The 57,671-nt window shown below is 35.2% G+C and carries 46 protein-coding genes, 1 tRNA gene and 1 pseudogene (2 of these 48 running past the window's edge); 32 read left to right on the forward strand and 16 right to left on the reverse strand.

The window, feature by feature from the left end:
* The 6 genes from ACNQGJ_RS13325 to ACNQGJ_RS13350 all read right to left on the reverse strand — a co-directional run.
* A protein-coding gene (locus ACNQGJ_RS13325; RefSeq protein ID WP_417973457.1) for a peptidylprolyl isomerase crosses the window boundary here: on the reverse strand, positions 1-219 show its 5' end (the start). Its footprint begins 1,878 nt before the window's first position; only the first 219 of its 2,097 coding nucleotides appear in the window; its start codon is at positions 217-219; its stop codon lies off the left edge, out of view.
* A gap of 108 nt (positions 220-327) precedes the next feature.
* Positions 328-1,587, reverse strand: a complete 1,260-nt coding sequence (locus ACNQGJ_RS13330) for a hemolysin family protein (protein WP_417973455.1) — start codon at positions 1,585-1,587, stop codon at positions 328-330.
* Positions 1,588-1,590: 3 nt separating this feature from the next.
* Positions 1,591-1,785, reverse strand: a complete 195-nt coding sequence (locus tag ACNQGJ_RS13335; RefSeq protein WP_417953062.1) for a hypothetical protein — start codon at positions 1,783-1,785, stop codon at positions 1,591-1,593.
* Positions 1,786-1,797: 12 nt separating this feature from the next.
* The gene (gene lptC / locus ACNQGJ_RS13340) at positions 1,798-2,352 is read right to left on the reverse strand and encodes an LPS export ABC transporter periplasmic protein LptC (RefSeq protein WP_417973453.1); all 555 of its coding nucleotides are present in this window, start codon (positions 2,350-2,352) and stop codon (positions 1,798-1,800) included.
* Positions 2,353-2,399: 47 nt separating this feature from the next.
* Entirely contained in the window at positions 2,400-3,650 is a 1,251-nt protein-coding gene (locus ACNQGJ_RS13345) for a BamG family beta-barrel-assembly machinery protein (protein ID WP_417973452.1), read from the reverse strand.
* Positions 3,643-4,377, reverse strand: a complete 735-nt coding sequence (locus tag ACNQGJ_RS13350) for a type III pantothenate kinase (protein ID WP_417973450.1) — start codon at positions 4,375-4,377, stop codon at positions 3,643-3,645. The genes ACNQGJ_RS13345 and ACNQGJ_RS13350 overlap by 8 nt, the downstream gene beginning before the upstream one ends.
* Before the next feature lie 98 nt (positions 4,378-4,475).
* On the opposite strand from ACNQGJ_RS13350, the gene ACNQGJ_RS13355 reads away from it, so the two are divergent.
* Both ACNQGJ_RS13355 and ACNQGJ_RS13360 read left to right on the forward strand, forming a co-directional pair.
* A tRNA-Phe gene (locus tag ACNQGJ_RS13355) sits at positions 4,476-4,548 on the forward strand.
* Between the two features lie 153 nt (positions 4,549-4,701).
* On the forward strand, positions 4,702-5,289 hold the full coding sequence (locus ACNQGJ_RS13360; protein ID WP_417973448.1) for a DUF4202 domain-containing protein: 588 nt from the start codon (positions 4,702-4,704) through the stop codon (positions 5,287-5,289).
* A 332-nt stretch (positions 5,290-5,621) separates the two neighbouring features.
* On the opposite strand, the gene ACNQGJ_RS13365 is transcribed toward ACNQGJ_RS13360, so the two are convergent.
* The 4 genes from ACNQGJ_RS13365 to ACNQGJ_RS13380 all read right to left on the reverse strand — a co-directional run bounded on the left by ACNQGJ_RS13365 (position 5,622) and on the right by ACNQGJ_RS13380 (position 9,772).
* Positions 5,622-6,932: a M28 family metallopeptidase gene (locus ACNQGJ_RS13365; RefSeq protein WP_417973446.1), complete on the reverse strand. Its 1,311-nt coding sequence runs from the start codon at positions 6,930-6,932 to the stop codon at positions 5,622-5,624.
* A gap of 345 nt (positions 6,933-7,277) precedes the next feature.
* Positions 7,278-8,081 (reverse strand): DUF2971 domain-containing protein, encoded by an 804-nt coding sequence (locus ACNQGJ_RS13370; RefSeq protein WP_417973444.1) that lies wholly within the window; start codon positions 8,079-8,081, stop codon positions 7,278-7,280.
* A 331-nt stretch (positions 8,082-8,412) separates the two neighbouring features.
* On the reverse strand, positions 8,413-9,210 hold the full coding sequence (gene cobA, locus ACNQGJ_RS13375) for a uroporphyrinogen-III C-methyltransferase (RefSeq protein WP_417973640.1): 798 nt from the start codon (positions 9,208-9,210) through the stop codon (positions 8,413-8,415).
* 355 nt (positions 9,211-9,565) lie between these two features.
* A complete protein-coding gene (locus ACNQGJ_RS13380) occupies positions 9,566-9,772 on the reverse strand; it encodes a hypothetical protein (protein ID WP_417973442.1) in 207 nt (68 codons plus the stop codon).
* Positions 9,773-9,898: 126 nt separating this feature from the next.
* Here ACNQGJ_RS13380 and ACNQGJ_RS13385 point away from each other — a divergent pair, with 126 nt between their 5' ends.
* The 9 genes from ACNQGJ_RS13385 (at position 9,899) to acs (ending at position 20,818) form a co-directional block, all read left to right on the forward strand.
* The gene (locus tag ACNQGJ_RS13385; protein WP_417980374.1) at positions 9,899-10,306 is read left to right on the forward strand and encodes an IS1/IS1595 family N-terminal zinc-binding domain-containing protein; all 408 of its coding nucleotides are present in this window, start codon (positions 9,899-9,901) and stop codon (positions 10,304-10,306) included.
* A 102-nt stretch (positions 10,307-10,408) separates the two neighbouring features.
* Entirely contained in the window at positions 10,409-11,788 is a 1,380-nt protein-coding gene (locus ACNQGJ_RS13390; RefSeq protein WP_417973438.1) for a porin, read from the forward strand.
* Between the two features lie 21 nt (positions 11,789-11,809).
* Positions 11,810-13,345, forward strand: coding sequence for an MFS transporter (locus ACNQGJ_RS13395; protein WP_417973436.1), 1,536 nt, complete (start codon positions 11,810-11,812; stop codon positions 13,343-13,345).
* Between the two features lie 10 nt (positions 13,346-13,355).
* Positions 13,356-13,583, forward strand: coding sequence for a DUF6814 family protein (locus ACNQGJ_RS13400; RefSeq protein ID WP_417973434.1), 228 nt, complete (start codon positions 13,356-13,358; stop codon positions 13,581-13,583).
* Positions 13,584-13,720: 137 nt separating this feature from the next.
* Positions 13,721-13,915 (forward strand): hypothetical protein, encoded by a 195-nt coding sequence (locus tag ACNQGJ_RS13405; RefSeq protein WP_091204329.1) that lies wholly within the window; start codon positions 13,721-13,723, stop codon positions 13,913-13,915.
* Positions 13,908-16,613, forward strand: a complete 2,706-nt coding sequence (locus ACNQGJ_RS13410; protein ID WP_417973432.1) for an ATP-binding protein — start codon at positions 13,908-13,910, stop codon at positions 16,611-16,613. Before ACNQGJ_RS13405 ends, ACNQGJ_RS13410 begins: the two co-directional genes overlap by 8 nt.
* A gap of 3 nt (positions 16,614-16,616) precedes the next feature.
* Complete coding sequence (locus ACNQGJ_RS13415) at positions 16,617-16,979, forward strand: response regulator transcription factor (RefSeq protein WP_417973430.1); 363 nt, start codon at positions 16,617-16,619, stop codon at positions 16,977-16,979.
* The gene (locus tag ACNQGJ_RS13420) at positions 16,976-18,895 is read left to right on the forward strand and encodes an acetate--CoA ligase (RefSeq protein WP_417973638.1); all 1,920 of its coding nucleotides are present in this window, start codon (positions 16,976-16,978) and stop codon (positions 18,893-18,895) included. The genes ACNQGJ_RS13415 and ACNQGJ_RS13420 overlap by 4 nt, the downstream gene beginning before the upstream one ends.
* Positions 18,896-18,910: 15 nt before the next feature.
* The gene (gene acs / locus ACNQGJ_RS13425) at positions 18,911-20,818 is read left to right on the forward strand and encodes an acetate--CoA ligase (RefSeq protein ID WP_417973428.1); all 1,908 of its coding nucleotides are present in this window, start codon (positions 18,911-18,913) and stop codon (positions 20,816-20,818) included.
* Between the two features lie 113 nt (positions 20,819-20,931).
* On the opposite strand, the gene ACNQGJ_RS13430 is transcribed toward acs, so the two are convergent.
* The 4 genes from ACNQGJ_RS13430 to ACNQGJ_RS13445 all read right to left on the reverse strand — a co-directional run bounded on the left by ACNQGJ_RS13430 (position 20,932) and on the right by ACNQGJ_RS13445 (position 29,661).
* The gene (locus ACNQGJ_RS13430; RefSeq protein ID WP_417973426.1) at positions 20,932-23,820 is read right to left on the reverse strand and encodes an alpha-amylase family glycosyl hydrolase; all 2,889 of its coding nucleotides are present in this window, start codon (positions 23,818-23,820) and stop codon (positions 20,932-20,934) included.
* Positions 23,821-23,897: 77 nt separating this feature from the next.
* Complete coding sequence (locus tag ACNQGJ_RS13435; RefSeq protein WP_417973424.1) at positions 23,898-25,016, reverse strand: SusE domain-containing protein; 1,119 nt, start codon at positions 25,014-25,016, stop codon at positions 23,898-23,900.
* 18 nt (positions 25,017-25,034) lie between these two features.
* Positions 25,035-26,642, reverse strand: coding sequence for a RagB/SusD family nutrient uptake outer membrane protein (locus ACNQGJ_RS13440; protein WP_417973420.1), 1,608 nt, complete (start codon positions 26,640-26,642; stop codon positions 25,035-25,037).
* 43 nt (positions 26,643-26,685) lie between these two features.
* On the reverse strand, positions 26,686-29,661 hold the full coding sequence (locus ACNQGJ_RS13445; RefSeq protein ID WP_417973417.1) for a SusC/RagA family TonB-linked outer membrane protein: 2,976 nt from the start codon (positions 29,659-29,661) through the stop codon (positions 26,686-26,688).
* Positions 29,662-29,896: 235 nt separating this feature from the next.
* On the opposite strand from ACNQGJ_RS13445, the gene ACNQGJ_RS13450 reads away from it, so the two are divergent.
* From ACNQGJ_RS13450 to ACNQGJ_RS13490, 9 genes are all read left to right on the forward strand, one after another.
* Positions 29,897-30,919 (forward strand): LacI family DNA-binding transcriptional regulator, encoded by a 1,023-nt coding sequence (locus ACNQGJ_RS13450; protein WP_417973415.1) that lies wholly within the window; start codon positions 29,897-29,899, stop codon positions 30,917-30,919.
* 179 nt (positions 30,920-31,098) lie between these two features.
* On the forward strand, positions 31,099-32,460 hold the full coding sequence (locus ACNQGJ_RS13455) for an MFS transporter (protein WP_417973413.1): 1,362 nt from the start codon (positions 31,099-31,101) through the stop codon (positions 32,458-32,460).
* Positions 32,461-32,463: 3 nt separating this feature from the next.
* Positions 32,464-33,120 carry a beta-phosphoglucomutase gene (gene pgmB / locus ACNQGJ_RS13460; RefSeq protein ID WP_417973411.1) on the forward strand — a complete coding sequence of 219 codons (657 nt, stop codon included), beginning with the start codon at positions 32,464-32,466 and terminating at the stop codon, positions 33,118-33,120.
* A gap of 92 nt (positions 33,121-33,212) precedes the next feature.
* Positions 33,213-35,516, forward strand: a complete 2,304-nt coding sequence (locus ACNQGJ_RS13465; protein WP_417973409.1) for a glycoside hydrolase family 65 protein — start codon at positions 33,213-33,215, stop codon at positions 35,514-35,516.
* Between the two features lie 194 nt (positions 35,517-35,710).
* Positions 35,711-37,600, forward strand: coding sequence for a glycoside hydrolase family 13 protein (locus tag ACNQGJ_RS13470; RefSeq protein ID WP_417980372.1), 1,890 nt, complete (start codon positions 35,711-35,713; stop codon positions 37,598-37,600).
* A 48-nt stretch (positions 37,601-37,648) separates the two neighbouring features.
* Positions 37,649-39,346: an alpha-amylase family glycosyl hydrolase gene (locus tag ACNQGJ_RS13475; RefSeq protein WP_417973405.1), complete on the forward strand. Its 1,698-nt coding sequence runs from the start codon at positions 37,649-37,651 to the stop codon at positions 39,344-39,346.
* A gap of 131 nt (positions 39,347-39,477) precedes the next feature.
* Positions 39,478-40,155 (forward strand): glycerophosphodiester phosphodiesterase, encoded by a 678-nt coding sequence (locus tag ACNQGJ_RS13480; protein ID WP_417973403.1) that lies wholly within the window; start codon positions 39,478-39,480, stop codon positions 40,153-40,155.
* The gene (locus ACNQGJ_RS13485; protein ID WP_417973401.1) at positions 40,152-41,360 is read left to right on the forward strand and encodes a BaiN/RdsA family NAD(P)/FAD-dependent oxidoreductase; all 1,209 of its coding nucleotides are present in this window, start codon (positions 40,152-40,154) and stop codon (positions 41,358-41,360) included. The genes ACNQGJ_RS13480 and ACNQGJ_RS13485 overlap by 4 nt, the downstream gene beginning before the upstream one ends.
* Positions 41,361-41,458: 98 nt before the next feature.
* On the forward strand, positions 41,459-42,196 hold the full coding sequence (locus tag ACNQGJ_RS13490) for a peptidase associated/transthyretin-like domain-containing protein (protein ID WP_417973399.1): 738 nt from the start codon (positions 41,459-41,461) through the stop codon (positions 42,194-42,196).
* A gap of 67 nt (positions 42,197-42,263) precedes the next feature.
* Here the strand turns inward: ACNQGJ_RS13490 and ACNQGJ_RS13495 are convergent, their stop codons facing one another.
* Complete coding sequence (locus tag ACNQGJ_RS13495; protein WP_417973397.1) at positions 42,264-42,740, reverse strand: TspO/MBR family protein; 477 nt, start codon at positions 42,738-42,740, stop codon at positions 42,264-42,266.
* A gap of 113 nt (positions 42,741-42,853) precedes the next feature.
* On the opposite strand from ACNQGJ_RS13495, the gene ACNQGJ_RS13500 reads away from it, so the two are divergent.
* From ACNQGJ_RS13500 to ACNQGJ_RS13525, 6 genes are all read left to right on the forward strand, one after another.
* Positions 42,854-43,936, forward strand: coding sequence for a diphosphomevalonate decarboxylase (locus ACNQGJ_RS13500; protein WP_417973395.1), 1,083 nt, complete (start codon positions 42,854-42,856; stop codon positions 43,934-43,936).
* A gap of 41 nt (positions 43,937-43,977) precedes the next feature.
* Positions 43,978-44,172, forward strand: coding sequence for a hypothetical protein (locus ACNQGJ_RS13505; RefSeq protein ID WP_417973393.1), 195 nt, complete (start codon positions 43,978-43,980; stop codon positions 44,170-44,172).
* A gap of 57 nt (positions 44,173-44,229) precedes the next feature.
* Positions 44,230-45,168 carry a mevalonate kinase family protein gene (locus ACNQGJ_RS13510; protein WP_417973391.1) on the forward strand — a complete coding sequence of 313 codons (939 nt, stop codon included), beginning with the start codon at positions 44,230-44,232 and terminating at the stop codon, positions 45,166-45,168.
* A 49-nt stretch (positions 45,169-45,217) separates the two neighbouring features.
* Entirely contained in the window at positions 45,218-46,174 is a 957-nt protein-coding gene (locus tag ACNQGJ_RS13515; protein WP_417973389.1) for a geranylgeranylglycerol-phosphate geranylgeranyltransferase, read from the forward strand.
* 295 nt (positions 46,175-46,469) lie between these two features.
* Positions 46,470-47,378 (forward strand): pseudouridine synthase, encoded by a 909-nt coding sequence (locus ACNQGJ_RS13520; RefSeq protein WP_417973387.1) that lies wholly within the window; start codon positions 46,470-46,472, stop codon positions 47,376-47,378.
* A gap of 84 nt (positions 47,379-47,462) precedes the next feature.
* Positions 47,463-47,825 (forward strand): nuclear transport factor 2 family protein, encoded by a 363-nt coding sequence (locus tag ACNQGJ_RS13525; RefSeq protein ID WP_417973386.1) that lies wholly within the window; start codon positions 47,463-47,465, stop codon positions 47,823-47,825.
* A gap of 83 nt (positions 47,826-47,908) precedes the next feature.
* On the opposite strand, the gene ACNQGJ_RS13530 is transcribed toward ACNQGJ_RS13525, so the two are convergent.
* Positions 47,909-50,056, reverse strand: a complete 2,148-nt coding sequence (locus ACNQGJ_RS13530) for a M3 family metallopeptidase (RefSeq protein ID WP_417973384.1) — start codon at positions 50,054-50,056, stop codon at positions 47,909-47,911.
* A gap of 179 nt (positions 50,057-50,235) precedes the next feature.
* Between ACNQGJ_RS13530 and ACNQGJ_RS13535 the strand changes: the two genes are divergently transcribed.
* The 6 genes and pseudogenes from ACNQGJ_RS13535 to ACNQGJ_RS13560 form a co-directional block, all read left to right on the forward strand.
* Positions 50,236-52,002, forward strand: a complete 1,767-nt coding sequence (locus ACNQGJ_RS13535) for a DUF885 domain-containing protein (protein ID WP_417973382.1) — start codon at positions 50,236-50,238, stop codon at positions 52,000-52,002.
* 15 nt (positions 52,003-52,017) lie between these two features.
* A complete protein-coding gene (locus ACNQGJ_RS13540; RefSeq protein ID WP_417973380.1) occupies positions 52,018-52,707 on the forward strand; it encodes a hypothetical protein in 690 nt (229 codons plus the stop codon).
* 426 nt (positions 52,708-53,133) lie between these two features.
* Positions 53,134-53,346, forward strand: coding sequence for a LacI family DNA-binding transcriptional regulator (locus ACNQGJ_RS13545; RefSeq protein WP_417973378.1), 213 nt, complete (start codon positions 53,134-53,136; stop codon positions 53,344-53,346).
* Between the two features lie 899 nt (positions 53,347-54,245).
* Complete coding sequence (locus ACNQGJ_RS13550; protein WP_417973376.1) at positions 54,246-55,559, forward strand: BNR repeat-containing protein; 1,314 nt, start codon at positions 54,246-54,248, stop codon at positions 55,557-55,559.
* A 17-nt stretch (positions 55,560-55,576) separates the two neighbouring features.
* Entirely contained in the window at positions 55,577-56,797 is a 1,221-nt protein-coding gene (locus ACNQGJ_RS13555; protein WP_417973373.1) for a glycoside hydrolase family 88 protein, read from the forward strand.
* A gap of 266 nt (positions 56,798-57,063) precedes the next feature.
* A pseudogene (locus tag ACNQGJ_RS13560) lies at positions 57,064-57,671 on the forward strand (glycoside hydrolase family 2 TIM barrel-domain containing protein); it runs 165 nt beyond the window's last position.

The following is a 57,671-nucleotide window of genomic DNA, read 5'->3' on the forward strand; positions in this document are numbered from 1 at the left end:
TGTTGAAGTAATCCCCTGACCACTTTTTTCAACATTACTTACTTTTACTCTAAAATCTTCAAATGAAATATCTTTTCCATTGATGCTTCCTACATCTTTTGAGGTGCTGTTAAAACCACCACTGCTGAATATATCACCGATGATAAATGCTAATAAACAAAACCCAATAACGAGTATCAGAAGAAGTGAACGTTGTCTAATTTTTTGTAGAACTGCCATTTTATTGTTGTTAATTTTTATATTCCGTTTGCGAAAATACAATTATCTAATTAATAATTATACTAGTAGCGTTTTATTTTGCAAGAAATTTTATTTTCCTAAAAAAAATCACTCTTGGACGGTCATTTTTACTAATTCTATTTTCTTGTTTGTGGCTTCTTCAATTATAAAATGATAGCAGCCTATGATAATCGCCTCGCCTTTTTGAGGAATTTCCTTCGTGTAATCGACTATAAAACCACCAAGTGTTCCATAAGAATCACTTTCAGGAATAGCAAGTTTATAGGTATCATTCAAATATTCAACATCAAAACGAGTTGAAAAAACAAAGACACCATCTCCCAGTTCTTTTTCGATTAATTCTTCGTCTGAATCATGTTCATCTTCAATTTCACCAAAAAGCTCTTCCACAATATCTTCCAAGGTGATAATTCCTGAAGTTCCTCCATACTCATCTAATACCACGGCGACACTTTTACGCTTTTTAGTGAGCAAATTCATGGCGTCTTTTATAAATATTGTTTCCGGAACAAACTCAACCGAAATTACAATTTCCTTAATATTATTTGGCTTTTTAAACAAATCAAACGAATGCGCATAACCTATGATATCGTCAAGCGAGTTTTGGTACACCACAATTTTGGAATATCCCGTTTCTATAAATAATTCTTTAAGGTCTTCTATTGAATCGAATACATCAATTGCTATTATTTCCGTTCTGGGGCTCATTACATCTCTGGCCTTCACACCAGAAAATTCTAAAGCATTTTGAAACATTTGTATTTCAGAATCTACCATTTCGTTATCCTCAACACTGCTCATTTGTTCGGTAATGTAATTTCCAAGTTCTATTCTGCTAAAATATAACTGAATAGTATCTCCTTCAGTCTTAAAGAATTTTTTTAAAATAAAATCTGAAATCCCAATAAAAAACGTAGAAATATAATAGAACAATTTATAAAAAACGTACGCCGGAACGGCAAAAAACTTAATTAATGAATTCGCAAAAATTTGAAAAAACACTTTAGGAAGAAATTCGGCAGTAATCAATATAATTAGCGTTGAAACCAGAATTTGCAACACTAAACTCAACCAATCTGAAAAATGATATCCAAGTGCGGCAAAGCAGCGGATCACTAATTTGCCCATAAAAAAACCATAAATCACCATCGCTATAGTATTCCCAATAAGCATGGTTACTATAAAATTAGTCGGTTTCTCCGTCAGCTTTGTAAGAATTTTTGAAACGAAATTATCTTGTTTTTTTTCAATTTCAAGATAAATTTTATTGGAAGAGAAAAAGGCTATTTCCATTCCTGAAAAAAAAGCACTTAGTATTAGGCACAATATGATAATACTAACTTCCATCAATTAGGATTTTTTATTTCGGTCATCAAATTTTTTGGCAAATTTTCTTCTGAAGAAAAACATAAAAATTGCCAATCCTGCAATCATAAAACTCAACCAGAACGTTCCTTCAGGATCATTTAATTTTGTGATACCATCGTAAATGAAATAGGCTCCAAAAACAAGATAAACGTATTGCGTATATTTTAGGTAATTCATAAATTATTTATATTAATCGGCAGATTTTATTTCGCCAGTTATTTTTTGAGAATTAATTACTTTGAAATCTTTACTAAAGTCGATTCCTTGTCCATTTGAAGTTCCTTTTGGATCAGACAATTTAAATTTTCTTTCGGTAAAAAACCATTCATTTTTTTGATCATAATACAATTGCTCCGTTTCTAAGGTTTTACCATCTTCTGTGAAAATTTTTACTTTCCCCTGCAGATCAATGATACTTGTTCGTTTATATGAAACAGCATAATTGGACTTGATAAAAGTTTTTTTTCCTTTTTTATCGAATAAAGTTACATCGATTCCTTTTGGAAATTCCGTAAAAGGAAAATCAACACTGGAATAATCCAGCATTTTAGAACTTATCAAAATGGCCGTAATTCGTCCCGAATCAGTGTATTTTAAATTTACCATATCAGCGTCACTGTTAGGTATAAATTCGGAAAAATTTATCTTCTGAATTTCCTTAAAATTACTTTCACAACCAAAAAACAGCGTTACAGCAAAAACTGTGACAACTGCTTTCAAATAATATTTTTTGACTAAAGTCATACGCTGAACTTGAGAAAGATCTTCGGCATTACTACCAATGCTTGTTTTTAGTTGAATTTTCGTTTTTCAAACCATTTATCATTAAGTGAAAAACTCACACTAAAATTTGCATAGTTTTCCTGAATGAGATTTGCTTTTGTAGTTCCTTTTTTCCCTAATTCGAAACCAAAATTCACATTAGAGAAACTACCAGTTATTGGAAATCCTAAACCAAAAGTCACTCCCATATCATTTATTGACTCAGAATTGATAACCAATCCTGTTTTTTCATATTTAATACCGGCTCTGTAAACAATTCTTTTTGCGTACGTTGTAAAGGAATTGTAATCCGGAATATAGTAACCTCCTAAACTCACGCTGCCATACTTACCGTAACCTACATTTGCTTCGTCATTATAATCATTTGCCTGCCCTGAAGTTTTACCATAGGAAATCTTACCGCCAACAAGCCATTTTCTAGCTTCTCCAATTCCCCCACTTAACGAAATCTTACTTGGCATTGCTATATTTGCCTCTGTTTTACTATCTTCAAGTGCATCAACAGTAGCCAAATCAAAATTCGAATTATAGGTTATAGTAGAAATATTTCTAATATTTTGAGACGTTAAATCGCTTTTTATTGAATATGTTAAGCTACTAAAAAGAGTAATTTTTTTATAAATTTTAGTTTGATACATCATTCCAAGATTAAAATTCACTCCTGATAAATCTGCTGAATTCAATTCACGTGTTCCAATCGGAACTCCAGTAATAAATTCAAGACTATTTGTTTCAATTTTGCCAAAATTATAATTTACATCTGCACCAATGTTAAAATTAGGGGCAATTTTATATCCTACTCCTAAAAAAGCTTTATTCAAACCACCTGTACCATTAAAACGCCTATTGTTTTCCGTAGTACTTTCTGAAATAGATTCAATTTTGTACCCCACAGAAGAATATGGGATTAATCCAAAACCAACTCCAAACTTACCCAAAGGCAAACCAACGGCTAGATAATCCAAGGTGCTTCTTCGAGCACTGGCTGATTCAGTACTATTTTTTAAAGTGTTAGTCCCGTACGTTCCTCCTAAAGTAAAAGTCGTTCTTTTAAAATTTGCGTAACTCGCTGGATTTTGTAAGTTCATATGTATACTATCCTGTTCAACTGCTACTCCCGCCATCGAGCGGTTTTCAAGCGTTCCTTTGAACCTTACATCCCCTATTCCATAAAAGGAATATGGAGAAGACGTTCCTTCTTGAGCGAAAGACACTAATGATAAAAGCAAACATGCGCTTACTATAATTTTTTTAATCATTTTTGATTTTATATTGAAATGTTTGATTCAAACTTTCCAAGAGAAAATTTGAATTGGCAAATATGGTATTTTTTAATCGTTTAGCCAAAAAATCTGTGTCACCACCCGTTAAAATTATTATAAAATTTGAATACCTCGCATTATATTGATCAGTAAAACCGTTAATCTCAAATACTAAACCGTTAACTACACCAGAATGAATCGATTCCCTAGTCGATGTACCAATTAAATCTTTTGGACTTTCTAATGGTAACAAAGGAAGTTTGGCCGTGAAATTATGCAAAGCCTCATAGCGCAATCGCAGTCCTGGCGTAATAGCTCCACCTAAATAATTATCTTGATCATCAATAAAATCATACGTAACACACGTCCCCGCGTCAATAACCAATCGATTCTGATTCGGAAACTGAAGTGTTGCTCCTGCGGCAAGAACCATCCTGTCGATCCCCAAAGTTTTAGGAGTCGCATACCGATTATGGAACGGAAAAGAATCTTCAGGAGACAGAAAATGCACATTTAGCACTTTATTATATTCCATAAAAGACTGTTTTTCGACTTCTCCAACAGACGAAATGAGCAAATCCGTTGTTTTTTCAAACTTTTTTAAAATATTTTCAATATTTTTTTTAAGTTCAATTTTCGAAAAAACAAAAATTTCAAAAAGGGTAGCACCCTCAAAGACAGCCGCTTTAATTCTGGTATTTCCAACATCGACAACTAAAATCATAATTAGGTTTTTGATGTTGCGAAGGTACGAATTGATTTTTTTTAAAAAATGTTTTGGATAAACTAAAAATCATTCTATATTTGCACCCGCAATAGCGAGGTACCTTAGCTCAGATGGTAGAGCAATGGACTGAAAATCCATGTGTCCCTGGTTCGATCCCTGGAGGTACCACTTAAAACCCTTGATTTCTTAATGATTCAAGGGTTTTTTTATGTCTGCTGCCAAATAGGGTAAAAATCGCCACCTATCCGGCAAAAATTGTTGAAAACAAGGTCTTGTAGGCTTTTTGGAATAATTATGTATCTTTGATTTTTAACTTCCCAAATGACGACAACTCCTTTCCAAAACGCCTTCGCATGGATTGATGCAGAAAATGTACAAGATCCAAATCACGAAATCTACCAATCAGTTTCTCATCCAAAAGAATTATTGTATTCTAACCGAATGTATGAAAGGCTTATGGATTTTTATCCAAATGCATCCGAAGCCGTTCAACTTGCATCCAAGGCACAACACATTTGTAGGTGGGAAGTAGCCAGAGAATCTTATCCAATGGATCGTGTGGGCTATCTGAAATGGCGTGAAGATTTGAAAAAATTCCATGCAAAAACTGCGGCTGCAATTTTAGAAAAAGCAGGTTATCCCGAAGAATTTATTGCGAGGGTCTCTTTTCTGATCGAAAAAAAATTACTCAAAAAAGATTCCGAAACGCAACTTCTTGAAGATGTAATTTGCCTTGTATTTCTCGATCATTATTTAGACCCATTTGTTCAGAAACACGACACGGAAAAACTGAAAAATATTATTCTGAAAACATGGAATAAAATGTCTAAAAAAGGACATCAGGAAGCGCTAAAAATCAATTTCAGCGCAACAAACTTTCAGTTGATAAAAGAGGCTCTTGGTTTGTAATTCAATTTTTTTATGAAAAAACTGCAACATCCATAGCTATCATTTCATTCAAAAAATTAAGTCGACTGTTACGCGATCAAATTGCTTTTGGCGTGCTTCATGATTTTTAGAAAATAATCGCGCAAAAGCTTTTGTAGACACCGTAAATTTCTTAAAAACTATTGAAGTGGGCGAATTGGTAATTTGGGAACGAGTGCTATTGAAATTGCATTAATTCCCACCGATTTTGAAATATAGAACGGGTAATTATTTCACAAAAACTGATTGTAAAATAATTACCCAATTATAATAAATACACTTCAATTATCGAGAAAAGAAGCCGAAGATGTATATTAATTTCTACTCAAAGCACTGCTATCCACTCTTGACGGTGTATCTTTTCCGTTAATGATCGTGGAAGAACTGATGGCAATGGCTTTAATAATTTGTGTCATGTTTACCATATCCAATGTTTCTATTTCATCACTTACTTTGTGGTAATTAGGCTCACTATCCATTTTAGAGGTAGAAATCGTATGTGCAGGAACGCCCAGTTTTGCCAGAGTCGCATTATCGGAACGATAGAATAATTGTTGTTCCGGATAAGGATCCGGATAAAATTTAAACGCTGATCCTTGTAAATTCTTTTGAAGTATTTCGCCCATATTTGATTTTTCAAAACCAGTAATATAAGCTGAATTTTTACCCCATTTCGATTCGGTTCCAATCATCTCCAAGTTAAACATAGCCATAACTTGCGCTGGGTCTAACTGTTTCGAAAAATATTGTGCACCGTAACCGCCTATTTCTTCTGCTACAAATGTGGTAAACAATATGGTGCGCTCATTATTATTTAGTTTTTTAAAATATTTGGCCAGCATGATCACGGCTGTAGTTCCGGCGGCATCATCATTGGCGCCATTATAAATAGAATCGGTAGCATCGTGCTCCACTCCTTCTGCTGGAGAACCAACACCTAAATGGTCATAATGTCCGGAAAACACAACATATTCATTGGGCTTGCTTTTGCCTTTCAATACGCCAACTACGTTATTCAATGCTTTCTTTGTAATTGTATTGGTGCCTTCTATTGAAAAAGTAGTCGCTTCTGTACCACCAAAAACAAATATTACCGTATTTCCTCCAGGATTAGCAGTCATTTGCGGAATGTGTTTCACATTTTGAATTCGGGCTTTAAAAGAAGCATCCACAAGAACCAAAAGGTTTTTATCGCTCTGATAATATTCGTAAAACTTCGGGCCAAATTTATCTCCGGCATCTATTTTTACAACTTGTACATCACTTTTTTCAGTTATAGCAATTTGCGGCTGGTAGGAAAAAGAAACTACATCCGCTTTATCTATTGCTTTACCATCAATCGCCACCTGTAGGGAAACATTTTTAGACTCGGTCATAGAAAATTCCTGCTTGAAATCTTTCGCTCCGTTAAATGTTTGCAATCCTATTTTCTTAAATTCAGATTCAATGTAAGCGGAAGCCTTATCGATACCCGGAGTAAACGCTCTTCGGCCTTGCATATCATCAGCCGAAAGCACTTTCTCTATCTTGGTTACGTCTTTTGTATTGATAATTTTATTGATGTTCTGGGCCTGCAACATACAAGCAGAACAAAGCACAATAGCACTTAAAACAATTTTTTTCATAAAGTATAGCTTTTAATAACAACAGATTCTACAGTAAGAGTGCAGTATTGAAAATGTGTTACAGTAAAACTACTAAAAAGGTTTGGACCTATTTACAATTTGGAGCAGAATGATTGCAGTTTTCAAGAACAAATCCTCCTGCTGTATGCTGTATCTCTTCGCTGCGCTACGAGGATGCCGCTTCCATCAGGGCTAAAAATCACGAATTACTTTCATAATACGTCATAGAAACCACACGAAAGGATTCGTGTAGTAGCGGTGAACTTCGTAACCGCATATTTTTCATTAAGATAAATTTATTTTTGAACATATTTCGCAATCTCGGAAAACTGTTGTTGTTCGCTCTTATAATTGAAACCTAGATAATCCAAACTGAAATGGAATTTTCTTTGTTTGATAAACTTTAATGTTTTTAGTTTTAACTAATTCAACGATCTCATTTTTGTGATTTTCTGAAATATTGATTCCCAAATTTACTTCATCTATAAACTCAAAAGGAATACTAATTACCCTATTAGCTTCACTTGCGGGTTCGGGATAAAAAAGTTTTGTTAATCTATATTCTTGCTCATACTCCCATTCTTTAGATTTATAATGAGTTTGTGTTGCTGAGATTTCCATCGTATGTTCACTAAAAGGATTTATTTGAGGAAAATCGTCAGAGTAAACAACTTGACCTCCTTTACCAAACAAGCCAGATTCTCTCATATGTTGTTCATTGTACCCAACATTAAAACCTTTATGAAAATCACCATAATGCGACCACATCAAAATAGAGTCCCATCTTGCTGATAGAGATAAAATCCCAAAGTGTTTATTGTTGGCGTCAGATTCAATAGCTTCGTGCTCCTGTTGGTATCTTTCAAGATTCTCCAATCTTCTCAGATGAAACGCTCTTTCATTTTCTAAATTCCTACCATCTTTTAGAAGCCAATATTTGTGTTTTTCTATTCCTTCATCAACATAACAATCAATCTTTTCTTGACTATCTAATAACGTATAATTTTTAGTAATTCCAAAATCAAATGGATCATTAAAATGTTTTGGTGCTGATAAATATAATTCACCTTTGGTCAGAATATTTTTGTGAAATTCATTTGTCCAACATCTATATTTATAAACTATATCTGGAAAATTTTCAGGTTTCATTGATTTAAGGTTAAGTACGAAATAATTGAGTACAACTAGTATATAAGCATTCGGATTTCATACTTATCACCCTTTAAATGGGATAGATAGTATTGATAATCGTCAGACATTACTTATTTCAAATATACTGTTTAATTACCGAAAAATCTGATAAATCAGCTTAGCTAAGTAACTTTTCTTCAAAAAAAATTCCTTCTTGATTGTAAACATTACGAAAAACCACATTCACGGTCTTTTTACACAAAATCCCTAGCCACGGTAGGCAGATAGCAGTGAAAACCTAATGTAGAGAACCATTTTGTCGGCTATGGCACCAAAATATTTTACAGAATCATATCGCTATATCTAAATTTTGGAAAACAAACGCATCTTCTACACTTTCCTCTTGAAAATAAGCTCTTAATTTTAAAGTACTTCGTACTACTTCTCCAATGACAATAATTGCAGGAGAGGAGATTTGTTGCTCTTTGACTAATGTAGCAATAGAATTAATCGTTCCTACCACTTTTTTCTCGGTGTCTTTTGTACCGTTTTGAATAATGGCAACAGGCAAATCATCGGTTCTATTGTTTTGATAAATCGAAATAATTTCATCTAATTTATTCATACCCATCAAAATAACCACCGTTGCGGACGATTTTGATGCCAAAGCCACGTCTGTTGATAATTTATGATTCGCTGTAGTACCGGTTATCACCCAGAAACTTTCGGAAACTTTTCTTTGTGTTAAACTGATTCCATTCGTCGCTGGCACTCCTAATGCAGATGAAATTCCGGGAACAATTGCAGTTTCTAAATCAAATTTTTCAGCATATTCAATCTCTTCGCTTCCTCTTCCAAAAACAAATGGATCGCCACCTTTTAATCGAACAACATGACCAAAACGTTTTGCCATCGAAACAATCAATTCATTAATTTGATTTTGACTGTACGCATGGCAACCAAAACGTTTCCCTACAAAAATGATTTCTGCCTGAGTCGCATACTGCAATAATTCCTCATTTACAAGGGCGTCATACAAAACAACATTGGCACTTTGCAGCACTTTGATTGCTTTTATAGTGATTAACTCTAAATCCCCAGGACCTGCCCCTACGATTGTTAATTTTGGTGTATTTGACTTTTTCATTTCTACTGGAATAAATTTGGTGTTCAATTCGTTCAATTTACAAACTGAATGTATATCTTAAAAACATTTCTTTTTTGAATCCGTAATCGGCATCAGCTGCTGTTTTACAATTAAAATGAGGTGCATCATTTTAAAATTATTACAATCAATTGCCCTTTTTAAAACAGATACTCTTTTTTTTTCGAATACATTTCTAGTAACTGGATGTATTCCGTTTTTATCTTCATAAATAGAAACATCAAAATTTGTACCATGTTTATCAACTATTCCCGAAGTATTTCGGTAGAAATAAATGGAATGTAGCAACTTACTATCAACTTCCTTTCGGTTTCCGAATCAAAAAAAGCGGTATATATTAACACAAAGGACCTCTATCCGCAACGATATCTGTTACATTATTACAAGCTAAATAATCGAAATAATTTGTAGGCGTCATCAATTGAATGTTGTCTGAAATTGGTAAAACCGCGGCAACTTTAAAAATCGTAGCAAACAAAACAATTTCAAAACACACGTACCATTCGAAATAAAATTTTTTGTGTAAAAGGATAAAATATATCAAACACACACGTTTTTTTTAATAAAAATGCATCTTTCATAAAATAAAAACAGATTACTTGTACAATTCATTTTTATATAGTTGCTAAATTACTATATTTATGCAAAATTTATATATATGGAGCTTTTAATGTGCCCGAGATGTCAAAATAACCACATTATAAAAAGTGGTATAATCAACAGTAAACAAAGGTATTTATGTAAAAAATGCAACTATTTCTTTACGGTTAACAAAATAGGCAAAAAGATCGATGAGTACTATGTCACCAAAGCATTACAACTATACCTCGAAGGCTTGAGTTTTCGAGAAATTGAGCGAATTATTGGGGTTTCGCACGTCACGGTAAGCAACTGGGTAAAGACCTTCAACATCAAAAAACCATCTCACGCCAATTACCATCCTACCTATAGGATTTTTAGCCACTTAGAACTGGTAGAATATTTAAAAAACAAAGAATTACTGTCTGGTGCAGGCATGATCATAACTGAACTTGGGGATAAATTTATGCTTATAAAATGGGAGCGATTCAAAGACTAACTATATACATTTACACATAAATATATCTAAATTTTTTTTCAGAATTAAATAATAGAATTTGGTACTTTATTAACCAACCATTACATAACCAAAATTTTATTTATGAAAAAAATTTTTTTTACAGCGGCAGTTCTTCTATTGTCGCTTAAAGGTTTTTCACAAGGCTCCGTTGATTACGGTAGCGGAATGAAATTCAATTTGAACGAAGATGGTTCAAAATACATGCGATTTATTGCTTGGAACCAAATATGGTTTCGTTCCGGTCAAATGAACCCCGGTACAATGATTGGCGGTGAATCGGCTTCCACAGGAACGGATATCGGGAACAGGCGTTTGCGTTTTCTAGCGTATTCCCAATTATCTAAAAGGTTTATGATTGTGACCCACTTTGGAATCAACAATCAAACTTTTACAAATGGAGGTGCCGCAGGATCTTCTGGAACTGGTGGGTATGGTGCCGGAAAAAAACCAGGAATATTTTTCCATGATGCCTGGAACGAATACGCATTAGTCTTACCTGAAAAAGACAAAAAATTCAGTTTGACGCTGGGTGGCGGATTGCATTACTATATGGGATTATCAAGAGCGACAATGGCCTCAACATTAAATTTTTTAACCATTGACGCCCCTATTTTTAACTGGCCGCTGATTGAAAACTCCGATCAATTTGCCCGACAAATGGGTTTATTTGCTAAAGGTAAATATGGTAAACTAGAATACCGGGTCAGCTATAATAAACCGTTTGCGACCAACTTAACACCTACCAATGTAACTTCAGCTGATAATGCTGTAGCTGTTGACAACAGTGGCAATACTAAATGGTCCAAAGCTGGTTATTTCGAATATCAATTCTTAGAGCAAGAAGCTAACGTGCTTCCTTATAAAGTGGGCAGTTACCTTGGAACTAAAAAAGTGTTTAATATTGGCGCTGGTTTTTATACGGCACCTGACGCCACTAAATCTTCGGTAAATAATACCATTAGTAAACACGATATCAAACTTTTTGCAGCAGATGTTTTTCTAGATTTACCCGTTGGAAAAAAAGAAAACAAAATGGCGCTTACAGGATACAGTGTTTTTTATGATTATGATTTTGGACCAAATTATTTACGAAATGTTGGCATTATGAATATTGGCTCCGTTGACCCAAACTTCACTGGAAGCAGAGCATTGGCTGGACCTGGAAATGCGCAGCCTACCATTGGATCAGGAAATATTTGGTACACACAAGCCGGAATTTTATTGCCTAGTAAAGCAGACAAACCAAAAGTTCGTGTACAACCCTTTGGAGCTTTTACGTATAAGAATTTTGACGCTTTAGATAAGTCCAGTACCCAATTTGATCTTGGAACTAACTTTTTCTTGGATGGACAACACGCAAAAATCACAGCACAATATTCAGCAAGACCAATTTACACGACTCCCTCTACTATCGCAGGATCAAAAGAAGAATTCGTAGTACAACTACAAATCTATTTATAACCTAAACATAAAAAATAATTTATGAGCACTACATCAACAAAAGGAATTTGGAAAGTGATTTCCGCGTCCTCAATGGGGACAATGATTGAATGGTATGACTTTTACATCTTTGGAAGTTTAGCCGTTGTCATTTCAACTAAATTTTTCCCTTCAGACAATCCTACCGCGGCGTTTTTGTCTACATTGGCAACATTTGCGGCCGGATTCGTAGTGCGCCCTTTTGGAGCACTTTTCTTTGGAAGATTGGGCGATTTAATTGGCCGAAAATACACCTTCATGGTTACGTTGTTATTAATGGGTGGTGCAACTTTCCTGATTGGATGTATCCCGAGTTATGAAACCATTGGATTCATGGCGCCTTTATTAGTATTAATTCTTCGTTTGCTTCAAGGTCTTGCTTTGGGTGGTGAATACGGTGGAGCCGCAACCTACGTGGCTGAGCATGCTCCCGTGGGACAAAGAGGATATTGGACTTCTTGGATTCAGACTACTGCAACGGTGGGATTATTCATCTCCTTGATGGTAATTTTAGCTACAAGAAACATTCTTACGCCTGAACAATTTGACGAATGGGGATGGAGAGTTCCGTTTTGGGTATCGATCATTATGGTTGGAGTTTCGTATTTAATTAGAAAAAATATGGATGAATCTCCTGTTTTTGCTAAAGCAAAAGCAGAAGGAAAAACCAGTACCAATCCATTGAAAGAGAGTTTTGGAAATCGTTACAACTTGAAGTTTGTATTGTTGGCTTTATTTGGAGCAACAATGGGACAAGGGGTCGTTTGGTACACCGGCCAATTTTATGCCATGAATTTCATGAAAACGGTAATGTCTATTGATTCTTCTCAGGTAGATACTTTATTAGGAATCGCATTAATGCTTGGTACTCCATTTTTCATCCTTTTTGGTTGGTTAAGTGATAAATTAGGCCGAAAATACATCATGATGGGCGGGATGTTGCTAGCCATCATATTATACAGACCGATTTACAAAAGCATGTACGAAACTACATCGATAGCCAATAAAACGGAAATGGTAGAAAAAACAACGCTACTCGCTGAGCTTAAAGAGAACAAAAAGCAAACCATGGACTCTATTTACACCACGAACAAAGAGTATGCAGATGGAACAACATTAGTAGAAATAAAAACGGTATCTTTAGAAAACGGCACGGCTAAAGTTGTGGACGGAAAACCAAAAATAGAAACCAAAACAACTATTAAAATTAACTCCAGTGACAATTGGGCTTTAATATTTTTAGTGTTTGTACAAGTGCTATTTGTCACTATGGTTTATGGTCCTATTGCAGCTTTCTTAGTTGAAATGTTCCCCGTTAAAATTAGATACACGTCCATGTCGTTGCCGTACCACATAGGAAATGGAATTTTTGGAGGACTGCTCCCTGCAATTTCAACCTATTTTGTTATAAATGCAAAAGAAGGCGGGAATCCGGAATTTTATCTTGAAGGACTTTGGTATCCAATTGTTATAGCTGCTGTCAGCTTTGTGATTGGAATGGTTTACATTAAAAACAAAGACAAAAACGCTCACATTTAAAAAACACAACATGAATCAAATAAAAAGACTTTTAGGATTAGTTTGGATAGCGTTAGCAGTTGCTGCAGCCTATTTTTGCATCTTTACTTTTGGATTGCCAAAATTTATTTCAGGCAAACAAGAGGATTTAGTATTCGGAATTATCATCTTATTCATACTAACCCCATTAATTGTTTTAGGATTAGGAACCTTTGGGTATTATGCCTTGATGGGTGATTACGATGAAAAAAACGATTAATTAAATGCATTACTTAAAAACAATCTCTGCATGTATTTGCAGAGATTGTTTATTTTTTAAATAAAAAATACAGATTCGAATACAGAATCTTAAAAAAATCAAAGCACATTCAGCTGCAAAGCAAACTGCATTTTCTTATGAAAAAGAGACATGAACAAAAGTTGGTTATCCTTTCAATGCTAATGCTATTAGCTTTGAACGTACCGCTCTTACTGTTATTTGACAGTTCGCAACCACTCTTTGGATTCCCAATCATCTACATTTATATCTTCTCGGCATGGTTGTTTTCAATTGCCATCTCGTACTTAATAGTAAAAAGATATTATGAATAGCATTGGACTCTTGTTAATATTAGTGCTTTATTTGTCGATTCTTTTTTACATTGCCTATTGGTCCGAAAAAAGAAGCCATTCTAAATGGACAAATAATCCCTACATCTATTCCTTTTCATTAGCGGTCTATTGTACAGCCTGGACCTATTACGGAAGTATTGGAGTTGCTGCAGAATCCGGTTTGAGTTATTTACCCATTTATTTAGGTCCCATATTAATTATCCCCACTTGGATGATTATTCTTAAGAGAATTATCCGAATTTCGAGAGTAAATAAAATTTCCAGCATTGCAGATTTTATTTCTTTACGATACGGAAATAGTAGATTTCTGGGAGCATTGGTAACTATGATTTGCATTGTTGGTATTCTACCCTATATTTCTTTACAGCTAAAATCAATTTCTGACACCTTTCATATTGTTACAAAAACACAGGCGAGTTCCAATATTTTTACGGACACTACAACCTACGTGTGCATGGCGCTCGCATTATTTGCATCCTATTACGGAACAAAATATGTAGATGCTTCCGAGAAAAGACGCGGCATTGTCACTGCCGTTGCCATGGAATCCATTTTAAAGTTAGTTTTCTTTTTAATCGTAGGCCTTTATGTTACCTATTTTGTGTTTGATGGATTTGACGACATTTATCAAAAAGCATCCGTCCTAAAAGATTTCGACAAAAAAAATACAATTGGTGGACTTTCAAACGCAATCAACTGGTTCTTTTTGTGTATTTTGTCCATGTTTGCTATTTTTCTATTGCCCCGACAATTCCATACGGCGATCGTCGAGAACAATAAGGAAAGTCATATTCGAACCGCCATCTGGCTTTTTCCGCTGTATTTATTGCTTTTCAACATTTTTGTGTTTCCAATCGCTTGGGGCGGAAATATTTTGTTTGAAGGCAAAGGCCATAATTCAGATACGTATTCTTTACTGATTCCTCAGCTTTTTGACAACAACATACTGACTGTTTTAGTATTTCTAGGTGGATTTTCGGCAGCCATTTCGATGATAATCGTATCTTCAATTGCTCTGGCCACCATGTTGAGCAACAACTTATTGATTCCGTATGGTTTCATTGGCTCACTGGAAAATTCTTCGCCAAAAAAGAACAGCACACGTATTGTAAACAGTAGAAAATTAGGAATTTTTTCTCTTATTATTTTGGCATACGCGATCTATCGAATTTTTATTTTAGAGTATTCTTTAGTTTCCGTCGGATTGGTTTCATTTGTCGTTATAGCGCAACTGGCACCCTCCTTCTTTGGCGCCATATTCTGGAAAAGAGGTTCTAAAAACGGCGCTGTCACAGGAATTGTCCTTGGGTTTTTAACGTGTTTTTACACGCTGTTAATTCCGTACGCAATAGGAATCACAAAATCGACCAGTCTTTTTATTCAGGAAGGACCTTGGGGAATTGAATTACTGAAACCTTTCCAACTTTTTGGATTGGATTATTTAGAACCTATACCTCATGCTGTTTTTTGGAGCATGCTCATCAACATCTTAAGTTATTCCGCTGTATCGGTGAGTTTCAAAGGCAATTACCGCGAGCGAAATTATGCCGAAATGTTTGTGGATATTGACAAGTACATCACTAACCATGAAAATGCTTTTGTTTGGAAAGGAACCGCTTACATTTCTGATATTCAAAAAGTACTCCAGCGTTTTTTGGGTGAAGACCGCACAAAACGAGCTTTAACTATTTTCAATTTAAAATATAACATCGATAAAAATATTACCACTGCCGATGCGCGATTTATAAAATTTGCCGAGAATTTATTAACGGGACATATTGGTACGGCTTCCGCCAAAATATTAATATCAAGTGTGGTTCAAGAAGATAAAATCAGCTTGCCGGAAGTGTTGCGAATTTTGGAAGAATCCAAAGAAAACATCATTATCAACAAAAAGTTGACGGACACCTCGAATGAATTAAAAAAAATATCGGAACAACTTAAAATTGCCAATCAGGAACTGGTCAACAAAGACATTCAAAAAGATGAATTTCTAGATACGGTTACCCATGAATTGAGAACGCCGATTACAGCCATTCGTGCCGCAAGCGAAATTCTTCACGATGACAATGATATTCCGGAAGAATTGCGCAAACAGTTTTTGCAAAACATTATATCTGAGTCGGATCGTTTGAATCGCTTGATCGACAAAATTCTGGATTTAGAAAAATTTGAAACTGGAAAACAAAAGATTTATTTATCTAAAAACAACATTACTAAAACAATTAAAAACACATTAGATTCCCTACAACAATTAATAAAAAACAAAAATATCAGTGTTGAATTCGATAATTCTAACAAAGTGATAAAAGCCTTTTATGATGAAGAGCGGATCATTCAGGTGATTCATAATTTGTTGTCTAATGCTATAAAATTTTGTGCAGACACAAATGGGAAAATAGTCCTTTCAATACTTGAAAAGGAAACCGCTATAGAAGTAAAAATTCACAATAACGGTAAGCTAATCAAAGCAGAAGAAGCAGAAGCGATTTTTGACAAATTCTATCAGTCCAGAAACCAGAACATTAAAAAACCAATAGGAAGTGGCTTAGGTCTGGCCATCTGCAAACAAATTATAGAACATCATAAAGGAAATATCTGGAGTGAAAATAATGTGACTGACGGCGCCACTTTCATCTTTACATTACCCAATTATAATACAAAAGAAAATAATTAAAAAATGAAGAAAATTTTAATTGTAGATGACGAACCAAACATAGTGATGGCACTGGAATATACCTTCAAGAAGAACAATTTTGAAGTTTTTATAGCACGCGATGGGCAGGAGGCTCTGGATATTTTAGAAGTACAACTTCCTGATGTGATTATTCTGGATGTGATGATGCCTATGGTTGACGGTTTTGCCACATTGGAACAAATAAAGAAAGACGATCGATTGCGGCATTGTAAAGTCATTTTCCTGTCGGCAAAAAACAAAGAAAAAGACATTGAAAAAGGACTTTCATTGGGCGCTAATTTATACGTGGTCAAGCCCTTTTCAATTAAAAAATTAGTAGAACAAGTACAGGATTTAATTCAATAAGAAACAAATTCAACACCATGAAATACGAAGAAATTTATACTCGAAGCATTCAGCAACCAGCAACATTTTGGGCCGCGCAGGCCGATCAAATTGAGTGGTTTAGCAAACCGGAAACGATTTTGTCGACAGATGAAAATGGATATCCGCTTTGGTACAAAGATGGCGAATTGAACATTTGCTATCTCGCATTAGACAAGCATATTCAGGACGGATATGGCGATCAAATTGCCTTTATTTATGATTCCCCAGTAACCCAAACTGTAAAAAAATATACCTATTCAGAAGTAAAGACAGAAGTGGCAAAATTAGCTGCAGGCTTGCTGTCACTTGGATTAAAAAAAGGACATACTGCCATAATTTACATGCCAATGATTCCTCAAACGGCATTTTCTATGTTAGCTTGTGCCAGAATCGGAGTAATTCATTCTGTTGTTTTTGGAGGTTTTGCACCACATGAATTAGCCATTAGAATTGACGATTGCAAACCTCGCGCGATTATTACCGCTTCTTCGGGAATTGAAGTGGATCGTTTGATTGCGTACAAACCTTTGGTCGATGAAGCTATTGAACTCGCTTTACACCGACCGAAAAAAGTAATCGTTTTCAACAGAAAATTGGGCGCCCGAATTCCGTTTAAGAAATATGATGTAGATTATGATGCGTTGGTTTATGGTTCAGAAGAAACGCCTTGTGTTCCTGTGAATTCCAATCATCCGTTGTATATTTTGTACACTTCCGGAACAACGGGAAAACCAAAAGGAATTGTAAGAGATACTGGCGGTTACGCCGTGGCATTGAAATTTTCGATGAAATACATCTACAATGTAAAAGAAGATGAGACGTTTTGGGCAGCGTCAGACATGGGTTGGGCAGTTGGTCACAGCTACATTCTTTACGGACCGTTATTAAACCGAAATACTACCATAATTTTTGAAGGCAAGCCGATAAAAACTCCTGATGCCAGTACATTTTGGAGAATAATAGCAGAACATAAAGTAGGTACGATGTTTACGGCTCCCACGGCCATCAGAGCTATCAAAAAAGAAGATCCTGACGGAGCATTCATCAAACAATATGATTTAAGTTGTTTAAAAAATCAATTTTTGGCGGGCGAGCGCTGTGATAATGCCACTTTAGAATGGTACCAACAACACATTCCTATTCCTGTAATTGACCATTGGTGGCAAACAGAATCAGGCTGGCCAATGATTGCTAATTCTCTTGGTATTGAAAAAATGCCGGTGAAATCCGGTTCAGCAACGAAAGCAGTTTGTGGATATGATATTCGGATTTTTAATGAAAACGGTGAAGAATTAAAAGCAAACGAAGAAGGTTTAGTTGTCGTAAAACTACCATTACCTCCGGGAAACATGTTGGGCATATGGGAGAACGAAGCCCGTTTTAAAGCCGGTTATTTCAGCAAATTTGATGGTTACTATTTGTCTGGCGATGGTGGTTACAAAGATGAAGACGGTTATATTTTCATCACTGGAAGAACGGATGATGTCATAAATGTAGCGGGACATCGATTGTCAACAGCTGAAATGGAGGAAGTTGTTGCTTCCCACCAATCTGTTGCTGAATGCGCCGTTATTGGAATTCACGATGAGTTAAAAGGCCAAATTCCTTTGGCTTTGGTGGTAACCAAATCAGGAGATGAAATCGAACATTATCAATTGGAACAAGAAATCATTAAACTGGTTCGCCAGCAAATTGGAGCGGTCACTTCCTTACGAAATGTAGTGATTGTACCGCGATTACCAAAAACGCGCTCGGGAAAAACCCTCCGGAAACTACTGCGCAGCATTGCAGATGGTGAGGCATTCCAAATTCCATCGACCATTGACGACGAATCGATTGTGGAAGAAATCATTACCGCATTAAAAAAGTATAAAATAGGAATTTACAACATATAAAATTTATCAATAATTATGAGTTACTATAAAATTAATAATTTAGAAGAGTACTTTAAACATTACAAAAAATCAGTTCGTGAGCCTAGAAAATTTTGGGATAAGATTGCTTCCGAAAATTTTACTTGGTACCAGCAGTGGGATAAAGTAGTTGATTTTAACATGGCTGAAGCCGAAATAAAATGGTTTACCAATGCTAAAGTAAACATTGTAAAGAACTGTATCGACAGGCATCTTGCTAAAAAAGGGGATAAAACAGCTATCATTTTTGAACCAAATGACCCAACAGAACAAGCGCTGCACATTACTTACAATGAACTGCACGAGCGTGTTTGCAAAATGGCAAACGTACTAAAAGAACAAGGCATACAAAAAGGGGATCGCGTTTGTATCTACTTACCAATGATTCCTGAACTAGCCATCACCACTTTGGCCTGCGCCAGAATTGGAGCCATTCACTCGGTTGTCTTTGCAGGATTTTCAGCTTCGGCAGTAACTGCACGAATAAATGACAGCGAGTGTAAGTTGGTCATCACTTCAGATGGTGGATATCGTGGGAACAAAACCATCGACTTAAAAGGTATCGTTGATGAAGCCTTATTGAATTGTCCCTGTGTGGAAAACGTTTTAGTGGTCAAAAGAATCAATTCAGAGATTAACATGAAAGAAGGTCGTGACCAATGGCTGCAACCTCTTTTAGACCAGGCTTCAGATAATAATGCGGCCGAAATTATGGATGCTGAAGATCCTTTATTTATCCTTTACACTTCTGGTTCAACAGGAAAACCAAAAGGAATGGTACATACTACGGCTGGTTACATGGTGTATACAGCGTACACGTTTAAGAACGTATTTAATTATGAAGACAATGATATTTTTTGGTGTACTGCTGATATTGGTTGGATTACCGGACATTCTTATATTCTGTATGGACCGTTATTGAACGGAGCCACAACGGTAATTTTCGAAGGTGTTCCGTCATATCCTGATTTCAGTCGTTTTTGGCAAACCATCGAAAAGCACAAAGTTACGCAGTTTTACACTGCTCCGACTGCCATTAGAGCTTTGGCAAAAGAAAACATCGAATATGTCCAACGCTACCAATTAGACTCTTTGAAAGTAATTGGATCTGTGGGCGAACCTATCAATGAGGAAGCTTGGCACTGGTATAACAACCACGTAGGAGATAAAAAATGCCCTGTTGTCGATACGTGGTGGCAAACAGAAACCGGAGGAATTATGATTTCGCCAATCGCATTTGTAACCCCAACAAAACCAACCTACGCTTCGTTACCCTTGCCGGGAATACAACCTGTTTTAATGGATGAAAAACGTAACGAAATTGAAGGCAATCAAGTTACCGGAAGTTTGTGTATTAAATTTCCGTGGCCGGGAATCGCCAGAACGATTTGGGGCGACCATCAACGGTATAAAGACACGTATTTCTCGACCTTTCCAGGTAAATATTTTACTGGCGATGGTGCGTTGCGTGATGAAGTAGGATATTATAGAATTACCGGTCGTGTCGATGATGTCGTGATCGTTTCCGGACATAATCTGGGAACTGCTCCTATTGAAGATGCCATCAATGAGCATCCTGCAGTTGCCGAAAGTGCTATTGTTGGTTTCCCACATGACATAAAGGGAAATGCGTTGTATGGTTTTGTAATTCTAAAAGAAACAGGAGAATATCGCGATAGAGAAAACCTAAGTAAAGAAATTAACCAACACATTTCTGATCACATAGGACCAATCGCCAAGCTTGACAAAATTCAGTTTGTTTCCGGTTTGCCTAAAACCCGTTCCGGAAAAATCATGCGCAGGATTTTGCGTAAGATTGCAGAAGGTGATTATTCTAATTTTGGCGACACCTCAACATTATTGAATCCTGAAATTGTGGAAGAAATAAAAGACGGTAAAATTTAATTTTTGGTTTTAATTGTTGTTGAAAACTGCTTCATGTACGAAGCAGTTTTTTTATATAAAAAAGGCTGTCTTGTTAAAGACAGCCTTTCAATATTTAAAACAAACAAACCGTATTATTCCTTAATGAACTTCAATACCTGAACTGCATTATTCTCATTATACGCTTTGACGATATAAAGTCCTTGGTTCAAATCACTAACTGTAAATTGATATCCTTCGGATTGATTTGCGTCAAAAGTTTTTACCAATTGTCCCGTTACAGAAAAAATCTGCACTTTAGACGTCGTTTCATTCAATGTGAAATAATTAGATGCAGGATTTGGATACAAAACAATCGTTGGTGCCTTTTCGAAATCTGCTATAGCCAAAGAAGCTGTTTTGTTACCGTAGATTCGGTAATCACCTGCCGCAATTGTTATTGGATCATTTACATTATTAACGGTAATCGTTGTATTATCCATCAAATTATACCAAACCCCTGTATATGGAAAACCAGTTGCTACATTTTGAGTAGTTACATTGAAATTGGCAATTATCAAAACATCTTTGAGTTGGCTTGACGCCAAAGCACTATTGGTTATTTGGATATTTGGATATAATGAACTTGAATTGGAGATAATTGCAGTTCCTGAAAAAACTGGTTCTGCAGATTTCATCGTAATCATTTTGGCCCAATCGTTGTAGATTTTATTTCGATTGGTATCTCCAAGCCAATTATTGACCCATTGTGGTTGTTGTTTAGTATCTAACTTACAATCTCCCGAAATTCCATCTGACGAAGTGTTTACTGTTCCATTATTACAGGCAAAAATAGAATTTTCCCAACCTAATTCGCCAAAATGCCAAATCATCTTTGGTCCTGGAACCAATAATGAAACAGCCCCTAAGGCAGACATTCTTGACAAGGCCACATTTAATGTTTTTACGTTATGCGCAGGATTAGTAGTATTCCCAAATTGCAAATTTTTATACATCAGTCGTTCTTCATCATGACTTTCGGCATAACCGAGCAGCCTGTGAGCGACAAAACCTCTGCTAGAACTATTCATGCGAGAAATATTTGCAGTGTAACCCATGGACAATTCATTGTATTGACTGGTCATTATTCCCCACATCATGATTCCTTTGCTTTGTGGTTCATTGAGTCTGTAATTAGCCCAAAGCTGTTCTTCATCATCATTCCCTAAATGTTCAAAAATAGCATAATGAGCTGGATCTAAACTCCAAGAGTAATCGGCATATTTTTTCAAAACATCAACACGATCTTGTTGTTTAACCCCGGTACAAGCCTCCTGACCACCGGCAACATTAGAGGGACAATTTTGAGTAAAACCTTTGGTTAAATCCCAACGTAATCCATCAATTTTATATTCTTCTACCCATTGTTTAATGACACGCTGCACATAATTCTGTGTTCTGGCTTGTTGATGATTAAAATCCTCGCCTACACTATAACTATGCATTGCCGTTGTATTAAAATATGGATTCTCCGTTGAAGGAGAACCCCATCCATCGCCGTCAGCATCATTCATCCACATACGAACCATTGGATTTCTTCCAAAAGCATGATTTAATGCCACGTCAAGAATAACGGCAATTCCGTTTTGATGGCATAAATCTACAAACTCCTTTAACTTATCTGAAGTCCCATAGAATTTATCCAAAGCCATATGGAAAGAGGTATTATAACCCCAACTTTCATTGCCTTCAAATTCCATTACAGGCATTAATTCAATTGCGTTTATTTTCAAATTTTTGAAATAATCGATTTTGTCAATCAAATTTTGATAGCTTCTATTCGCATCAAAATCGCGAACCAACAATTCATAAACTACTAGTTTTTCTTTAGCGGGTTTAACAAAGTTAGTGGTGGCACTACTCCAAGCATAAGGTGTTTTACCCGTTTGTAATACCGTTACTTCGCGTTCCTGACCTGCTGGATAAACCGGTAGATTTGGATAAGTAGAAGCTGGAATATAAGGATCATCATAAGGAGACAAAACAAGTGTCGAATACGGATCAGCAGTTTTTACTAAAGAAGGCGTCCCTGCGATAGGCGTTGCATCAACTACCCAATATTGATACATGTAATTTGTACCAGAACCCAATCCGGTTAATTCTAACCAAAATTTGCCCGATACAGGATCTTTTTTCATGGCAAAAGCACTGGTAGGTTGCCAATTGTTGAAACTTCCCGCTACGTAAACAAAATCTTTGAAAGGCGCATCCAAGACTAAAGTTGCTTTTGTAGCATCGGCAGTAGTATAATTGATTCCGTCTACTAAACCTGTCGGCATAGTCTCACTAACCACATTTGGATTGACTATAACACTGAACTTTTTAGTGATTACAGTTGTTCCTTGAGTGACCTGCAGTTCGTAATTTTGATTTCCTGTTACATTGGTGTGATTATACGCATAACTGGAAGTCGCTGCATTTGTATTTATTGTGTTCCCATTTGCTTTCAGCACATAACTGGCATTTCCACCCGTATTAGTAGCAGCAATACTTAAACTGCTGCCTGAAGCTATAATTGTCGAACTATTTTCAGCTGGAGTTGTTAGATTAACTTGATATGCACCAACTTCGACAAAGTTGTCTTGGGATTTTTTATCACCTGTTCCATCCTTTGCTTTGACAAGAAATCCTATTCTGCCAATTCCGGTTCTATTATAAAAGACATTTGGAGTCAATGTTTTAGTATACGTATCTGAAGCTACATTATATATAAACCTGTTTGCCTCGTTAGACGAAGTCCATGTGCCATTAGTAGGACAGTCAACACTGTTGGCATCATTGATATCAAAAGACCAAGTCCACATGTATAATGCGTTCCCTGTAACTCCCCAACTTGCTTCACTTACACTGCTTCCAGCAATAGTTATCGTAACAGATGTAGTTTCCTCAAAGGGGTTAGGACTTATTGTGCTAGTTACTGTTTGTTGCTGAGCCGACGAGACTAATGACCAGAAAATCAGTAATAAAAGTATAGTTTTTTTCATAGTTTAACATTAATTAAATTAAAAACTAAAAAAAAGGGCTGTCACGTAGACAGCCCTTTACTATTATCATAAATAAATTATTCTTGATTAGGAATCATTAAATAGCTTCCATCTAAATCATTAAAATAGATTCTATATTTAGATTTAGCAACTGGTAAATCACCTCCGCTTGCTCCATTATTTGGAAATCCAGAAAAAGCAGTATCACCACCCCAACTTACATCCCATGCATTATTTGCTCTAAATTTAGCTTTACCATCATTTAATGGTAACAAATCCAATGACCAAACATGTGAATTAAATGTAGATTGAGTCAATGCGGTTGAAGCATCCCATTTTAATGGTGTGCTGTCTCCAATAATACCTACTGTGGTGAAAGTTTTAGCAGCTGTTGCATTATACGCCACTAAGGTATATTTTAATGTTTCAGTATTCATTGTGAAAGTATAATATCCTTCAGTTACAATTTCAAATGATGCAGGATCTGGATCAGCTTCTGAAGGTCTAGCCACGATAACTCCATTATCTCCTTTACCATACAACGGAGCCCATTTTCCAGGTGTAGAAATCAATTTGAAAGCACCAGCTTTAAATAATCCCGTAAATTGATATAAATTAGGATTTGTTCCGCTTCTAAACAAGGGTTGATGTTTTGTTGTTGCATTATTTTCCCATTTACCTTCAACAGCATCTCCAATTAAATACCAATCTGTAAAATCGTAAGCAAGTAAACCGGAATAAGTATTGATACTTATTGTAACAGGTGTTTTAGAGACCATGACAACTGATCCTGAAACGCTGGATTTGACTTTAATATCAAAAACCGTCGCTTCTCCCGGTACAGCACCCAAATCGATAGCAACTTGGTTTAAATTTTTTACCAAAACGGTAAGTTGATTTATATCACTTGTTGTAGCAACAACCTTAGCTTTCGTAAAGTCTCCACCTTTTTTATCAATCATCAAAGTATATTGAACAACAACGTCATTTGAATACTTTGCTTCAGTCCATGTAAATCTATCGGTAACATTTTCAGCATTGGCTTCTGTTAAAACAAACGCCCTGTTATTCTCGGGAGTGATTACCTCAGGAGTACTAATCGACTCAATTACCGGTCTATTATCAACAGCGTCAGCAGTACATGAAGCAACTACTATCGCTATAAACGCAATTAGGATTTTATTTAAATTTTTCATTTATATGATTTTTATAATTTAGTATCCAGTATTTTGTTTTAATGTAGGATTTGCTTGAATTGCAGTTGCAGGAATCGGCATTAAGTTACGGAAAGAAGAAGTAGCCGTTCCATTTTGAACACCACCTTTCCATTGCCAAATTTTATCCCCACCTGTGAATTTACCAAAACGAATTAAATCTGTTCTTCGGTGACATTCCCAAAACAACTCTCTACCTCTTTCTTCCAATATAAAGTTAAGGTTTAAATTCGCTGCAACAATTGGTGTCGCTTTCGCTCTTGCTCTTATTTTATTTACATAACCTAAAGCTGTCGTTGCATTTCCACCTGTAGCTCCTCTAAGAGTTGCTTCTGCATACATCAGGTATACATCAGACAATCTGAACATAGGAAAATCAGTGTCAGGCACATCATTTCTTTGTGCCACAGATCCATTCGAATTCACATTTGTAAATTTAGTAACTGCATAACCGTTAGTAAAGGTTCCAACATTAGCGATGTCTAAAGTTTGACCATCGGTATAAAAAGTGCCTCTGACATCTCTTGTTGCTGTTGCATCAGGAAAGGTTTGAACAAATTCTCTTCGGGCTCTGAGTCCAGCCCATCCACCATCCATACCTTGTGCGGCTGCATCCATGCTACCACCAATAGAAGCGTGAATAATAAAACTCATCCCACCACCAATAGCTCTGATCGCATTTCCATCTGAAACTACTGGGAAAATAGTTTCGGTTTGAGCACCATTTCTATTATTATCCGCAGCAAACAAAAATCGGTATGGAACCTCCGCGAATGAATACCCTGAAGAGGTAATAATATCATTACTCAAGGCAGCAGATTCAGTATATTTTTGAGTTCCTGTGTAAACTTCTGAATTTAAATAAATTTGGGCTAATAAAAATTTAGCGGCCGTTTTATCAATCCTTCCATATTCATTTGATCTAGAAGCTGCTAAATTAGCATCTATATCTTTCAATTCACTTTCGATATAAGCAAAAACTTCTGCTCTGGTTTTTTGTTCTGGATAATAGAAACCTACTGCGTCATTTTCGGTAGTGATAGGCACATTCCCAAACAAGTCCATCAATTGCGTATAAAAAAAAGCTCTTAAAAATCGGGCTTCCGCTCTGTAAGTAACAATTTCTGTCTTTAGAGCAGCATCAACACCTCTTGCGACTAATTTCTCCTCAGTAGTTTGTCTTAAAAACTCATTAGCAATACTAATTTCATAAAAAGCTCTTGAATAAATTCCGTACAAAAACTCATTATTAGAAGACCATACTTGAGTATTCATCGTTGGCAGTGCTCCATCAGCCCAAGCAATAATCGCTTCGTCAGTAGTCACTTCCTGCATTACAAACAGCAATCTTAAGTAGCTGCTAAAATCACCACCAATACCGGAAATATCAGCCTTTCCATCTCCATCGTTCCCGCCCACATATAAGCCGGAATACAATTTAGCTAATACTTGTTTGTAGGAAGCCGGATCTGAAAAAAATGTTTCAGACAAAAACTCATCATCGTCTTTGGGAGTTACCTCCAAGTCTTGCGAACAGGAGATAAGAGTCATATTTAACCCTACAATTAATAGGAGAAAATAAGATATATATTTAAATGATCTTTTCATTTTGTTTAATTTTTAAATTTTGTTTTCAATGTATTGATACGACTTAGAAATTTGCATTTACTCCAAACAAATAAGTTCTGGCTCTTGGATAAATATTTCCATCAATCCCGTTGAATTTTTCAGGATCTAAACCGTCATATTTAGTAAAAGTTAAAACATTTTGAACTCCTGCGGAAAATCGCAGTGTCACTGATTTTAAAAGTGTTTTATCCAGTGTATACCCGACAGTAACATTATCTAACTTAATGAAAGAAGCATCTTTTACAAAATAATCAGAATTATACCGTTGTGTTCCGTTGTCTTCAAATGTAAAGCCCGTATTATAGTAATCTGTAGTGATATTTGACAAATCCGTGTCTCTTCGTAAAGCTTCGTCTAAATAGCCTTTTGAAGAACTTACATTATCAAAAATATAATTTCCTAAACTAGCTCTCCAGTTCATTACAAAATCAAGGTTCTTGTAGTTAAATGTACTGAATAATCCAAAAGAGTAATCGGCTGCTGGTTTGTTAAATCGGTAACGGTCTGCATTATCAATAGTTCCATCACTGTTTCTGTCTACATAAGCTCCTTGAATAGGTCTTTTGTTGGCATCGTATAACTGCTCGTAAACGTAAAATGAATTTGGAGCAAATCCCACAGAGTTTATTAAAACTTTGTTTCCTGAACCTCCTATAATATTATCCCCAGTAAGGTATCCTTCAAATCCTGGAACTGTTATTCCTAAATCAGAAACTTTCTGGTCGATGTAAGTGGAGTTAAAGGCCAAATTCCAATTTAAATTTTCCGTTTTAATAATATCCGACTCGATACTAAATTCAACTCCTTTGGTTACTACACTTCCAATGTTTGCAAAACCCGCATTTCTTAAGTTGGCTCCATCAGGATAAGCGATAAAGGCAAGAAGATCATTTGATTTTTTATCAAAATAGTTCACAGAACCTGTAATTCTATTGTCAAACAAACCGTAATCTATACCAATATTGGTTTCTGTTATTTCCTCCCATTTCACATTTTCATTATACCCCTCGGTTCTGGCAACTGGATATATTGTGTTTCCAAAAATATACTGAGAATTAATAGTACCCAATGTTACTCTTCGTAAATAATCATAGGAAGCACTAATATCTTGTTGTCCTGTTTGACCATAACCCACTCTCAATTTCAGGTTCGATAAAGTAGTGTTATCTTTCAAAAAGGATTCCTCTGAAATATTCCAAGCAAAGGCAGCTCCTGAGAAATCAGCCCATCTATTTTGTTTAGAAAAACGGGAAGATCCATCTCGTCTGTGATTAATAGTCAACAAATACTTGCTGTCAAAATTTACAGTTAATCTTCCAAAATACGATTGTAAATTGATATCTGCATCCGTTTCCACATCTTCTAAAGGAGTGGGTCTTCTGGTATCTCCACTTACATATCCTTCTCTTTGAAACAATTGGTAATTATAACCCGCTGTTGCATCCACTTTAAACTTCCCAACCTCTTTAACATAATTAAAATAAGCATTTAAGTTTTTATTTTGACGAGCATCGGTATAATTTTTATAATCCCCAAGATTTGACCAGTTTCCTGTACTAAAACTATTCGGTTGAAACCCTGTAATACTTCCTGTACTCACCTCCGTAAAACCGCTGCTGTCAAATCGATCAATCCCTAATTCAACTACAGCTCTCAAATCTTCAAAGAAATGCAATTTGTAATCTAAACTCACATTACCCCATTTTCTTGTTGAAGTTGATCTGTTTTCATTTTGATTCAATAAAGCAACTGGATTTTTAGCGGCTAATAAATTGACATTCCCATTAGATTCCAGCCATTCAAAATATCCTCCATAACGAGAACCTCCTTGATAAACTGATTGTGTCGGATCAAAACCTATTGCGCTACCGATAACCCTTCCTTCATCTTGGAATCTGTTTTTACCAAAAGACAGGTTCCCACTTACATCAATTTTTAAATGTTTATCAAACAAAACAGGATTTAAAGACAAGGAAACAGTTGATCTTTCAAAACTAGTATTATTTAGTATTCCTGGAGTATTGGTATTCCCTACCGAAAGTCTCACTGGCAACTTATTAAATAAAGAACCACTAGCGGATATATTGTTATTTGTAGTTAAAACAGTACTGAAAATTTGGTCTTGCCAATTAGTATTAGCAGTTCCTAATTTCGCTTTTTGAGCATCAGTTCCTTTTTCATTAACTAATGCACGAAATTGATCTGCACTTAAGGCATCTATTTTTCTATCAATGGTATTCACCCCAACTTGGGAATTAAAAGAAACTTTAACACCACCTCTGGATCCTTTTTTAGTGGTAATAACAATTACACCATTTGCCGCTCTGGAACCATAAATAGCAGCAGCAGATGCATCTTTAAGAACCGTAAACGACTCAATATCATTAGGATTAATTGTAGATAGAACACTGGTAGCGCCATTTGGAGTTGCATTACTTAATGGAAGACCATCTATAACAATTAATGGGTCGTTAGAAGCACTTAGTGAAGATCCACCTCTAATTCGGATATCTGCTTTAGCACCCGGAGCACCGCCGCCTGTTACATTAACACCCGCAATACGACCGTTAATTAAACTTTCAGGTGTTACCGTCAAACCTTGATTAAAATCTTTTGTAGATATAACCGTTACCGCTCCAGTCGCATCTTTCTTCTTAACGGCACCGTAACCCACTTGGATTACGACTTCTTGCAATTGATTTGCATCTTCTTCCAAAGAAACATCTAATAATTGTTGAGCAACATAGTCCACGACAGTATTTTTATATCCTATATAAGAAAATACGATTTTATCCCCATTCTTAACATTAGATAACTGATATTTACCGTCAAAATCAGTAGAAACACCATTAGCGGCACCTTGTACATTTACATTTACCCCCGGAATTGGTTGTCCTGATGCTTTATCAAGAACAGTTCCGCCAACACTATTCTGAGCCAGAATACTAAAAGGGAGGAGCAGTAATAAAATTAACAACTTTTTATAAATTGTTTTCATGCTTTTTGTTTAAATTAATTTAAGTTTTTGTTGAATTTTCAACTGTAACCATTACTTCGAACGATAAAATTATATAAATTTTACCACCCGCGACACTAGTACTTTTTTATTTGGTTACGAAAACGTAATAGTGTTGAAAACTTTCTGTTTTATTTAATTTTTAGCCCCTTTAATTATCATTTATAAAATTTAATTTTATCTTTATTAAGAAATAATTTTTTTACCACATCTTTACATGAAAAGGAAAATAACGCTTAAACAAATTGCAAAAGAATTAGATGTATCCATTTCAACCGTTTCAAAATCGTTGAGAAATAGCCTAGAAATAGGTGAAGAAACCAGACTAAAAGTACAGGCTTTCGCCAAATTTTACAATTACAAACCCAATAACATTGCGCTGAGCCTAAAAAATCGAAAAACCAAAACCATAGGAATCATCATTCCGGAAATTGTACATCACTTTTTCTCCACGGTCATCAATGGAATCGAACACCTGGCCAATGAAAACGGATATAGCGTAATCATTTGTCTTTCGGATGATTCTTTTGACAAAGAAGTCTTGAATATGGAAATGCTGGCTAATGGCAGTATTGACGGCTTCATCATGTCGCTCTCTAAAGAAACCCAATTCAAAGGCGATTTTCATCATATTACAGAGGTGATCAATCAAGGAATGCCAGTTGTGATGTTTGATCGTGTTACCAATGATATTCTTTGCGACAAAGTAATTATAGACGATCAGTCTGCAGCTTACGAAGCGGTTCAGAGCTTGATTGATAAAGGAAGAAAAAAAATCGCATTAGTGACCACAGTTGATTATGTGAGCGTGGGCAAACTTCGCACAGACGGCTATATCAAAGCATTAATGGATAATGACATCCCCTTCAATGAAAATCTTATTATCAAAATTGAAGATGTTGATACGTGCGAAATTACCATTGGAAAACTATTAGAAGATAAAGCCATTGACGCCGTTTTTGCTGTAAATGAACTTTTTGCCGTTACCATAATTAAAACAGCTAATAAAATAGGACTGAATGTCCCGAATGACTTAGCCGTTATTGCGTTTACCGATGGCATCATCTCTAAATATTCGACACCTACTATTACTACCGTAAGTCAGAATGGAATGAAAATGGGAATTAAAGCCGCAAAAATGCTAATTGAACGACTCGAATCTGACGAAGATGACGAAGACGAAAATTATAAAACCGAAGTAATAGAAACGCATTTGATAGAAAGAGAGTCAACCAATTAACTATTTTATTCACTACTACAACCTTGTAGTGAATAAAGTTTTCTAATAATTGTTTTAGAGAAACAAAAGATTAAAATATATTTTTATATTTACCCTTCAAAGCTTTAACTTTTACTTCGAAAATTAAGATAAGTTTTGATAAGCATAGCGCTTATCGTATTAATTTTTAAATTACGATAATGGAAAAGCGTAGATTAAGTTTCTGGGAAATTTGGAACATGAGTTTCGGTTTCTTAGGAATCCAGATGGGTTTTGCCCTTCAAAATGCTAATGCCAGCAGAATTCTTCAGATTTTTGGCGCAGATGTACATGAGCTGTCTTGGTTTTGGATCATAGCCCCTTTAATGGGACTCATTGTCCAGCCAATCATAGGTCATTACAGTGATAAAACTTGGGGGAAATTTGGAAGAAGAAAACCTTTCTTTTTAGTAGGTGCTTTATTAGCCTCAATTGGTTTAATCCTAATGCCGCAAGCCGAAATTTTCATTGCACTTTTACCAGCCTTGTGGGTTGGTGCGGGAATGTTAATGATTATGGACGCTTCTTTCAATATTGCTATGGAACCATTCAGAGCACTCGTTGGCGACAATTTAAGAACCGACCAGAGAACCCTTGGATTTAGTGTACAAACTGCGTTAATTGGTTTTGGTGCCGTTATTGGCTCTTGGCTGCCTTATGTTTTAACGAATTGGTTTGGGATTTCCAATAGAAATGAAGAGGGCGGAGTTCCAATGCATTTAATTTTATCTTTCATTATTGGAGCAATCATTCTTGTAGGTTCTATACTGGTTTCCATTTTTACTACCAAAGAGTATTCTCCACAAGAGTTAGCACAGTTTGAGGACGAAATGGCGCATCAAAAAACTAAGGTTGCCGATGCAAATTTAAAAGGGTCCAGCTTATTAGACATTTTTGATGATTTTAGAAAAATGCCTACTACCATGCGACAACTGAGTTGGGTACAATTTTTCTCTTGGTTTGGACTTTTCGGAATGTGGGTTTTTACTACTCCTGCTATAGCCCATCATATTTATGGCTTACCTATTAGTGACAGTAAAAGTGAAGCCTATCAAAATGCAGGGGACTGGGTTGGCGTGCTCTTCGGAATTTATAATTTGGTTTCCGCTTTCTATGCATTTGCCTTACCATATATCGCAAAAAAATTCGGGAGAAAATTGACGCATTCCATCTCACTTATCGTGGGTGGTCTTGGATTAATCTCGATCTATTTTGTTCCCAATGAAAACTGGCTCATTCTATCTATGGTAGGTGTGGGTATTGCTTGGGCGAGTATTCTTTCTATGCCGTATGCCATATTAGCCGGATCTATCTCTCCGATGAAAATGGGAGTGTACATGGGTATTTTCAACTTCTTTATCGTAATTCCGCAAATTATCAATGCCTTAATTGGTGGTCCATTAGTAAAATATGTATACAATGACAATGCCATATTTGCTTTAGTCACTAGTGGCGTCAGCTTCTTGATTGCGGCTATTTTAGTAGTAAAAGTACAAGATGTCGATGACGTAATAAAACAATAATCAATGACTAAAAAAGCATTTATATTCGATCTGGACGGGGTGATTGTTGACACCGCTAAATACCATTATTTAGCTTGGCAAAAAATCGCACAGGAGCTAAACATCGAATTCACACTCGAACATAATGAGTTATTAAAAGGAGTCAGCCGCGTGCGTTCTTTGGATATTATATTAGAATTAGGAAAAGTAATTGCCTCACAAGAAGATAAAGACAAGTGGTTAGTCCAAAAAAATGAAGAGTATTTGTCCTACTTAGTTGGTATGGATGAAAGTGAAATTCTTCCAGGAGTTTTTTCTGTTTTAAAATTTTTAAAAGAAAAAAATCAACCTATCGCTTTAGGATCTGCCAGTAAAAACGCCAGACCCATTCTGGAAAAAACAGGATTATTATCCTACTTTGATATTATTGTCGATGGAAATGATGTGACCAATGCAAAACCAGATCCGGAAGTTTTCCTGATGGCTGCAAAACTATTGCATATTGAACCTGAAAACGCAATTGTTTTTGAAGATTCAGTAGCAGGGATTCAAGCGGCTAATATTGGAAAAATGACAAGTGTAGCAATAGGAGCAGAATCCATATTACACGAAGCAAAATACATCTTCAAAGATTTTACATCTATCGATACCCAATTCATCGAAGAATTAATTGGAAAATAAAAACAAGATTCAAAAGCAATAAAAAAAATCAGATTGTAGATCCCACCACAATCTTTGAATTTTTAAATCTTTGAATTTTTAAATTAAAAAAAATGAATCAAGATTACATAAAACCAGACAATTGGTCTATCATTGAAGAGGGATTTGATACCGAGAGCGTAAAATCATCAGAAAGCTTGTTCAGCATTGGGAACGGTGCCATGGGACAACGGGCCAATTTTGAAGAAAATTATACTGGAGAAACATTCCAAGGAAGTTATATCGCCGGAATCTATTACCCGGACAAAACTAAAGTGGGCTGGTGGAAAAACGGGTATCCGGAATATTTTGCCAAAGTTTTGAATGCTCCAAACTGGATTGGAATCGATATTGAAATTAACGGAGAAAAACTGGATTTGAATGCTTGTTCGCAAGTGAAAAATTTTCGCCGTGAACTTAATATGAAAGAAGGCTGGTACAATCGCTCTTTTGAAGCCACTTTGAAAAACGGAACAGAAATCGCAGTTACTATTCGTCGTTTTCTTTCAATCGTTTTGGATGAAGTTGGGGTTATAAATTACGAAATCACACCTTTAAACAAAGATTCTAAAATAGTTTACAAACCGTATATTGATGCTGGAGTAACTAATGAAGATGCCAACTGGGAAGAAAAATTCTGGGAGCCATTGGAAGTGAAAAAATCGGGAAATGAAGCTTTTGTAACAGCACAAACATTTAAAACACATTTCAAAGTAACCACTTTCATGCAAAACAGCATTTTTGCTAATGGTGAAAAAACGGCTATTTCTCCTTCAAATATTGATGCGACTACCGATAAAATTCAATTCAGTTATGATGTTGTTGTGGCTCTGGGCCAAAAATCATCAATCCAAAAAATTGGTGGTTACACCGTTTCTTTAAACCATGAAAACACAAGTACTGCAGCAGAGAAAGTGATTCAGTCTGCTTTAGCTTTAGGATATGACAAAATGTTACGGGACCAAATTGATGCTTGGGCAAAAATTTGGGAAATGTCAGATATTACTATTGATGGGGATGTAAAAGCGCAACAAGGAATTCGTTTTAATATTTTTCAATTGAACCAAACCTATTTAGGAAAAGACAGCCGATTGAATATTGGACCAAAAGGATTTACCGGCGAAAAATACGGGGGTTCTACCTATTGGGATACCGAAGCCTATTGCATTCCGTTTTACATGGCCACCAAAGATCAGGAGGTCGCAAGAAACTTATTAACGTACCGCTACAATCAATTGGACAAAGCCATTGAAAATGCGGCCAAATTAGGGTTTACCAATGGCGCTGCTTTGTATCCAATGGTAACGATGAACGGTGAAGAATGCCATAACGAATGGGAAATTACCTTTGAAGAAATTCATAGAAACGGAGCTATCGCATTTGCCATTTATAACTTTTACAGATACACTGGCGATTACAGTTACATCCCTGAAAAAGGATTGGAAGTATTGATAGGAATTGCTCGCTTTTGGCATCAGAGAGCCAACTTTTCCACTAAATTAAACCAATACGTAATTCTTGGCGTTACCGGTCCAAACGAATACGAGAATAATGTGAACAATAATTTCTACACCAATTATATTGCCAAATGGTGTCTGGAATATACCTACGAACAAATTCAAAAAGTGTCACTGGAATATCCTTCGGATCACAAAAGAATTACCGAAAAAGTAAAAATCACGGATTCCGAATTACAATCTTGGAAAAAAGTTTCGGATAATATGTACTTCCCTTTTTCCGAAGAGCATAATGTGTACTTGCAACAAGACGGTTTTTTAGACAAAGATTTGGTTCCTGTAGCGGATTTGGATAAAAGTCAAAGACCAATCAATCAAAAATGGTCTTGGGATCGAATTTTACGTTCGCCATATATTAAACAAGCCGATGTTTTACAGTGTTTTTATTTCTTCGAAGATCATTTTTCGAAAGAAGAACTGAAAAACAATTTTGAATTTTACGAATCATTCACGGTTCATGAAAGTTCGCTTTCACCTTGCGTACACTCAATTCAGGCGGCACTCTTAGACAAAATGGATATGGCGTACACGTTCTATTTACGAACTTCGCGTCTGGATTTAGATGATTACAATAAAGAAGTGGAAGAAGGCTGTCATATTACCTCAATGGCCGGAACATGGATGAGTATTGTAGAGGGTTTTGGCGGAATGAGAATTAAGGACGATACGCTTCATTTTTCTCCAAAAATTCCAAAAGAATGGGAAGGATATTCGTTTAAAATCAATTTTAGAAATCAAATTTTAAAAGTAACAGTCAATCACAAGGCAACAACTTTTGCAATTGATGGTGATAAAGAATTGAAAATTGTAGTAAATGGTCAGCCAGTACTCGTTAAGTCAAAAAATTTAGTAACCGTATAATAAACAATTGCTAGAACTTGTAGTTAATTCTATCATTTGATTCCAACCCAAGCTAGGCTTACTAACAATCCCAATTAACATTGGGATTGTTTACATGGTAACAATTCTCAACGGTAGTTTTGTCTTGTTACCAGCACTATTTCCCGGAAAGGCATAGCGTCTTTATTTTAATATTGATTAAAAAATTCAATACAATGTATTACACAATGAATAAAATTATTCCTTTACCGTTCATAAATAGAAACTTTCTAAAAAAAATAACCTTATTTTTATTTTTTATGTCTTTCACTTTAAACGCTCAAATAGACAAAGTTGAACCACCTTTTTGGTATGCGGGAATGCACAATCCAGAACTGCAAATTCTTTTTTATGGCAAAGACATTTCTCAATATCAAGTCACGGTTTCCAATGGCATAAAAATAACCAACGTTAAAAGAACGGAAAATCCCAACTACATCTTTGTTACCATTGACACCAAAAAAGTGGCTGCATCTGACTTGGTTTTTTCTTTTAAAAACAATAACAAAGAAACGTTTACACAAAAATATAGTTTAAAGAAAAGAAGAGAAAATTCAGCGCAACGCAAAAGTTTTGACTCCTCGGATATGTTGTATTTATTGATGCCAGACCGCTTTGCCAATGGCAACAGAAACAACGACAGCGCAAACTCGACCAAAGAAAAATACAATAGAGAATTACCTAACGGAAGACACGGTGGAGATATTGAAGGAATTATAAAAAACTTGGATTACATAGCAGCGCTAGGAGCTACAACGATATGGAGTACGCCGCTTAGTGAGGATAATGATGCTGCTTATTCCTATCATACGTACGGTCAATCTGATGTATATAAAATAGATCCTCGTTATGGAACTAATGATGATTATGTACGATTGGCTGCTGAAATGCACAAAAGGGACCTGAAACTGGTGATGGATTATGTCACGAATCACTGGGGAATTGAACATTGGATGATGAAAGATTTACCTACAAAGGAATGGATCAATCAATTTGATACCTACACACAAACCAATCATAAAAGAACGGTTATCCATGACACTAATGCATCAGAGATTGATAAAAAAATCACAATAGACGGTTGGTTTGTTGCCTCAATGCCCGATTTAAATTTAAAAAATCCTTTGACTTTAAAATACCTGATTCAAAATGCAATCTGGTGGATTGAATACGCCGATTTGGATGGTTTTAGAGTCGATACTTATAATTATTCAGACCCAAAAGGAATTGCAAAATGGACAAAATCCATCACCGACGAATATCCAAATTTTAATATTGTAGGGGAAGTGTGGATGCAAAGTCAAGCGCAAATCGCGTTTTGGCAGAAAGACAGTAAAATAAGTCAAATTCAAAATTACAACTCGTATCTGCCCAGTGTAATGGATTTTACATTATATGAGGCAACTACCAAAGCTTTTAATGAAGACGAAGGCTCATGGGACAAAGGAATGGCAAAAATGTATGACAATTTTGCAAATGATTTTTTATATCCAAACATCAATAATATTTTAATATTTGTCGAAAACCACGACACCAATCGATTTAATCAGACCTACGATAACGACATTAGAAAATACAAAATGGCAATGACTCTAATGGCTACCGTTCGTGGAATTCCACAGTTGTATTACGGAAGCGAAATAGGCATGGCCGGTGATAAAAACAAAGGAGATGCAGACATACGTCAAGATTTTCCTGGCGGTTGGGATGGCGATCAAAATAATGCTTTTGTCAAAGAAGGACGAACCTCAAGACAAAACGATTATTTTAATTTTACTTCCAAATTATTCAATTGGAGAAAAACTAAAACGGCCGTACATTTTGGAAAAATGACGCATTACATTCCTGAAAACAATGTCTACGTTTATTTTAGATACAACACGGAGGAAACCGTGATGGTTTTAATAAACAACAGTAATGAAACCAAAACGGTAAATACACATCGTTTTAAAGAAAACATCAAAGATTATAAAACCGGAAAAGATGTAATTTCAGAATTAACATTTGATATTACAAACGAAATAATAATGGAACCAAAATCGGTTTTGATTTTAGAGTTAAAGTAATGTAAAGCACATAAAATAGCTGACAAAACAACCCTTAATGCTAAAAAAATGAAAAAATATTCAATCCCACTTTTACTATTAACCATGACAATTATAAGTAGTTGCTCCAGTACACGAATGGTTGCTGAGCGTGACAAAACACCTTTCGTTTGGGAAGGAGCGAATGTTTATTTTTTAATGACAGACCGTTTTAATAACGGTGATCCTTCAAATGACAGCAACTACAACAGAACTAAAACAACGGGGAAACTTCGTGGTTTTGAAGGTGGCGACATCAAAGGAATTGCTCAAAAAATTGATGAAGGTTATTTTGATAAATTAGGGATAAATGCCATTTGGTTTACACCAATAGTGGAGCAAATACACGATGCCGTTGATGAAGGAACGGGTTTGAGTTATGCCTTTCATGGATATTGGACCAGAGATTGGACGAACTTGGATCCAAACTTTGGAACCAAAGAAGATCTGGCTGCATTAGTTCAAAAAGCTCACGCACACGGAATCCGAATCATTCTTGATGGCGTGATCAATCATACCGGTCCAGTAACTGCTGAAGATACCGTTTGGCCAAATGACTGGGTGAGAACAGGACCAAATTGTGATTACAAATCTTTTGAAAACACCATTGCTTGTACACTCGTTTCTAATCTTCCGGATATAAAAACTGAAAGTGCTCAAAATGTAGCGTTACCTCCTTTTTTAGTCGAAAAATGGAAAAAAGAAGGGCGTTATGAACAAGAAATGAAAGAACTGGATGACTTTTTTACTCGTACCAGATATCCAAGAGCACCAAAATATTATATCATCAAATGGTTAACGGATTATATTGCTGATTACGGAATTGACGGCTACAGAGGCGACACCGTCAAGCATACGGACGAAACGGTTTGGGCCGATTTTAAAACCCAATGTAATTATGCGTTTGAAACTTGGAAGAAAAACAATCCAACAAAAGTTCTAGACGATACTGCTTTTTATACAATCGCCGAAGTGTACAATTTTGGTATCAGTGGCGGACAAGATTTTGATTTTGGAGACAAAAAAATAAACTATTTCAAAAATGGTTTCAACAACATGATCAATTTCGAATTCAAATGGGATGCACAGAAAGACTACGAATTTATATTTTCAAAGTATTCTGATAAGCTCAATAACGATTTTAAAGGATACAGCGTTTTAAACTATTTATCTTCCCATGATGATGGAGGCCCATTTGACGGGAATCGTACTCGAAGAATAGAAAGCGGAACAAAGTTATTACTGAGTCCTGGACTTTCTCAAGTATATTATGGTGATGAAAGTGCTCGTTCCTTAGTTATCGAAGGCACAAAAGGCGATGCAACATTGCGTTCGTTCATGAATTGGGAAGCTATCAAATCAAATCCTGAAACACAGAAAACGCTGTCCCATTGGCAAAAATTAGGGCAGTTCAGAAGAAACCATCCTTCGGTTGGAGCAGGAATTCACAAGCAAATTTCGGCTCAACCCTATACTTTTTCCAGAACATTTTCTAAAGCCAATTATTCAGATGCGGTGGTGGTTGGATTGGATTTAGTAATTGGTACCAAAGAACTTGCGGTAGGTGCTGTTTTCGCAGACGGCACATCATTAAAAGATGCGTATTCAGGCAAAGAAGTACGTGTTGTAAATGGAAAAGTGACAATCGATTCAGAATTTGATATTGTTTTATTGGAATCCTCTCCCCAACCCTCTCCAAAGGAGAGGGAGACGAAACCGAAAAATTAGACCATACTATTTCTCTTGTACCATTTTAAAAATAGTGTAGTTATTATTTGTTAAGAGAAACAGAATAATCCAGACGCCTTTAGAAATGAAGGCGTTTTTTTATGGTTACCTTTACCCAAAAATCAATAACAATGCTCAAAATTGGACATCGTGGCGCAAACGGACACGAACCCGAGAACACCTTTGTTTCATTTCAAAAAGCTTTAGACATGCAAGTGGACGGCATCGAACTCGATGTACATTTAAGTGCTGATGGCGAAATAATTGTTATTCACGACGAAACCATTGACAGAACAACAAATGGAAATGGATTTGTAAGTGCATTATCTTTGCGCGAATTGAAGGCTTTTCGAATAGATGGCAAACATCAAATTCCAACATTGAAAGGCGTTTTTGATTTGGTAAATCAAGATTGTTTTATCAACATTGAGCTCAAACGTTATGAAGCTACAGAAAAAGTAGTTTCTCTAATTGAAAAATACGTTACTAAAAAAGGATGGAAATACGATCGTTTTTTAATATCCAGTTTTGATTGGAGCGCGTTGCAACAAGTGGCATTTTTAAATGATGCAATTCCAATTGGCGTTTTAACGGAAACCGATTTAGACTTGGCTTTGGCGTTCGCCAAATTCATTCAGGCAAAATCCATTCACCCTTATTTTCATTTATTGACAGAAGAAAACACAGTAAAAATGCAAGAAAAAGGATTGCAGGTTTTTCCTTGGACAATCAATGAATTAGAAGACATTCAAAAAATAAAAACATTCAACGTAAACGGAATCATCACTGATTTCCCAAATAGAATATGAATCAGAATTTCGATATAATAATAGTAGGCGGCGGCGCAGCAGGTTTTTTTACAGCAATCAGTATTGTAGAGAAAAACCCAAAAGTGAAAGTCGCCATTTTAGAACGCGGTGCCGAAGTGTTGAATAAAGTTCGCATTTCTGGTGGTGGAAGATGCAACGTAACACACGCTTGTTTTGAACCTAACGAATTAGTAAAATTTTATCCGCGTGGCGAAAAAGAATTACGCGGCCCTTTCCATCAGTTTTGCGCTGGCGACACGATCGCATGGTTCGAAAACCATGGAGTAGAATTAAAAATTGAAGATGACGGACGCATGTTTCCCGTTTCGAATTCCTCCCAAACAATAATAGATTGTTTCTTAAATGCAACAAAAAAACTCGGAATCGCTGTACTTACGGGACAAAGTGTGCAATCTATTTTTAAGAAAGATAATGTATGGAAAGTAGAAACGCAAAGTGAACATTATCTTGCCGAAAAGCTGGTTTTAGCGACAGGCAGCAATCCTAAAGTATGGGAAATGCTACAGACTTTTGGACACGTTATTGTCAACCCGGTTCCTTCCCTATTCACTTTTAATATCAAAGATTCCAGAATAAAAGAGTTACCAGGAGTTGCAACTCACGTAACTGTAAAGGTAAAAGACACTAAACTTACGGCAACAGGACCCTTGTTAATTACCCATTGGGGAATGAGCGGACCGGCAATTTTGAAACTCTCCGCTTGGGGCGCCCGCATCTTGCATGATAAAAATTATCAATTTACCATTTTTATAAATTGGTTGAATGATGCTGACACAGCAGATGTTGAGAAAAAATTAAAAGACTTAAAACAAGAAAACGCTAAAAAATCGGTTTCTAAAAAATCACCTTTCGAATTAACCAATAGATTATGGGAAAGTTTGGTGCTCGCGTCAGGAATTGAAGCGGAGACAAAATGGGCCGATTTGTCTAAAATACAATTGCAGAATCTTGTGAATCAATTGACCAATGGTACTTTTCAAGTGAATGGAAAAAGCACCTTCAAAGAAGAATTTGTTACTGCAGGCGGAATTGATTTAAAGGAAATCAACTTTAAAACCATGGAAAGCAAGTTGCATAAAAACCTTTATTTTGCGGGCGAAATTGTAAATATTGACGCGATTACAGGCGGATTTAATTTTCAGAATGCGTGGACAAGCGGATTTATCGTGGCAAATAATCTATAAATAAATTTTTTACAAATTTTATTAACAAGATTTTACGTCTTTTATAAGTTTTCGTTAAGACAAATCTAATAACTTTACTTGTAGCTTATTAGAAATGTATGAAAATAAAATGCCTCAGTATCCTGCTCTTATTTACTTGCCAAGTGGGTTTCTCTCAAACCGAAAAGATTCTAAAAGGAAAAGTCTTTTTTGAAAATAGTATGATTCCTGGTGTAGAAGTCATCAATGCAAACTCGAAAAAAATGACAGTTTCAGACGCTAATGGTAATTTTTATATTGCAGTCAAACCAAAAGATTTGCTTGTATTTGTTTCTAAAAAATATGAACTCAAAAAAGTTTTACTAGAAAAAGAGTTTCTTGACAAAGCTATTCTTACGGTGTCGTTACTCCTAAAACCAGAACAATTAGACGAAGTTGTGGTTACAAAAATGCCTTCCATTAAATTAAGTACCGATAAAAAGTATGAACAAGGAAAGCTTGATAAATTAGCTTTAGAGAAAGCCGCGAAAACCATCAAAAACCCAGGAGTTTATCAAGGAACTATCGAAAACGGAATGGATTTAATGCGAATTGGCAGCATGGTTTTAGGTCTATTCGCAAAAGAAAAAGAGTCCGTTCAAAAAACGGTTCCAGAAATTCAATTTAAAGAATTGGCAAGAACTACCTGCGATCAAAAATTTTATATTGAAACTTTAAAATTAAAACCAGAGCAAATAGCACTTTTTCTAGAATTTTGCGATGCGGATCCTAAATCAAAAACAGTATTAGAGAATAGTAATATCTTATCGATGATGGATTTTTTATCGACCAAGAATATTGAATTTAAGAAGCTATAAGACTTTGAAAAATAATTTAGTTTTCTCATTACACGATTAAATGATTACTGCGACTGAAAACAGCCAACTATCGATTCAACCACCAAATACTTCCATTTAAAACGGCCGCAAAACTTACCCAAGCCAAATAGGGAAGAAATAAATAGCCCGCAATTTTATTGATTTTGGAAAACTGAATATAGGTTTCAAAAATCATTAACCACAATACAATAATTTCTAAACCGGCTAACATTGGGTTGTGCAATCCAAAGAATAAAAACGACCACAAAGCATTTAACGCTAATTGTATTGCAAAGAAAATCAACGCTTTTTTCACGACTTCTTTTTCTGTTTCTATTCGATCCCAAACTAATCCAGCCGCAACACCCATCATCACATAAAGCATACTCCAAACTGGCGCAAAAATCCAATTAGGTGGATTAAAACTTGGTTTTATTAAGGTTGGATACCAAGTTGTAATGGCTGAACGGGTAACAATTCCAGAGAAATAACCAATCGTGAGGCACGTGACAACAACAGCTAATATTCGGGTGATTTTATTCATTTCTATATTTTTCTAATGTGAGCCAAATTTAATCAAAAGATTAGTACAATTCGACAAATAAACGAATCTGCTTGTAAATCAAAAAAAGTATCTTTGCGTAAATTTACACATTCATGATTTCAGCAAACGATTTTATTCCATCTAAATATATACATTCTGTCGAAAGCGGCAATTTTCAATGGAGCGCACCCAGCAATATTGCCCTTGTAAAATATTGGGGGAAAAAGGACAATCAAATTCCTGCGAATCCTTCGGTGAGTTTTACCTTAAATAATTGTAAAACGAATACCAAATTGGCTTTCGCCAAAAAAGAAAACGATGGCACATTTTCCTTTGATTTACTTTTTGAAGGACAACCAAAAGAAGATTTTAAACCAAAAATTCAAAAATTCCTGGAGCGAATCGAAATCTATTTGCCGTTTTTAAAAGAGTATCACTTTACGATTGACACGGAAAACACCTTTCCGCACAGTTCCGGAATTGCTTCATCAGCATCTGGAATGGCGGCTTTGGCGATGAACTTGATGAGTGTAGAAAAAGCATTAAACCCTGAAATGACCGAGGAATATTTCTATCAAAAAGCGTCTTTATTGGCACGTTTGGGTTCCGGAAGCGCTTGCAGAAGTGTAAAAGGACAAGTGGTGATTTGGGGAGATCATACCAATATCTCCGGAAGTTCCGATTTATTTGGAGTGGAATTTCCAAATGCGATTCACGCTAATTTCAAGAATTTTCAAGATACCATTTTACTGGTTGATAAAGGTGAGAAACAAGTTTCAAGTACCGTTGGACATGATTTAATGCACAACCATCCTTTTGCCGAAAGGCGATTTGCACAGGCGCATGAAAATTTAGACCTTCTGATTTCAGCATTTGGAAGTGGGAATCTGGAAGAGTTTATCAAAATTGTAGAGAGTGAAGCCCTGACTTTACATGCTATGATGATGACTTCGATGCCTTATTTTATATTAATAAAACCAAATACTTTGGAGATCATAAATGCGATTTGGAAATTTAGAAATGCGACTAAAATTCCAGTTTGTTTCACGCTTGATGCCGGTGCAAATGTGCATGTTTTATATCCTGAAAATGTTGCCGAAACTGTTTTACAATTTATTAAGAACGAATTAGTTGGCTATTGTCAAAATGGTCAGTACATTTGTGACAAAATTGGAAATGGAGCTTTGTTGATTTAATTTGTTTTTTTCCTATCTTTATTTTTTAAAGAGTTGTAATTATGGATATTCAATCAGAGAAATTAAAATTGATTAAATTGTTATTAGAAACTGACGACAAAACAATAATCGAGGCTATTAAAAACATTTTCAAAGCACAAAAAAAAGATCTCTGGAAAGAGTTATCTCCTGAACAACAAGAAGAAATTGATGTTGAAATTCTAGAGGCAAATCGCGGAGATCAAGTTGATTTATAAAAAAATATTTGGCACACTATAATTACCTACCCAAAAATTGTTAATTTACAATCTAATATGAAAGGACCTTTATTTTACTCAAAAATATTACTCTTTGGAGAATACGGCATCATTCGTGACTCAAAAGGGCTTTCAATTCCTTATAATTTTTATAATGGTGCGCTTAAAAGAGATAAAAATCCAACTGAAGAAGCCATCAAATCCAATGGTCACTTACGACGTTTTGTTGCGTATTTAGAAACGTTACAAAATGAGCAATCAGACTTAGTTACATTTGACCTCACTACGTTGAAAAATGATGTTGAAACCGGAATGTATTTTGATTCCAGTATTCCTCAAGGGTACGGCGTAGGAAGCAGTGGCGCTTTGGTAGCCGCGATTTACGACAAATATGCACATGATAAAATCACGGTTTTAGAGAATTTGACTCGTGAAAAGTTATTGCAGTTAAAAAATATATTTTCTCAGATGGAGAGTTTTTTTCACGGAAAAAGTTCTGGTTTAGATCCATTAAACAGTTATTTGAGCATCCCGATTCTTATTAATTCCAAGGACAATATAGAAGCAACCGGAATTCCAACACAAAGTTTTGACGGAAAAGGTGCGGTGTTCTTATTAGATTCTGGAATTGTGGGCGAAACCGCTCCAATGGTGAATATTTTCATGGAAAACCTGAAAGACAAAGGTTTTCGTACCATGTTGAAAAATCAATTTGTAAAATATACGGATGCTTGTGTCGAAAACTTCCTGGGCGGAGACATGAAATCTTTGTTCATGAACACCAAGAAATTATCAAAAGTAGTATTGAATAACTTCAAACCAATGATTCCGGAACAATTTCATGGAATCTGGCAACAAGGGATTGACAGCAATGATTATTATTTGAAATTATGTGGTTCTGGAGGCGGCGGTTACATCTTAGGTTTTACCGAAGATTTAGAAAAAGCCAAAGCTTCACTAAAGGATTATAAACTGGAAGTAGTGTATCAGTTTTAGCCCCTATCCCGTAAAAGGGACTTTAAAAAAAACAAATTAAATTCTTATAATGTTAAGCAGGCAGCACAAACTTCTTATAATGAAAATTGTCAGTTTGTTCTCTGTGGTTAGAGGATATAACATCCCCGTAATAATTTTGGCCCAATACCTTTCGGCTGTATTTATTCTTGCTCCCGAAAAAAGAGCTTTGGACATTCTGCTTGATTTCCAATTATTCATTCTGGTTTTTGCTTCCTCCCTTACAATTGCTTCGGGATACATCATCAATAATTTTTACGACAGCCAAAAAGATTTAATCAATCGCCCTAATAAGTCGATGCTAGATCGATTAGTGAGTCAAAAAACAAAGTTGAACGTATATTTTACGCTCAATTTTATTGTGGCTTTAATGGCATTATTTGTTTCCTGGCGTGTATTTTTATTCTTTTCAGGATACATATTTTTCATCTGGTTTTATTCCCACAAAATAAAAAAATACCCGATGATAGGAAACTTGACTGCTGCAATACTGGCTGTTCTTCCCTTTTTTGCAATTTTATTGTATTTTTATACTCGAATTCCTTATGAAGAAATTGAAAATTATAAAAGACAATTAGGCGTCATTTTCTCTCATGCTACTTTTTTGTTTTTGTTACTGTTGATTCGGGAAATGATTAAGGATTTAGAAAACCTAAAAGGTGATTTAGCAAATGATTATAAAACGATTCCTATTGTTTATGGTGAAGAAATGTCGAAAAAAATCATTACGGTTTTGACAATTCTGACTATTCTTCCAGTGTACGCTTTAATCGATATTTACGATGTGGGTTACATGGATGCTTATTTTTATTCGTCTCTAATAGTACTAATTTTCTTCTTGCTATACTTATGGAAATCGACAACAAAAACCCAATTCTTACTGCTTCACAATATGTTGAAATTTCTTATCGTAACTGGTGTCTTTTGCATTGTTTTGATTAATCCAAGTGTTTTATGGCACGGAAAACGTTTATTGATGACAGTGTAGATTCTTCCCGCTTTAAGATTGTAAACGATTGAAAAATAATTATCTCAAAAATCGCCAAATTTCTCTATTTGGTTAGCCCAGATTGCAACGGCATCCTTTCTTGTCTTGAACTTGTTTCAGGATCCTGAAACAAGTTCAAGACAAGAAAGATAAAGTGGAAAGCGGGAAATAGCTCCAGAAAACGAAACGAAAACGTATTAATTAGCTTATTAACTAGCTAGTTAGCGTTTTTATAATTGGCGGTTATTGATTGTCAATGATATAAATAGTATCTTTGCCCAAATTATTGAATATTATGAATAACAAGGAAGGCAATAATAAGAAAAGTGGTCCAAGAGCAAATAGTTCCAGACCAAGTTCAAATAAGCCAAAACCTGCCATGCAGAAGCGCGCTCAAGGGCCGAAAAAAGTTAAAATAAGTACTAAAGTTGCCGATATCGCTATTGATAAAGTAGAGAAAAAACCAAATCAAGCGCCAAAGAGACCAAAAGTAAAAGACGAAATTCGTTTGAATAAATATATCGCAAATTCGGGTGCCTGTTCGCGTCGTGATGCGGATATTTATATTCAATCCGGGACTGTGAAAGTAAACGGAATTCCTGTTACCGAAATGGGATATATGGTGAAGCCTGGTGATGTTGTGAATTTTGACGGCGCCACTTTGACACCCGAGAAAAAAGTTTATATCCTACTGAATAAACCAAAAAACTTTACGACAGCCATGGACGAAGGTCAGGAATATCGTAATGTGTTGGAATTGGTAAAAGGTTCTACAACTGCAAAAATTGGAGCTGTAGGAAGAATGGACAAGAATACAACGGGTTTGTTATTATTCACGAACGACACGGATATGATTCGTAAGTTTACGTTACCAAGTCAAAAATCGTCAAAAATTTACCAAGTTTCATTAGATAAAAACTTAAAATTTGAGGATTTAGAAAAAATAAATAAAGGTTTGACTCTTGACGGACACCGTGTTTTTGTTGAAGATGTAAGTTACATTGACGGAGAAGCGAAAAGTGAAATCGGTTTGCAACTGCGATCCGCTAATGTGAAAGTGGTCCGTAATATTTTTGAACATTTTAGTTATGATGTATTGCGAATTGACAGAGTTGCTTTTGCTGGTTTGACCAAAAAGAATTTACCAAGAGGAAACTGGAGATTGCTTACTGAACAAGAAATTATCAATTTGAAGAATGTTTAATCTTTCTTTGAAATTATAAAAACGAAATCCCTTTTGCATAACGAAATGGGATTTTTTTAATTAAAAATTCATTCCTACCGTAGTATGACACCAGAAAAATTACAATCAATTGCATTTAAATGGTTTGAAACTTTTAACAATAAAGAAGTAGAAAAATTATTGTCTTTGTATGACGAAGATGCCGTCCATTTTAGTCCAAAACTAAAAATGTACAAACCCGAAAGTAACGGTTTTGTTACCGGTAAGGAGGCCCTGCGAGAATGGTGGCAAGATGCTTTTGAGCGGTTACCCAGTTTAAATTACAAAGTAAAATCGGTTACTGCCAATGGAGACCGTGTTTTTATGGAATATATAAGAACCGTTACTGGCGAAGCGGATTTGCTGGTGGCTGAAGTACTGGATATAAGAGAAGACAAAATTATTGCTTCCCGCGTGTATCACGGATAGACACAAATTTAAGAGAAAGAAAAAACCCTACAACACATTATTTATGTTGTAGGGTTTTTTTTATAACTAAGCAGAAAATTAGTTTATCCTTTCACTTTTTTAAGCGGTTCCGCTTTTTTGTCCAGACCACGTTTTCTTAATAACGGTTCAATACTTGGTTCGGCACCACGGAAACGTTTGTACAAAACCATGGGATCTTCGGTTCCTCCTCTTTCCAATACATTCTCACGGAATAATTTGGCTTTTTCAGGATTGAACAAAGTAGTTGTTTTGAATGCTTCAAAAGCGTCCGTGTCTAACACTCCTGACCAGATGTAGCTATAATATCCAGAAGAATATCCTCCAGAGAATATATGACTGAAATATGTACTGCGGTATCTCGGAATTATGGATTGTATTAATCCAATTTTTGTCATTGCTGCTTTTTCGAAAGTATTTGCATCAACGGTAATGTCTTTGGTTTGAGAATGGTATTCTAAATCCAATAAAGAAGCCGCCAGATATTCCGTTGTAGCAAAACCTTGATCAAATGTTCCTGCTTTTTTCAATTTATTTACGAGCGCTTCTGGAATCACTTCGCCAGTTTTATAATGCTTTGCATACATTTTTAACACCTCTGGTTCAGCTGCCCAATTCTCCATAATTTGAGAAGGAAGCTCCACGAAATCTCTTGGAACACTTGTTCCCGCTAAACTTTTATAGGTCACATTCGACAATAATCCGTGTAGAGAATGTCCAAATTCGTGAAAGAAAGTCGTTACTTCATCAAAAGTCAGAAGTGCCGGAGCATTTGCTGATGGTTTGGTAAAATTACAAACGATAGAAACTACTGGAGCAACACGTTTTCCATCAACCGTTTTTTGACTTCGGTATGAGGTCATCCAAGCACCGCCACGTTTTGATTCACGCGGATGAAAATCCATATACAAAACACCCAAATGTCTACCATCTTTTTCTAAAACTTCCCAAACGGTTGCGTCTTCATGGTATTTAGGAACATTAGTCAACGCTTTAAACTGTATTCCATATAATTTTTCGGTTACCTGAAAAACACCTTTTCTAACATTTTCTAAACTGAAATACGGTTTTAACTCTTCTTCGTCTAAATCAAAACGTTCTTTTCTGATTTTCTCGGTGTAATATCTCCAGTCATACGGTTGCACAGCACCTTTTATGCCTTCTTTAGCCATCATTTTCTGAATATCTGCGGCTTCCGTTTTAGCTATTTCCAAAGCTGGTTTCCACAAATCGTTCAACAACTTGTTTACATTTTCGGGTGTTTTAGCCATCGATTCTTCCAAAACATAATTGGAATGCGATTTGTAACCTAACAATCGTGCTTTTTGTCCACGAAGATTTGCTAATTCTACTGCATTCTTCTTATTATCAAATTCATTGTCCTGATTGCCTCTGGTTTGGTACGCATTCCAAATTTGTTTGCGCAATTCACGATTAGCACTGTATTGCAAAAATGGCATCACACTGGAATTAGAAAGGGTAAAAACCCATTTTCCTTCTTTGCCTTTTGCTTTCGCATCAACAGCGGCGGCATCAATTAATCCTTGTGGCAATCCGGCTAAATCTTTTTTGGAATCAATAATCAGCTCATACTTATTGGTCTCTGCCAAAATATTCTGGCCGTACTTTAAGCTAGTAATTGAAAGCGCTCCATTTATTTTACGCAATATTTCTTTGTCAGTATTTGATAGATTGGCCCCACTTCGAACGAAGTCTTTATACGCATTATCTAAAATTTTAGCTTGCTCTAAATTTAAACCTAACGTTTCTTTTTTATCCCAAAGCGTTTTTACTTTTGCAAATAATTTTTCGTTTAAGTAAATATTATCTCTGTGTGCTGAAAGATTTGGCGCCATTTCTTTGGCAATATTCTGAATCTCCTTATTGGTATTCGCCGAATTCAAATTAGAAAAAACCGTATTTACATCCGACAATAATTCCCCGGCATTTTCCATGGCAAGAATCGTATTCTCAAAAGTCGTCGGTTGCGTATTATTTGCAATAGCATTAATTTCAGTTTCATGCTTGCTGATTCCTTCTAAAATAGCGGGTTTAAAATGCTCGTTTTTAATTTTGTCAAAAGGCGGCACATTAAACGGCGTGTCGTAAGGCTTAAAAAATGGATTCATAGTGTTGTTTTCTTTTTTTTCTTGTGCTTCAATTGTTAGCATGTTCCCGATGACTAACAAAATAAAAAAGGATTTTTTTTTCATTTAGGTGTAATTTATTAGAAAAGTAAATTTAGCCGAAATCTATTTAAAACAAGAAGCTCAACGGCTCGTTAACTAAATTTTATGACAAACAAAGACACTTTACAAACGAAAAACTATTCTTACATTTGAAATTAAAAAAAAAAGAATAAATTAGCTCAATCTATTATTAAACATTCATTATGAGAAAAATAACCACGGTTTTCATTACAGTAACAACTTCTATATTGTTGTTCAACTGTAAAACTGAAGACAAAAAAGAAAGTTTCAACAGTATCACTGAAAACTATTTTGACGATAAAAATGCAATGAGCCCTTTGGATGCAACGCAAAGTGGACAAAGTGAATACAACGATCAGCTGCAGTTTGAAATGACAGACAGCTATAGAAAGTCACAGGAAGCTTTTTTTAACAAATACCAAACTGCCTTAAAAGCTGTTGTAAAAGAGGATTTATCCGAAGAAGAAAAAAACAGTTATGAAATTATAAAATGGGAAGTTGAGATTGGTAAAGACCTATTAAAACAACCTACAAATTTGCTTCCTGTTCATCAATTTTGGGGAACGCATCTGACTATGGGACAATTTGCAGGAGGAACCGGTGCACAACCTTTTAAAACGGAAAAAGATTACACTAATTTCCTGAAAAGAATGGACAAATATTCCGTTTGGATAGATTCGGCGATGGTATACATGAAAAAAGGGATGGCACAAGGTGTTGTATTACCAAAATCGTTAACGGTAAAACTGATTCCACAATTTGCAGAAATGGCTACGCCAAATATAGAAGACAATTTATTTTTCTCGGCTATAAAACTGATGCCTGCCTCTTTCCCTGATAGCATAAAAGAAGATTTAACGGCAAAATATACGGCAACAATCAATACCAAACTGATTCCACAATATAAGAAAATGGCCGATTTCCTAAATAACGAATATCTTCCTGCCTCCAGAGCAACCAGTGGAATAGGAAGTTTGCCTTTTGGAAAAGATTTATATGCCACGTATGTAAAACAATGGACCACTACCGAAATGACTCCCGAACAAATTCATGAATTGGGATTAAAAGAAGTAGCCCGATTGAATGCAGAAATGGAAAAGGTAAAAACACAAGTAGGCTTTAAGGGCACTTTATTGGAATTCTTTGAGGAAGTTAGAAACAAAAAAGAATTAAAACCTTTCACTAAACCAGAAGAAGTTATCGCAAACTTTCAAAGCATTTATGCGCGCATTAAACCAAATGTTGATAAATTATTCGCATTGCAACCCAAAACGAAATTTGAAATCAGAAGAACAGAAGCTTTTAGAGAAAAAACAGCCAGTGCGGAGTACAACCAAGGAACTGCTGATGGCACACGTCCTGGTATTTTCTATGTTCCAATTCCTGATGTAGCAAATTATAATATGTATGGCGATGAAGATTTGTTTTTGCATGAAGCGATTCCGGGTCATCATTTTCAAATATCCCTGCAACAAGAAAATCAAAGTCTTCCTGACTTCAGAAAATTCAATTGGTTTGGCGCTTATGGCGAAGGTTGGGCTTTATACACGGAAAGTTTAGGAAAAGAACTTGGATTGTATCAAGATCCATATCAATATTTTGGAATGCTGGGCAATGAAATGCACCGTGCGGTTCGATTAGTAGTTGATACGGGATTACACTCCAAAGGTTGGACTAGAGAGCAAGCCATCAAATATTCATTAGAAAACGAAGCCGAAAGTGAAGCCAGCATAATTCCGGAAATCGAGCGCTATATGGCGATTCCAGGGCAAGCATTGTCGTATAAAATTGGTCAATTAAAAATCATGGAGCTGCGCAAAAAAGCGGAAACTAAAATGGGCTCTAAATTTGATATTAAAAAATTCCACGAAAAAGTATTGGAATCCGGAGTAATGCCTTTAGCATTATTGGAAAATAAAATTAATGCGTGGATAAATGAATCTAAATAATAAAAATTAAATACTATGAAAAAATTATTGCTGAACACACTATTGCTTTTTTTTATGGCATTCATAGGCAATGCACAACGAATTATAGATACTATGGATCCTACCTCCTCTGGCGCTTTATTCAGAAATGATGTTTTGAATAAAAAAGACATGACCAAAGTAGAAGGATCTGAATACTTAGTTGATGAATTTAGATTAGCTGAGGTATCTGGTATTCCTCAACAGATTATGGTACGTTATAATGCGATGACGGATATGATAGAAGTACAAAATGAAAAAAAGGAAGTTTTCTCATTAATGAAAAAAGAGCCTTTCAATACTATAACTATAATTTCATTTACGGATAAGATTAAACTTACGAATTATAAAACTAAAGACCGAGATATAAATGGTTATCTAGTACTATTACTCAACAATAATGAAGTTGATTTATACAGAAGAGACAAAATTAATTTGCAGATAGGAAAAGAAGCTATTAATTCCTATTCACCTGCTACATCCGCACGATATGTAAAAGCAAATGACGAGTATTATTTGAGTTTAAAAAATGAAACGGCCGTTATGATGCCAAAAAATAAGAAAGAACTTCAAGATCTCTTTCCGGAGAAAAAAGAAGAGATTGCAGTTTACCTAAAAAAAAATAACTTTTCTTTAAAAGATGAAAAGAGCGTTATTGAAATTGCAAAATTCGTATCTAATTTCTAATACATACAAAAAAAGCTTCTCAATTGAGAAGCTTTTTTTTGTGCGCAACAACTCCTTATCAATCGAATGAAATTGAATAAAATGTTAAAACTGATGAACAATGGTCGGGTAAGATCTTTAAATGTATTACAAAAATTATAGTGTTTGATTAGTTAAAAAGCTTTAGTAAACCAATTAAACGCAATTTAGAATGAGAAACTGTTCAAAAGATTCAATCGATGAATTAGCGTCTTGATTAGGAGCTAATTGATTTATTTTACTTTAAAATTGCATCCAAGAAATCAAAATTATTAAATCTTAAAATTTTGTTTATAATAAAAAGGATGCTTTAAAAAATTGCTTTTAATTTGTACAATATTTTTTGGAGTTAGAATACTTAAGAATTAATAAATAGGAAATTAAATCGGAATTGAATAATACTATCTAATGAAGAATAGTAAAGTAAGTATACATGATATTGCTAGAGAGTTAAAGGTCAATAGCTCTACAGTTTCAAGAGCCTTAAGTAATAATCCCAGAGTTTCTCAAAAAACAAAGGATAGAGTTAATGCAAAAGCTACTGAATTGGGGTATCAAAAAAATTTATTAGCTTCAAGTTCACGCAATAATAAGACCCATAATTGGTGTCATCGTCCCTAGAATATCTCATCATTTCTTTTCTTCTGCAATTGCCGGGATCGAAGAAACAACTTATGAAGCTGGATATAATATAATTATTTGTCAATCTCTTGAGGATTTAAGAAGGGAACAAAAAATTGCTCAATCCCTTTCGGAGAATAGAGTTGATGGGTATTATCATCTCCATTTCTATGGAAACAAAGGACAATCATAATCTATTGATTTTTAAAAAAAACCATACTCCAGTTGTCTTTTTTGATAGACATTTAGATATGTAAGGAAATAGTAATGTACTTATTGATGATTTCCAAGATGGTATTGAAATATTAAAGCCGGTTTTAATAGAACGGAATTCTTCTAAAAGAATCTAATTAATTTATAAAATAACTTCCAAAAAAAATTGTCGCCAATGGAAGCCAGAAGCTAAATTACAAATCTAAAAGAACTAAAATAATAACTTGTTTTCATTTTCGATTGTCAAAAATTCTGCAGCCAACCTAAAAACGACTCTAAATCGGATATTTAAATTTTTCTTCTAACTCGAAATTTACATTCTAAATTACAATTTAAAGAACTGAGAACTTCAAAACTCTGAAATAATTTTTTATTATATTTAACTTAGGTGTTGTTATTTTTTTAAATTCAAGATACTGAATTTCGGCATCTTAATAAATATATAATAGATTTCTTTCTAATAATTGTATCCAAGGGTAAAATTAAACTAAAGCCTTTTTTACCAAGTTAGTTAGAGTAAATAATTTGGTTTTTTAATGCTTTTATTTATATTTGGGCAATCGATTGCAATTTTTTAATTCTAAACCGATTTTAACGTGAACGATGATTCAGTATTAAATGTTAATAGAAATTAACTAGATATTCAATGCTTTAAAGTTAAAAAAATAAACCAAACATAGAATTGAATGAAAAATAGTAAAATAGTAAAAATTATTTTATACAGTTTGGCGTTGTGTTTATCCGCATGCGCTACGAAAAAAATGGTTCAAACAGATCTTGGTTTTGGATGGAATAATAATTCCGTTAACACTGTTAAATTTAGAAAAAATGCTTTAACAACACACAATCAATATCAATTTACAGCTTATTATGATGAAGATAGTTATCTCGTTCTTGGAAAGCGAAATATAACCATGCAAAACTGGGAAAAGGTCAAGACCTCCTATAAAGGAAATACAAAAGATGCCCACAACGATATTAGTATTGCTATTGATGGTGCGGGTTATTTACATGTTAGCTGGGATCATCATGATACGAACCTTCGATATGCTAAAAGTAAAAGTCCTTTCAGCTTAGAACTTGGAGAACAACAAACTATGACCGGTAAGGAGGAACTAAAAGTGACGTATCCAGAATTTTATAATTTACCTAATGGAAGTTTACTCTTTTTTTATAGATCGGGTTCTTCAGGAAGAGGTAATATGGTGATTAATTTTTATGATTTAAAAAATAAAATTTGGTCTCAGTTGCAACAAAATTTATTAGACGGAGAAGAGAAAAGAAGTGCATATTGGCAAGCCAGTATAGACAATCGAGGAATTATTCATCTTTCTTGGGTGTGGCGAGAAAGTTGGGATGTTTCTACCAATCATGATTTGTGTTATGCACGTTCAAAAGATGGCGGTGTAACTTGGGAAAAATCTACAGGAGAAAAATATAATTTACCCATAACGGCTGCCACAGCAGAATATGCATGGAAAATTCCTCAAAAAAGTAGCTTAATCAACCAAACAGCAATGGCTACAGATAAAAATGGAAATCCTTACATAGTAAGCTATTGGAGTGAAAACGAAATTCCGCAATATCAAATTGTCTATTTGGAGAAAGGGAATTGGAAAAAAATAAATACACGATTCAGAAAAACTCCCTTTTATTTGGGGGGCGGTGGAACAAAACAAATTCCTATCTCAAGACCCGATATATTTATTGATGATAAAGGAAGCAATCCACTATTGTATATTCTTTTCAGAGATGAAGAAAGAGGAAACAAAATTTCAATTGCAGTCAGGAATTTGAATGACAAAGCCAATTGGAAAATAGTTGATTTAACAACTGATTCTGTAGGGCAATGGGAACCTAATTATGACATCTCACTTTGGAAAAATAAAAAAAAGTTACATATTTTTTCACAAAATGTTACACAAATTGATGGTGAAGGATTAACAAACACAGTGCCTAGCATTGTTAGTGTTTTGCAAATCAATCATTTACCTAACTAATTTATAAAACGATAATAATGAAGAAATACTTTTATCAAATGTTTTTACAAAAAGAAAAAAAAACAAAAAGGAGCCTGTTTATATTAGCTGGAGCAACTTTATTATTTAGTTCTTGTGCAGTAAATAAATTAGAAAAGCAGATTGATTTGACACTAAATCGAGGTGTTATTCAATATAATTACATGATGAAAAGATTGCCTGTAGATCGTTATCCAAAAACGTATTATGCCAATAAAGACAAACTAGAAACCAGTAAATCAGAGTGGTGGTGCAGTGGTTTTTATCCTGGAACGCTTATCTATTTAGATGAAGTAGCCAAAATCCCCGTCTTTAAAAAGGAGATAGACCGAGTTTTACAAGATTTAAAAAAAGAGCAATATAATACAACAACGCACGATCTTGGGTTTATGATGTTTTGTAGTTTTGGAAATGCCAATCGCTTAAATCCAACACCAGAATATGCAACAATATTGATGAATAGTGCAAAATCATTGGGCTCACGCTTTGATGAGACAGTGGGTTGTATTAAATCTTGGGATTCTCCGGATAACAGTTATCTGGTAATCATAGATAATATGATGAATTTAGAACTTCTTTTTTGGGCTAGCGAATACAGTGGGGATCAACGCTATTATGACATTGCGGTAAAACATGCAAATACCACTTTGAAAAACCATTTTCGGGAAGATCATAGTTCCTACCATGTCGTAAATTACAATAGTAAAACAGGCGATGTAAAACAAAAAAGAACGGCTCAAGGATATGCTGATGAATCCGCATGGGCAAGAGGTCAATCGTGGGGATTGTACGGTTATACACTAATGTATAGAGCTACGAAAGATAAAAAGTATTTAGATCAAGCAGTTGCTAGCGCTGAATTTATTTTAAATCATCCAAATTTACCACAAGATAAAGTGCCTTATTGGGATTTTAATGCCCCAAATATACCGGATGCTTTAAGAGATTCTTCTGCTGGAGCCATCATTGCTTCAGCTTTATTAGAATTAGGTACGTATGTTGATAAAGACACTTCAAAAAAATATTTTACAGTTGCGAAAATAATTCTCAAAACATTAACCTCTAAAGAATATATAGCTGAAGAAGGGACGAATGGGGGGTTTTTGTTAAAACATGGCGTAGGACATATTCCTGAAAAATCTGAAATAAATGTTCCTTTAACGTATGGTGACTATTATTTAGTAGAAGCAATGTTGAGATATAAAAAACAAGTCAAATAGATTAAAAATTAAGTGCAGCGTTTATTACCACGGAAAGTAATTTTAATGTAATCCAGAAAAAGATAAGATGAAAAATAAAGTAATAGCACTATTGTAGTTTTTAAGCATACAAATCAATTTTGCACAAAAGACTTCTAATAAATGGGAAAACCCATAGGTTTTTGATAGAAATAAAGAAGCAGGACGCAGCACTTTTATTTTGTATGAAAACCAGACTTTGGCCGAAGCAAATAATCCGGAAAAATCAGCGTTTTACAAAAGCTTAAATGGGTACTTATTTAGAAGATCAGGATTTTTGGAGATTAAGCGGTATTGAGCATAATGTATCTTTGCAAGCCTTGCCGAAAACAAGTATCTGGGACTATTCTGTAAATAGCGGATTAGACAATCAATATAAAAACGGGTTGTTCAGCGTGGCTGTAAATCTTAAATATTTTGCCAAAAGCAATATCAAAAAGCCAACACCATCAGCTGCGTTATTTGACGTTGACGGAAATCAAATTTTTTCAGAAGAAAAGAAAGCCACTTCTGGAAGCCAAAAAATCAGTTTTGAAAAAACAATCAAAAATGTTAAACAATGGACTGATGAAACTCCAAATTTATACAGATACACCTTGACTTTGACTGATGAGAAAGGGGAAGTAATTGATGTTGTTTCTAAAAAAGCGGGCTTTAGAAAAGTAGAAATCAAAGATGCCCAGTTAATGGTAAACAGGAAATCTATTTTGGTAAAAGGAGTTAATATTCATGAACATCACGATGAAAAAGGACACGTGTCAGATAACGACATGATGCTTAAGGATCTTCAATTGATGAAAGAACAGCGATTCGAATGAGTCATTATCCACACGATCCACATTTTTATGATTTATGT

Source organism: Flavobacterium cryophilum (assembly GCF_048286555.1).
In the GTDB taxonomy this organism is placed as follows: Bacteria; Bacteroidota; Bacteroidia; order Flavobacteriales; family Flavobacteriaceae; genus Flavobacterium.

Bases quoted from the DNA above. Each gene is read 5' to 3' on its own strand.
- ACNQGJ_RS13445 (WP_417973417.1), bottom strand. From the start codon at position 29,661: ATGAAAACAATTTATAAAAAGTTGTTAATTTTATTACTGCTCCTCCCT.
- pgmB (WP_417973411.1), top strand. From the start codon at position 32,464: ATGACTAAAAAAGCATTTATATTCGATCTGGACGGGGTGATTGTTGAC.
- ACNQGJ_RS13415 (WP_417973430.1), top strand. From the start codon at position 16,617: ATGAAGAAAATTTTAATTGTAGATGACGAACCAAACATAGTGATGGCA.
- ACNQGJ_RS13495 (WP_417973397.1), bottom strand. From the start codon at position 42,740: ATGAATAAAATCACCCGAATATTAGCTGTTGTTGTCACGTGCCTCACG.
- ACNQGJ_RS13390 (WP_417973438.1), top strand. From the start codon at position 10,409: ATGAAAAAAATTTTTTTTACAGCGGCAGTTCTTCTATTGTCGCTTAAA.
- ACNQGJ_RS13470 (WP_417980372.1), top strand. From the start codon at position 35,711: ATGTATTACACAATGAATAAAATTATTCCTTTACCGTTCATAAATAGA.
- ACNQGJ_RS13555 (WP_417973373.1), top strand. From the start codon at position 55,577: ATGAAGAAATACTTTTATCAAATGTTTTTACAAAAAGAAAAAAAAACA.
- ACNQGJ_RS13455 (WP_417973413.1), top strand. From the start codon at position 31,099: ATGGAAAAGCGTAGATTAAGTTTCTGGGAAATTTGGAACATGAGTTTC.
- ACNQGJ_RS13440 (WP_417973420.1), bottom strand. From the start codon at position 26,642: ATGAAAAGATCATTTAAATATATATCTTATTTTCTCCTATTAATTGTA.
- ACNQGJ_RS13450 (WP_417973415.1), top strand. From the start codon at position 29,897: ATGAAAAGGAAAATAACGCTTAAACAAATTGCAAAAGAATTAGATGTA.
- ACNQGJ_RS13530 (WP_417973384.1), bottom strand. From the start codon at position 50,056: ATGAAAAAAAAATCCTTTTTTATTTTGTTAGTCATCGGGAACATGCTA.
- ACNQGJ_RS13475 (WP_417973405.1), top strand. From the start codon at position 37,649: ATGAAAAAATATTCAATCCCACTTTTACTATTAACCATGACAATTATA.
- ACNQGJ_RS13400 (WP_417973434.1), top strand. From the start codon at position 13,356: ATGAATCAAATAAAAAGACTTTTAGGATTAGTTTGGATAGCGTTAGCA.
- ACNQGJ_RS13335 (WP_417953062.1), bottom strand. From the start codon at position 1,785: ATGAATTACCTAAAATATACGCAATACGTTTATCTTGTTTTTGGAGCC.
- ACNQGJ_RS13550 (WP_417973376.1), top strand. From the start codon at position 54,246: ATGAAAAATAGTAAAATAGTAAAAATTATTTTATACAGTTTGGCGTTG.
- lptC (WP_417973453.1), bottom strand. From the start codon at position 2,352: ATGACTTTAGTCAAAAAATATTATTTGAAAGCAGTTGTCACAGTTTTT.
- ACNQGJ_RS13410 (WP_417973432.1), top strand. From the start codon at position 13,908: ATGAATAGCATTGGACTCTTGTTAATATTAGTGCTTTATTTGTCGATT.
- ACNQGJ_RS13500 (WP_417973395.1), top strand. From the start codon at position 42,854: ATGATTTCAGCAAACGATTTTATTCCATCTAAATATATACATTCTGTC.
- ACNQGJ_RS13330 (WP_417973455.1), bottom strand. From the start codon at position 1,587: ATGGAAGTTAGTATTATCATATTGTGCCTAATACTAAGTGCTTTTTTT.
- cobA (WP_417973640.1), bottom strand. From the start codon at position 9,210: ATGAAAAAGTCAAATACACCAAAATTAACAATCGTAGGGGCAGGTCCT.
- ACNQGJ_RS13405 (WP_091204329.1), top strand. From the start codon at position 13,721: ATGAAAAAGAGACATGAACAAAAGTTGGTTATCCTTTCAATGCTAATG.
- ACNQGJ_RS13370 (WP_417973444.1), bottom strand. From the start codon at position 8,081: ATGAAACCTGAAAATTTTCCAGATATAGTTTATAAATATAGATGTTGG.
- ACNQGJ_RS13545 (WP_417973378.1), top strand. From the start codon at position 53,134: ATGAAGAATAGTAAAGTAAGTATACATGATATTGCTAGAGAGTTAAAG.
- ACNQGJ_RS13435 (WP_417973424.1), bottom strand. From the start codon at position 25,016: ATGAAAAATTTAAATAAAATCCTAATTGCGTTTATAGCGATAGTAGTT.
- ACNQGJ_RS13505 (WP_417973393.1), top strand. From the start codon at position 43,978: ATGGATATTCAATCAGAGAAATTAAAATTGATTAAATTGTTATTAGAA.
- ACNQGJ_RS13345 (WP_417973452.1), bottom strand. From the start codon at position 3,650: ATGATTAAAAAAATTATAGTAAGCGCATGTTTGCTTTTATCATTAGTG.
- ACNQGJ_RS13485 (WP_417973401.1), top strand. From the start codon at position 40,152: ATGAATCAGAATTTCGATATAATAATAGTAGGCGGCGGCGCAGCAGGT.
- ACNQGJ_RS13430 (WP_417973426.1), bottom strand. From the start codon at position 23,820: ATGAAAAAAACTATACTTTTATTACTGATTTTCTGGTCATTAGTCTCG.
- ACNQGJ_RS13350 (WP_417973450.1), bottom strand. From the start codon at position 4,377: ATGATTTTAGTTGTCGATGTTGGAAATACCAGAATTAAAGCGGCTGTC.
- ACNQGJ_RS13465 (WP_417973409.1), top strand. From the start codon at position 33,213: ATGAATCAAGATTACATAAAACCAGACAATTGGTCTATCATTGAAGAG.
- ACNQGJ_RS13510 (WP_417973391.1), top strand. From the start codon at position 44,230: ATGAAAGGACCTTTATTTTACTCAAAAATATTACTCTTTGGAGAATAC.
- ACNQGJ_RS13490 (WP_417973399.1), top strand. From the start codon at position 41,459: ATGAAAATAAAATGCCTCAGTATCCTGCTCTTATTTACTTGCCAAGTG.
- ACNQGJ_RS13535 (WP_417973382.1), top strand. From the start codon at position 50,236: ATGAGAAAAATAACCACGGTTTTCATTACAGTAACAACTTCTATATTG.
- ACNQGJ_RS13515 (WP_417973389.1), top strand. From the start codon at position 45,218: ATGTTAAGCAGGCAGCACAAACTTCTTATAATGAAAATTGTCAGTTTG.
- acs (WP_417973428.1), top strand. From the start codon at position 18,911: ATGAGTTACTATAAAATTAATAATTTAGAAGAGTACTTTAAACATTAC.
- ACNQGJ_RS13525 (WP_417973386.1), top strand. From the start codon at position 47,463: ATGACACCAGAAAAATTACAATCAATTGCATTTAAATGGTTTGAAACT.
- ACNQGJ_RS13385 (WP_417980374.1), top strand. From the start codon at position 9,899: ATGTGCCCGAGATGTCAAAATAACCACATTATAAAAAGTGGTATAATC.
- ACNQGJ_RS13540 (WP_417973380.1), top strand. From the start codon at position 52,018: ATGAAAAAATTATTGCTGAACACACTATTGCTTTTTTTTATGGCATTC.
- ACNQGJ_RS13395 (WP_417973436.1), top strand. From the start codon at position 11,810: ATGAGCACTACATCAACAAAAGGAATTTGGAAAGTGATTTCCGCGTCC.
- ACNQGJ_RS13365 (WP_417973446.1), bottom strand. From the start codon at position 6,932: ATGAAAAAAATTGTTTTAAGTGCTATTGTGCTTTGTTCTGCTTGTATG.
- ACNQGJ_RS13480 (WP_417973403.1), top strand. From the start codon at position 39,478: ATGCTCAAAATTGGACATCGTGGCGCAAACGGACACGAACCCGAGAAC.
- ACNQGJ_RS13520 (WP_417973387.1), top strand. From the start codon at position 46,470: ATGAATAACAAGGAAGGCAATAATAAGAAAAGTGGTCCAAGAGCAAAT.
- ACNQGJ_RS13360 (WP_417973448.1), top strand. From the start codon at position 4,702: ATGACGACAACTCCTTTCCAAAACGCCTTCGCATGGATTGATGCAGAA.